Source organism: Sphingobacterium sp. 1.A.4 (genome assembly GCF_002734245.1).
GTDB classification, from domain to species: domain Bacteria; phylum Bacteroidota; class Bacteroidia; order Sphingobacteriales; family Sphingobacteriaceae; genus Sphingobacterium; species Sphingobacterium tenebrionis.
The window spans coordinates 1-57,671 of sequence record NZ_PEAZ01000085.1 but is presented as its reverse complement, the minus strand read 5'-3'; the positions used below and the strand labels follow the sequence as shown (position 1 = coordinate 57,671).

Below are 57,671 nucleotides of genomic sequence, written 5' to 3'. Positions count from 1 at the left end.
ACTTTTCTATTGAGTTCATGCGTTTACATGAGCACTCCTTATCTATGGCTGAAATGTCCATAGTTAATTCGAAATATAGTTTCAATTCTTTTGTTACCAGTTTTATGGAAGCCATGGATAATATAAATGGAAGGCTCATCAATGAACCAAATAATGAAAGATTATTGGGTCAATTGGACAATCTAAAGCAGAACTTTCCTGAATTGTTCAAGGTATATGATTTTGAAAGAAAAGCTGGACTAGACGTTTTACAGTTCTGCAAATCTAAAAAGGAATTGACATTTCTTTCCATTGAATATGGCATCAGGTTATTATCAAGTAATAATCCGTTAATTGAAGAGATAAAACTTGAGTTTCCAAAGGGAGACTTTATCCCTGAAGGGGATTTGGTGGATAGATTCAGTTCAATCCTAAATTCTCACGACACAACCTTGATTGCTTCAAAAGCCAACTTGGAAAGGTTTCTTAAACTGAGTAAGAGGACGACAAGGAACAAGAAAAAAGGTTACATAATTCAAGATTATTTGTTATAGGTATCCTTGCAATTGGACACGATTTTAATACCCTATAGGGTAACATTTTTCTGTCCAAATTTTCATATAACTGAATGTTCAACTTTATTATCCACTCTCATTACAGGGGTAATCTTACATTTAAGATTGCCCCTATAAAGGCTGTGGATTGATCGGACATTTGTAATAGCAACCGGTACATTTGATATTTATTTGATTTTCAATTGGTTATTGTTATTCAATTTAAACATGATTAGTCAAATGGTTTATTTACAGTTATTTATTAAATATAAGCCCCCCCTATAAAGGCTGTGGATGTGTCTCTTTCATATCTATGGATTCATAAAAAAGCCCCCTCCCTCACATTACAGGGGGTATCTTTCCCTTGAAGGGTGTCTATAAACACCCCCCACGACTGTGCTGATATAAAAATCAAATTCATTTTACCAACATCAGCATGAAAAATCTATTAAACGTATCAGAAATCAAAGTGGAATTTAAACCTAAATTCAAGCTTTCTCAATGTCCCACGGTTTCAAAATCAAACGAAGCTTATGACGTTTTGATTCAGGTCTGGGATAAAGGCCTAATGTCATTCCTTGAAGAGTTCAAGATAATACTGCTAAACAACGCAAATAGGGTTCTGGGAGTTGTTGACATAGCAATGGGAGGTAAGGACTTTGTACCAGTTGACATGAAGGTCATCTTCTCCATAGCTCTGAAAGCTTCTGCTTCAAAGATTATTTTGGCGCATAACCATCCTTCGGAAAAGTTAAAAGCAAGCTCACATGATATTGCAATCACAAAAAAAGCGGTTGAATGTGGAAAGCTTTTGGATATAGAGGTCTGCGATCATCTACTGATGTCATCGGATTCCTACATGAGTTTAAGAGATGAAGGATATTTCTAAACGAATATGAATAATTCTTATCTTTGAAAAAGTAAAAATATTAAAGAAATTAAGCGTTAGCTTGAAGTTCTTGTGAAAGAGAAAACCTAGGAAATTTTCAATTTGCACAACAAGGACGGATAAGGTAACGTTCTACGCCATATATGAGCGTGGGACGTGCCTATCTGTTTGTTTGTGCAGGGTTCTCCTAGGTACCTCTCTCAGCAACAGCTCTAGGTTACGTCCCACGCTTTCTATTTATTAACCTTTCGAAATGGGACTCTTCGAACCTTTATTAAAATTTTATGAAAAAGTTATTAATGCTCCTATTTCTCTCAATTATCATTTTCATTTCATCCTGTTCAGTCAAATACAGGATCGGGATGAGCGAATCAGAATTCATTCAACTAAATAAGAACCGAGTAACTTCAATTAAAGAGTCTGCAACCTATTCCGTTTATCGACAGGGTGATGGAACTCCAGGTTCAACATGGTTTTACTACTTTGTTAATGGTGTTCTATCCGAGGTAAACGAAGGACAGAGACGTTCCGATATTATTATTCAAAACAGATATTAACTTAAATATCTTTTCTAATGAGAACATTAAAATACTTGTCCCTAACAGCTTTATTCGCAATTTCACTTTTGGGGAGTTCAGAAGCAAGTACTATTTTACCATACAGTCCTAAGAAATATTTACTAAATGAAGGTTATTTGTCTTCATCCATAGAATACAGATTGGATTACATCAACTTTATGACTTGGGATGATAAGTTAACTGATTTTTATAAGCTTCAGAATCCTATATATTTTACTATTAGAGAAGGTGTAATAACGCTTTCGAACAGTTATAGTAAAACAAGGGTATTCAAGATAATCAATAAGGAAGATACAGATATGGGAGTAAAATATAATACTGAAAGTGGTACAATAATCTCTTTACTGGCAACTGCGGATGGAATTATGTTTTTCCTTGAATCGGATGTTTCTGGAGTGGCTTTCATGGGTATTAGAATCAATTAAGTTCTAGTTCTATAATTACAGGGGAATATGTTAAATAACAGATTGATTAGAATCTCAATCAATCTGTTATTATTTATTTTCAATTAAACTTTCAATATGGATACTATAGATTTTGATTTCAAAACATCTGGTTATGACTTAACAGGTGAGCCAGAAGATGATTTTTTATACAAAGGAAAATCCTACGGTTGTATAGCTGGTCTTCCTTCGATTAATTTACCAGAGGATAAACTCGTCAAATTCAAAAATCAAATGGGTAATTTCAATTCTGCGTACCATGCACCATACACATGTAAATGGAAAATTGAAAATGATAAACTCTATTTAATCGGCCTTTCCGGCACAATTGTAAATTCTTATTCAGTTTTACCAAATGATATTGATGATTATAAATCAATCGATCTAAATTATTTGTATCCAGAACAAAAGGAACTTTTTGCAGAATGGTATTCTGGTAAGATCAGCTTAGTATCGGGCTTCTATGAGATTTTCAGATATAGTAAGGATGGAAAACGAGTTTTTCCAAAGGTTCTTTATTTAACTTTTGAAAATGGAAGAATCATGAAGGAGGAAATTGAACATAATTCTCTTCCATTTCGGGATAAAATGTTTCAATTTATTAAGTTCATAATTGTATTGCAGGTTTTTGCTTTAACGCTAATTTTTACCCCTATTGATTGGCTAAATGAAAAATTAAAATCTCTTAAAAACATTTGAAACTGAGAGATAATAGTTTGAAAGATATTTTTACCCTAGAAGGAATTCAAAAGCCCCACAAAATATAAGGGCTTTAATTTTCATTTGATATTCTTTATTATGAACCTATTTAGTTAATAACAAAATCATAATCTAAGAACTTAGTTTAAATTATTGTTAATAAATTTCACCAGCGAATCTGGTTCTTTCACTTTACTATATAATATTTGAAAAACATTTTCTTCCTTAATCTGAATAGTAACCTTTGGTTTAGGAATTTTAGTTGTTGATTTTCTGTTAATTTTACTAACACCACTAGAAACTATTGGAACCTGTATTTCAACTAAATGTTTAATGAACATGAACATAAATGAAAGATCATATTTACCTCTTATATATTTTTTATCATTCGCTTCGGAGGCTAATTTGGTATATATAAATTTAATTTCACTGAAATTATAATAATCTCCGTCAATTTTATCCCTAATATATTCAAAATGGTTACTGTAATTACTTAGCTTTTTCTTTATTAAATTTCCATTGCTATCAATTTTAAAAAGATCGGACGGATTAATATTGTTAAAAACAACATTATATTTATTAATCCTGCAAAAAATCATCCATGAAGAAATCTTTCGAAGATATTCTTTATACTTAGTATATGTTAGCCTAAATTTTTCAACTAAAGAAGTTATGATATTATCATTATCAATTTGACAATGGTGAACGATAAATTTTTTAAGAACATTTTCATCTGTTAGATAATTTTCAATAGAGTAATGATCTGTGATGTAAATATTGCTATCTATTGTTCTTTTAGCCAAAATATATTCATCAAAATCTTTGTCAATGAAAAACAATACTCTTTTTTTATCATAAAAAGACCAATTCAATGCATTATAATTATCTAAAACATTTTTTTTACCATTACAATTTATAAATTTCAAATTTTCTTCATTAAAATATTTTTCTAAAAATTGTGAGTAAAACAAAATATCCTCATGCCCCTCAACAAAGCAAAATCTAATTTGATTGTTCCTAGAATACTGTGTGAGAAATTTAATATAAGATGATTCTGGTCTATTTATAGATTCATCTAAAATTTGCAATAAATCCATATTAACTAATAAATTCTTCTAAAGAGTGTGTGTACTTCCTTAAGCCATTTTGAAAAATAAAAGGCGAATGAGTTACAGAAAGAATGCCTTTGCAGTTTCTTAAATTTAGAATGTCAGGTAACAAGGTTTCTTGCCATGGAACTGACAGTGATAATTCAGGTTCATCAATTATCAAAAAATAGTCTTTTTTATTTAAAATTAAATGTGTAAATAGAGATACAATTTGCTTTTCACCGGAAGATAAATCCTTAAAATCTATTGATTTATTCTCAACATCTTTTTGTAAAAACCACTCTTCTATATTAGCTAATGTTGTGTTAAAATCTTGTAGACTATCCTTATTTTTCAATTTAATTTTAACATTGAATTCATCTTTATTATATTCTATAGACTTTTGATCTCCAAAATATTTATTGCAAATTTGAACAAGCAAATTAATATCAGCTTCCTCTTTCTGTTGAAAATCATAAATCTGAAATAATTTCCAAACGAAGTGAGCATTAATTTTATCCTCAATACTGTATCTTGATTTATATCTTAGGTCTTCGACAAATTCAACAAGATGTTTTTTTCCTTCAGCGCTAATTACATTATCTTCGAGTCTTTTGATTATATAAGATAAAGCATCTGAATCGATTTGTTCAATCTTTGATGCATCAAAAGTTTCATAGCTTTTCTTTAAAATATCATCAAGATATGATCCTATTAAATCTGTATTAAGTTTGTCGTAAAAAAAATTCTTTAGTTCCGCACATCTATTGTTAATTTTCTTATTAACATCTGACATCCCAAACTCAACTAATTCTAAAAAATAGTTATTCTTTAATTTTTCAGACCTACTGTTTGTATAATCGAATTCCTTAATGTTATTTTCTAAATGAGGAAAAATGTTTTTCAAATCCTTTTCAATTCTTCGGTAAGTTGGCAGGTAAATAATTTGAGTGTTTTCAAATATTTCACTTAACTTTTTCTCAAGATTTTTTATTTCATCATGCTTGCCAAATTCAAATTGTAATTGCTGAATATCGAATAAATACTCTCTTAAATATCTTGGGTTAATACCAACTTCATGAGAGAGAAGATCTAATTGGTAATTATCTAAATTTATTAAATTTGATAAACCGAAATTTTTAATAGCATCTTCCAATATTGTGATTGAATCTTTACTTAATCTTTTACTTATTCTTCGGTCTAATTTAGAATTTTTAATAAATGTCTCTTTATTAAAAATCAGCTTTTCAATACCGACCCAGAGTATTATTCTATCAAAATCATAGTCAAGTAATTTATTCCATTGCCTAGATAAGAAATAATAAAATAAATTAACTAAAGTTGTTTTTCCAGAACCATTTCCAGAAACAAGGATAAGCTTATTATCTTCAAACAGAATTTCATATGAATTATGTTGATGAAGATTTTCAACTCGGAATTTTGTTATTTTCATTCTATCTTTTATAGGTTATAAGGCATTCCACTCACCATTATAGGGGAATAAGATACGCCAAACCAAGATATAAATAAATTGTGTACTTACACAATCTATTTATATTGCTTCGCAGTTTGTCATACTTATTACTTCTATAATGATTCGTTTCATAAAAGTTTCTTTGTTTTTTAACTAGGTATTGCATACCTGGTTAAAATCCAACCACTTTTAGAGTTTGGCTCGCCTGCTGATCACTCAGGCTTCGATGTTGTCACTATTTTTGATATTCCCATCGCACAATCCTTTTCAAAAATACCGCCAACAGTCTTCGTATACTTCGTATATATCGTTGAATCATGCTTGCGCATTTCTCTTCAACGACCTTCGTTCAACTCGCAGTCGGCGAGCAGCAATAATATATTTACACTATTTCAATAGATCTTGATATCGATGATATTGTTCACAAAAGTGTTTAGCTTTCCTTACATCACTTATATAGTATAATTCATTAATCCCTGAGATGGTTTGTATTTGTATTGAACCATAAGACACAATTGGAATTTGAAAATTATCCACAAATCTTCTGTCAGGCGAACCATCTTTATTAACCCTATACCATGTTTCTCCCAATACAATTGTATCAGTGGGAATATTTTGCCTTTCTTCTAAAAACCTTATTTCTGAATATTTGATGATCAGATCATTATAATCAACAATAGCGATATCCTCATGATTCTTGAAATAAATTATAAATGATGGATAAAAATAAAAATCACCCCCATTAAAGTTTTCAAAACAAAATGATTTTTCATTTGTCAAAATTGATTTTATCGAATCAAATTTAAATCTTACTTCTGATCTTTCCATTGTGGTTCCAGCAGCCGCTTTGGTCTCAAAATTTCGTTCAGAATAAATCATATCCCATATTTTATGTGAATATTTTAAGTCTGTAAATGCGCTTATTAAATCTGAATAAGCTTCCTTTACCATTATCTGATCGAACTTAAAATTTATTTTCAAATAGGATTCCTTCTCAACTTGTTTAATTGATAAAAGTTCATCTCCCTTGATTGCGATTTGTTCATTTAATAATCGAATTTTATTCTTGAATAGGAAACGGAAAAAAGACTTCTCAAGTCTGTTAAGTTTATTTTTAAGTAATGTTATTTCTAATAAATATTTATCACCTTCATCGGAGATTACCCTTCGCTGATGGTGCAAACTTATCATACTTTCTCTTATTTCATTAAAATTATCTGAATTCAGTCTTTCAGTATTAAAATGACTTTCAATTTTTCCGTATTGAACTTTGTTAAATAAACTTTCTAGTATTTCTGTTGCAAATTTTCTTCCTTCTTCTTTGGCAGCTTCTAACTTTAAGCTTTCAGATTCGGATAAATTAGTGTTAAAATTATTCCTTTTAACAACCAATAAAATTTCAGGATGAATAAATACATTCTTCATAGGTAATTTTTGGTTAAAATTGTTTTGGTTAATATGATTATCTATTTAAAGATACTAATAATATAATCCATTGATAGCATTTTATAAATTCTTAAAATTTCATAAGAATAAACTCTATCCTCTAACTTATTAAATCATTAATTAGAGATGACGAAAAGTGTGACGAATAAAAATTTAAGGAATGTAAAATACCTATTGTTATTTACGTAAATTTGTGCTTAAGACATCGAGAAACAAAAATAGAGCAATCAACGTATGTTAATTACTCTATTTGGCGGAGAGTGAGGGATTCGAACCCCCGAACCTGTGACAGTTAACGGTTTTCAAGACCGCCGCATTCGACCACTCTGCCAACTCTCCGCGACAAAAGTAGAAATTTTCATCCGTTCTCCAAAACTAAATTAATATCCCGCTGAAAATGAGCCCAATTATTTTTTTTGGTAATTTTAAGCTATTTTACATTTCAAATTACCTTGTGAACTGAGGACTGGAACGAACGAAATGGAGAATTACATTAAAATCATCGAAGAATATCGAAAAACCCAAAACAACAACCTTTTAACTGTTTTTGCCTGTAAAAGCAATAATGAAAAACAGCCAGAAGAACTAAGGGACCAGAACTATTGGCCGAGGGTTCGATTGATAAAGACTTTATGGGAAAACTATACCGCAGCCGACAAACCACTCCTAAAATGGTTGATAAAAGAAGAGGTTAAAGCGCAGCAGGAATGCATGATGCCGGTATACGCCTTAGATATTGCTGCCTATATGCTCTACAAATACATGGATCTATCCGATGTGTTCGACCTGTTCTTTGCCAAGTTCGCTTCTAGTAATGAATTCTACCTGGACATCGAGCTGGTATTCGGCTATAACAGAGTGGAAACCAAACAGTATCTGCAAACCGAAGGTGCCGACCAACCATATGCCAAGGACATCCTAAAAACCATTGAAGGTTATGAGGATGCCCTAAGTCAAGGTGCCATTTACAAAGATCGTGATGCGTACATGAAATACTTTGAAGAACGTAAAATAAAAATCCTATTCAATGAATTGGAAAATGCGAAAGCATTCTATAAAGAATAAGATCAAGCAGTTTTTTCATCAAAAAACACGATAAATTGGGTCGGATTAAGTCCGGTTTTATCCTTGATGCTCTTCGCAAATTTACCATAGGAAGAAAATCCAGATAAAGCCGCCAAATAAGTCAATTTGAAATTGCGAGCTTCCTCTACCGTCCGCAAATAATGCTCCAGATAAGAAATCCGTAGGTTATTGATGTAATTCGGAAAATCAGCGCCTTTGTTTTTATTCACCACAAAGGATAAGTATTTTGTATTACAACCTATTTCCTTCGCTGTTGACCCTATGGAACAGGCAGGATTTAAAAAAGCTTGATGTTGTTCCCAAGATTCCAAAGCTCTTAAAATCCTTGTCTCCGTTTCCAGGTTCATGTATTCCTTTTTCTGACCGTTAATTAATGCTTCCATAAGCAGAAAATTTGTGTTTATATTTTGTTAATTATTTAGTTTGTTCTTCATCAAATCGCATATAATAGCCCTTGTTATTGGCAGTACCATCTACCAGGTCTTCTATATTGCCGTTCTTTTCCTTTTCCATCAGGAATAGTTCTTCATAATCCTTCGTATACATCGCATCAGGCACCACGTTGACATCGAATACCAATTCCATTTTTTCCAGCTTTTCGAAATTGCCATAGAGCTCTATCCAATGCTTCACAAAACCTACATTCTTTGTACTGTTATAGGTCATGCTGATGAACCCCTCTTGCCCTGCCGGAATCGTCTTGGTCGTATTCTTATTCAAGACGATGCAACCACAGGAAGTTATAATGTCCGTGATGATCAATGGTGATTTTCCGATGTTCTTCACCTTGAATACCACATCCAGATCCTGGCCCGTTTGGATAGGGTAATAATGTCTGCCATTATCCATTATTTCCAAACTGGTCTTTTCATTTTTAGGGTTAAAACAGGCATTTAGCGACATCAACCCTATAAATCCTATAAGCAGCATGTTATTTTTCATATCCAATCTTTTAATCCAATATTTGTAGTTCATCAATGGCCAATCTTTTGTTCTCTTCCGACGCCTTCTGTATGCGAACCAATAACGGTTTGCTCAAGTCCACGCCTTGAAACGGAATAACAATCTCCTTTACCGGAGAATCCTCTTCCTTGATTAAGCCGAATTTTAATTTGTTGATAAGCTTTCCTGATTGATGGATTTCAATTGTCGTTGGAACATTAAAACGATGCTTTTCATTAACCAAAAAACGGATAAACATCCCTTTTGTCCCTTGCAAATCATTAAAATTCACCTCAAAAGCTATATCCTCATTCGAGGTAAACCATCCTTGCTGATAATCCTGCGGAAAACCAAGAATACCATTCAAACAGGTATGTAATGCTTCCTTATTATTATCTCCAGGTTGAATCCATTTAACTTGCGATGCTGTCAACCGATTTCTTTGCTGTCCCCATCCAGAATAGGATTTCCAAGCAACTAAATAATTGGAGATATCTCCATCAGCCTCCTTATACATCTTAATACCATTAGCGGAAAAACCAGCTCGTAGATCCTCCACTATCTTAAGGATGTCCGCCTTAACGCGAACCTGATCATTTTTTATTTCAAATGCTCCGCCGGACTCCAATCCCTTTTGATAGGCCAATTGCAGCTTACTAAAACCCATTCCTAATAGGAGTTTTTGAAGTTTTTTCCTTTCCAATCCTGTAACTTGTGGTAAGAGCTTCCCCAGTTCCTTGTAGCAGTTTGCGAACCTGTCCTCCAATAGATAAGTCTTTTGTATGTCGGCAAATCCGGCATACATACCATATCCCTTGCCTTGAAAGGATTGCTTTTCCTGATCGATCAGATACAAAGCCAGGATCGAAGCAGATTTAGGATAAAAGCGATGAAGATAGGCGCGCAATAATTGCTCAACAGGTAGGTCTACATCATTCATCAATGCGGCAGCTACATAGGTTTTAACATCATCTAAACTGCTGTAATCATAGCCACTGGCATTCAGAAAAATTCCCTTTATCCTCATTGCCTTAAAATCCTTCCATTGCGCTTGCATGCTGAGCAGGCTTGGCTGTACCGTCAGGTAATCATCGAAATTCATCGAATAATCCCAGAGGTACACCTTGGAGGATTTTAATGTCCAGGTATTAACTTTCTTCTTAAAAGCATTAAATTCTTTGGCATCTTTGAAAGAGCCCCCCTTGGGTAAGTCAATGGTGCTTAATAACACACCTACGTTGCTGGGTAATTTCCCTTTTGGCGGCGATTTAACTGTTCCATAGACGGTAGTAAAGAATTGATGGTTGGGAAATAGGGCACTGATTTTCCCCAAAAAAGCAAATACAGCTGCCGACGCATCTCCCACCTTATTCCCGGCAGCTGTACATGCCTCGCATGTACATGCGATGGCATTATCTTCAGGGGCAAGCATGAAATGATTTCCATGTCCAAGCCCCCCATCACCATAATTATCAACGATATACGCTTTTGTTTGTTCCAATAGATCAGGGCTGGAAAAGCATAATTGCTCAGGCATAGGTTTTCCATCCAGCTTTGCATGGTTAGCCTCCCTTTTTTCAACAACCTTGCTGAGGTTGTGTCCCCAGATCCCCCAATCTGCATCCAACTGATTCGTCCCTAATATTCCTGCATAATCACTATCGGTATTGGGTTGATAGTGAGGCTCGCGGTATGAAAAATCAAAATTTCGAGCCTGATCTTTAAAATCTATATAGGCAGGTGGAAGATCTTCATTCTGGATATAATCATTGGCTTCCCCTATCCTATCAATCAATTGATAGATCAACCAAAGCATGGTCCTATTATCTTTGGCAGATAGGTTTAAGGCCGCCTTACCATTTTTTATCTCATAGTCAAAAGGTAATTCCGGATTTACCTGGATATGCAAATGGAAATAGCCCTGGGGAGGATTTTCTTTCTGGCGCATCCGGAGGATTACCTTTTTATCATCAGAGCGTTTCTGTAAATGGGTAAATAAATAAGAAGCCCATCTTTCCCCTTCGGTTGTACCGTCATCGCTGATCAGAAAACCTTTCGCACGAAGCTGACTGTAGGAAGGTTGACAACCTAACATGCCTAAAAACAAACTGATCAATATGATATTAAAACGAAACATTGACTTGGAAATAGAGATTATACAGATTTCGATAAGGGATTTCATAGTTATGGGTTTCATAGTTGTACCAGGTACCCAATACACCTGCAGAAATATGTTTACTGACCATCCTGCCTACACCGGCTCCAACCATCGCATTCATCACCGAAAAGGAATTGATGAATTGATAATTGAGAAGCATCACGTCGGGACTATTCCCAATATTAGCCATGGCCATCAAGTAGTTTTTAGGATTATTCATATAATACCTACCCTGCAAGCCCACATTGTACAATAGATGGCCATCCAAAAAGAATTGCATGTATTTGGCATTCAATCGGAAGGAATTGATTTCCTTGGTCAAACCCAGAACACCGTTGTATAAATGCTCTTCCGTATACAGTTGTCGGTAGCCAGCTCCAAGTTCAAGTTCCCAATCATTTTTAAATTGTCTATAAACAGATGCATTGAAAGCTGTTTTTGGAAAGTATTTATTGGAAATCGCCGCATCTATTTTTGTAGCCCATTTTGCATCCCAAGCTCTTCCCCATTCCAGCTGTCCCTGTATTCCTTTGCCTTCCGATCTGCCAGAATAATTGATCCGACCGATAAAAGTATTGACTCCTTCAAATCGGCTATATTCAAAGGTAGAGATGGATTGAATGGTATAATTATCGCCAAATCTAGACCTCAGGTGGTAAAGTCCCACTTCGTTCTTAAAGTCTTTTTGATTCAGAAATTGTAGATGAGCCTTAAAATCTTCCAATTCCAGCAGGGAAGGTTCGTAAAAACTTTGGTAATAATAGGCCGAATCGTACTGCTTCAGTTTTTCGTAGGCCAATCCTTTGAGGTATTTCAGTTCCTTATCCTGTGGTTTATAGTAAAGAGCTTGATCGGCCACTGCTATCACCTCCTTATCGGCCTTATTTTTCAATAGGTTATTCGCATAGTCGGTTGAGAATTGTACAAAGGTATTTCTCACCTCTTCATGATAAGGATATAGCGCAATTTCCTTTTTCACCAAATCGTATGCCTCTTGAATATTCGCCCCATTCAACAATTGCGCATTGGCAAGTTTTAGTTTGAAAGGTATATCCTGTGGATAAAGGTTGCTGGCCATTTGTGCATGAGCTAACATCTCCTCTTTCAATCCCAATTGGTTGGAAAGATTCACCCCATACATCAGGGCATATTTATCCTGCGGACAATGTTGCAACCATCGCTTGGTCCATTGGTAAGCTAGGGGATAATTCCCTTGTTCGTTGGCCAGTTTGACCATCTTTAACATCAGGTCGTTGTAGCCTGACACATAGTTTTCCCGCTCAACCGGAGAAACCTCCGCAAGAACTGATTCGTAAATCTCTGCTGCGCGCTCATATTGCTCCTGTACTTCATATATTCCCGAAAGCTTTATTTTTAGATCCACATTTCTGGGATCAAGATTTATTTTTTCCTGCAACAGCACGATAGCATCTGAAAAACGACCGGTTTGGTAATAGGCATTGTAAATACTGTTCAACGCATAATCCCGTTCTTCAGCCTCCCCATAATTCAATATTTCGTTCAATTTGGGAATAGCTGCTCTATATTCATTTGCCGCCATATCGGCACGGGTTTCTTCAATTAAACTGGCAACATAAGCTGCTTTAATATCTGTATCATTTGGATGCTGAAGGAATAGCGATCTTGTCAGTGATCTTACTTTATTCTTATCAGCCTTTAACCGATAGATATCCAATTCCCGAAGGGATAAGGCCTTATCCATGCCCCGCACATTGGCATAGGACCTTAATAGATGTAAAGCTTCATCATATTGTTGATTGGCAATGGTCTTATTCAGCACATGCGGAAATGCTTCCACATTTCCAGGATCAGCTTCCAGAATCTTTCCGTACAAGGTGGCCGGATCTTTTGCATTGGCATGCCGTGCCGCCTCCAATAAGAAATAATTATATTTCGTACGGTTGATGCCCGATCCACCCTTCGATTGGGCCTGAAGTAGACTTAGGATCTCATCGTATCTTTTATCATGTTCTAAAATGCTGATCTTCTTATCCACCAAACTTCCATTTCCTGGAAAATAGGTCAAGCCCCTATCCACGGTCGACAAGGCTGCATAATAATCCCCAACCTTTATGTAGTTATTAGCCAATTCATGGTATAAGGCCAATTGATTGGGTTTCTCCTGGATCAGAAGCTTGTTCACAGCAATTGCATCTTCGATCTTACCTGATTTCCGAAGATCGTTTGCCTTCAGCTCTGCTTGATAATTCCTTTCGGCTTCCAATTCCTTATCATCAGGGAAGATCTGGGAAATGCGTTTTAATAAACGATCCGCTTCTACATGGTTGCCTTGAAGGCGGTAAAGATCAATCTTCTTTCGCCAAAGCCCTCTCCAATAGGGATTCACTTCTAATAGTTCATTTACGTAACATATTGCACTGGAATACCTTCCGGTTTCCATTTCTACTGCTACCAATAAATGCTTCGCATCCACATTGCCTGGATTAAAGGCCACGGATTTATTCAATTCGAAACGGGCTTTATTATAATCCTTTCTCAACCAATAATATTTTCCCAGGAACATTCGTAAGTCGGAATCCTTCGGTGATTTGGCAATTTGGAGGTCCAAAACCTGCTTGGCCTTATTGAGATCACCCTTATTCAAAAGTCCGGCAATTTGCTTGACAACATCTTCCTTATCGCTGATATGAACTTTTTGCTGTGCTTGTACGGAGCTAATTCCGCCAAGCATCAAGAAGATCAAAGTCTGCAATAGAGACATGGAAATGGTATTTGAATATTTCTTTAACGTATTCATTTAGTATATGATGGTATTGATGAATGAATTATGCAGCTTTTGAAGAAGATTTATCCTGACTGTTCTGTCCATTGAACCCTTGCCTGGTCATGGTTCCCCATTTAAAGTTTTTCTGGGTGAGGTATTGCCAATATCCTCTCAGCGTAAAAATCACGACAAAGGGATGGTATAGCAGGGCCTCAAAGGCAGAAAAAAGCACCAGACGAAGGTATTCATTCAGATTACGGTATAGTTTTCTGAGGGAAATATCAAACACAATGGTGATGGTGGATATACTGATCCCGATGAGGTATACATAGGCCAACATCAGCCAAAACGTATTGAAATTGATCTGTTCGGTATAGAGCAAAAAGAGCAGGAAGAAGAAGCCCGAGAACTCGATGATGGGAGCCATCAATTCGAAGAAAAAGGCATATGGCATGATAATAAGTCCCATTCTTCCATATTTCCTGTTGAACAGAAATTTTCGATGAACAAAGAATATCTGCAACAAGCCCCTTCCCCACCTTGTCCTTTGTCGCATTAATACCTTTAGGTTTGGAGGCCCTTCCGTCCAACAGAGCGAATGGGGCACTTGCACAATCTTATAAGGTAATTTATGCTCTCTTTTATAGGCGATAAGACGTAGGGTCATATCCATATCCTCGGCATGGGATTTCGTATCAAAACCTCCACAGCTGATGACCGAGCTTTTTTCAAAAAGCCCGAATCCTCCCGACACATTCGGAATGGCATTAATGGCTGACCATCCCATCTTGGCCACCAAATAAGACCGCAAGTATTCTGTTTCCTGAAAGGTCGGAATAAAATCTGCGGGAGGTCTGATACGCGTAATTTTCCCATCCCTAAAATCACATCCATTGGCCATTCGCATCGTAGCTCCTACTGCCAGGACTGGAATATCTGAATCGAGTACTGGAAGGATAACCTTGCTCAAGGTATCGGGTGAAAGGATACAATCCACATCCGTATTGATGAAGTAATCATATTTCGCAACATTCACCCCGGCATTCATCGCATCGGCCTTCGTACCTCCATTTACTTTATCCACTACAATTAGTTTATCGTACAGGGGGTTGACGGATTTAAAGGTCCTTTTAAAGGGTTTACATGCCACTTTTTCCATGTAAGCGTAAGGAACTTCGATCAGTTCAAACCTGGAGATCATTAATTCTAACGTGTTATCCGTACTACCATCATTGACAATAATGATTTCATAAGTTGGATAATTCAAGGAAAGCAATGACGTAATACTGTCCAAAATGATAACTTCCTCATTAAAAGCAGGTGCAACTATGGATATACCAGGAGCTGTTTCGGGATAGGTCGTCAGGATATTCTCTTCCCTTTCGGTATACCTTACCCGATTCCTTAGGATGTTGTAATATCCCATAAAGGCAAGGACAAAATAAATCAGGGTGATGGCCGTCGCATAGAAGAAAATAGCATAGCCATAAAAATTGAATAAAAACTCAAACATGACCGATGTATTAACCTAATTGATAATTAACCTGATCGAATATCTTTCGCTCAAATTCATTAGAGTTCGTGGAAAGATTAGTAAGCCGAAGTTTTCCTTCTTCCCCAAACTGCTTGATGGCATAAGCCAAATGAACCTTTTGTTCATTATCTGTAGTTCTGAAAAACTGATTGGTCAGAAAATCGAGCCCTATTTTGGTTTTGAATTTTGCAACCGCATTAATGATTGCCGTTTGGATCTCTACAGGAGAGATGCTATACATATCGAAAATCTCATGTTCCACCTCCTGGCGACCCAAATTTCCTAGGCTTTCAATAATTGCTGCTCTAACCAATTTGGATTCCTCATTTTTTAATAATCCCTTTAGGAATTCGGCACATTCCATTTGGTTGAAAAAACCGATCTCTTTTATCATAAATGCTTTGAAGGCATGGTTTTTAGCATGTTGAACCCACCTTGATAATAACGGCAATGGTCCCTCAGACTGGCGCCCCACTAAGAAATGGTGAATCATGATCTCATCCAGGGCATTAAAATCCGTATCAAAACTTTCTTCCAAAAATTTGAACGGATCTATGTTATCATACTTCATGACGGCCGCCCTAGCCTGTTTTCTTAATCCCTTATTCTTATGGTTTGTAGAGCGCATCAACACCGATGTTGTCAACCCATTACCCAAATTATCTAACTTTCTTAAGGCGATATGTCGTCTCTTGGAATTATTTGACATCAATTCAGTTTCCCAAAAACTAGGTATGTCCAGAACATGGATGATGGAACGGTAGTTATCCTCATTTACAATTTTCCCTGCTTCCTTCAATTCATTGGCGGTATTTAAGATCAAATCCGTGATCTGGATCTTGGTTTTATTATTCATTCGTAGAATAACGTCCTCAAATTCTTGAAAAACCCGATCCTCCCCATATTTCTCGTCGGATCCCAGCATAGCAACAAAACGATCCTTTACTTGTCTAGATAATTTTGCAAAATCCCTTTCCTTTTTCCGTAAATTCAAATTGATCCATACAAATCGAATTAAACTGAGGATATAAATGAATATCAAGCCCATTACAATTAATACAGTTAATCGGATCACGAATGGATAACCCATAAACTTATTTTGTAAGTAGAATAGGTAATACTGTAGGTAAAAACTTAATTCCATAATCTTGTTTGTTTTAAAAGGTGATTAAATAGTTGGTCATTTTAGATAAGCGTTTTCTTGCGCGTTTTAAATAAGATAGCGTATCAAAACCGACAGTTCAAAATTACCATGTATGGGAAGGAAAATATGTCTCAATAATTGGATAATCTGCAAGATGAATTTTTTGAGACATCATTAATCAATAGGTAACTATCTGTATTTCAATTGTTTTTAATAAATCACAGTTCATCAACCGGATATTTACCTATTTTCCATAATTAATAAAATTTGCATTGTTTTAGGACAATTTATGGCAATTAGATAGTCTCTATAAACGGATATTATTCATAAAGACGCAGTAATTTTTACGTATAAGCGGGAAAAATGAGGAATATGGGAAAAATTGGCAGGAAGTTTCAAACTTTCAATTAGGATAAAAATGTCCAATTATGGGCAAAAAGTTTCTAGGAAACGGGAATTTCGGCTTGGGTGGACAGTATAGGTTTTCCGATTTTTTAAAAAGGGCTGCTTAAAAATGAGATTTTAGAATGGTTTCTACCTTTTCCTAATCTCAATAAATCTCATTTCTTTTATTTTCAATATATTGGGAAGGTGGTATACCAACAACGGCTTTAAAGGCCATGGTAAATTTACTATGCGAAGAAAAACCAGAAAACTCTGCTAGGTAGGATAGTTTATAATCCAACATGACCTGGTTTTCACTTAATTCTCTGATCAGGAATTGAATCCGAAGATGAAGAATATAGTCGTTGAAATTTTGGTTTTTATATTTTCGTATAACGTATGAAACATATTTTTGATTAGAGTGAAGTTTATGCGCCAATTTGTTCAACGTAATATTTTTATCCAAATAAAACTGCTCATTTTCCATCTGGTTCAAATCCTTCACCAGCCTGTTTTCTGTATCCAATGAAATATTGAGGTCGGTTTCCATATTGATTTCCTTCATCAGGATCTTTGGAACCAAAATAGGTTCATCTTCGATATTCATGTCGAAATCCATCACCTGATCCGATTCCCGGGTAGGATTATTATCCAATCTCCTTTTCAAGATGATATAAATGACGCTGAACACAGCTAGACTTATCAATAGCGACCAAACAAGGATAAGATTCCGTTTGCGACTGATCAAATTCTGATTGTTTAAATCTTTGATCAATTCATCAGAAACCGCTATGGAATATTCTGTTTTCTCTTTTAATATATTAGCATAATCATTAAAATAGGCATTAGATTGTTTATGGTCATTGATTTTTTGATAATATCTGCCTGAAACAAGATAATAAGGTTCTTTAAAATCCATTCGATTGAACTTCGTTAAATACGGCTTAGCCTTTCCCAAATAGGATAAAGTAGAATCCAATTTTTCTGATTTAAGATAAGCTTCAGCTTTGCCTAGATACATATATGCCCGAAAATTACTCTCCATACTTCCCAAAAGACGGGTGGCGTTGTCAAACTGATTGATTGCTTGTTCGAATTTTAATAATTGAAGATAACATTGCCCCATGAGGTAACTGAAGGAAGAATTAAATAGGATCGTCTGTGGCGTTTGGACCTTTATCTGGGATAAAGCGGATTTCCCTTGCTCCAATTTTTTAATACCCGCAATAAAATCTCTTTTGTTCATCAGCTGCAAAGCTTCCTCTTGGATGATGTGTATTCTTTCCTCCTCAAATAAGGTTGTGTCTTCAATGGAGTTCTGGTTCTGATGGGCTATCTCAATATAACGTTGGGCTTCCACATTCAGACCCACTTCCCGAAAATTTTCGGCAAGGAAAATTGAATTCTGAGTCGCCAACTCGTAATATCCAGATAATTCGGCCTTGCGTTCGGCCAATAACCCCTTTCTGATCGCCCGAACATAATCTTTCGATTCTTTATATAAACTGGCAAGTAAGATTAGGGCACTAATCTCTTCTTCAGCACTTTCCGCTTCGGTGACCAAGGAATCTGTAAGCCGGATGGCTGCTCGGAGGTCTCTATCTTTTAAATCTTTTTGAATGTAACGGAGTCGTTCTTCAAAATTCCCCTCCTGAGGGAATCCTTTCATGGGTACCATGAGTCCAATAAATATAAGAATGAACAATTGCCTCATATTACAAAAGCTTGGATTTTATCTGTTCCCTGTACTCTACTGGTGTGCAATCCTTTTCAAGACTAAAATTTCTATAAAAAGATGCCCTCGAACTAAAACCACATCGAAGAGCCAGTTCTTCTATATTCATATCAAAATCTGGTTGTTCCAATTCTTTGCATACCGCCTCAATCCGTAAAGAATTAATGATTTTCAATACATTCTGTTTAAAATACTCCTTGAAAAATTGGGAGATCATCGATCTGGACATCTTCAAATCTTTTACCATGGTATCCAAACTAAAGCCAGGATCAAGGTAGGGCTGCTGGTTTAAGTAATTCAACACCCGGTCTTGATAATTCGTGAGTTTATGGTTAGGCAACTGCAATTCCAAAATCGGGTTTTCAGCTTCGACCATAGGAAAAGGATGATTCAGAAAATCAAACTCACTATGCACTGTTTTCCTATCCACCAATTCTTTCAATAGGTAATTATAAATAATGATCGCCCCAAACAACATGATCATATAAATGGTGATGGTAGATAACTGCGAGGTATTTCTGATCTGTGTAAGAAACTGAGCAGATATCAGCGGCAAAATGAAGGCCGCAAGAACCAAAAGTAAGATGATCGAAAAATAAAAAATCCGTTTGATGTTCGACATGGCAATATCCAAGCCCCTGCCTTTGAACATGATAAATATGGGGTATATCATCCAAGATAGACCAAAAGTACTATATAGGACAAAATAATAGGTTTTACTAAAGTTGACACGAAATACTTCAGAGGTAAGGAAATAAAAATATATCCCCAAAAAGATCAAGAATGGCGTGAAATGTAGAAATACCGTTTTAACTTTTGGTTTTTTATCTTCATAAGCCATGAAAGCAAAATATAAAATGGGACCATACAACAAGCCTAGGGGAGCACCTCGATCGACATATTGATATCCTTTAACAATATCGATAAAGATGGCCGCAAAACTTACATGGAAGAGCATGACGAGCAATAACCGAAAAACAATCTTATCAAATGAGCTTTTGTTAGGCAAGAGGTAATACACCTGGCAACTCATTAAACAGATCATGACGATCGATGCATATATAAAAAAAATGACCATGCTACTTTTGATTGCTTATTTTAAAATCTGTTACCGACTGACGCATATATAAGTGGAAATATTTATTGAATTTAGAAACAGAATTGAAGCCACATAAATTCGAAAGAACAGCGGTCTTTAAATGCGGATAATTACCTTTCAATAGACTCACGGCATACAAAATCCTATATTTTGCCAACCAATCAAAGAAAGAACACTTAGCCTGTAGATCAAGGAATTGAAGCATCACCTCTTTACTTAATCCGGTATGCTGTAGGAATTTTTCCATGCTGAGATTGGAATCCAGAAACAACTTGTCCTTTTCCATTGCATGTTGCAATACTTGATGATAGGCTCCCCACTCCTGCTCCGTGATTTTTATCGGCTGTGATTTTTCGGCAGTCAATACATTATAGTATGTCCGACGGTTGTCCATAGAAAATCGAGAAATCAAAAATCCTAATATGATAAAGATCCCAATACAATTGATGACCATAAATACATAAACCGGACGGACATCATAATTAAATGGCTTAAACATATAAAACAACATCGTCAACAAAAAAAAGGCTACAATAAAACCAAAAAGACAGAGGATCTCCAAAAGAATAGCTTTATACCTGTTCTTAGCTCCCCTTACTTTTTGGGTATTCCTCAATACATAAGTCGGATAGACTGTTAGAGAACTTATATAAGCGATATAAACAATCATTAAATGCCACTTTTGCAAATCCCTAGCCCAATTGATATAGAGTATGGAGAATAGAAAAAAAGGTAAAAAGTGCATGCAAACTGTTAGAAACTTTATTCTTTGTAGCCTCAAATTCCATAAGCAAGCCAATAACAATGGACCATATAACAGGGCAATCGGAATATCATACATTTATGCCATAAATGGAATATGCAGAATCAACAATAAACAGAATATCAAGATCAACAAGTTGAAATTATTCAGTCTGTCTTTCATAGTTTGGTAGTTTCCGGGATTTTCCTAAAAAATGGTATTTCCTTTTATTAAAATTCCAGTAAAAAATGGCCTAACCCCATTTAGGTATAAAACCATCCTTCATTATCCTTCAAATTCAACTCCTTAATAAGGAGATATTTTAATTGTGTTTGGTTAATTTTCTGTTATCGGATTATGAAAGTTTAAAAAATATCTAATTTGGTTACAAAAATTATAAAATCAGTAAATTAAATTTATATTTAATATTTTTTCTAATTAATTGGAATATTTCCTAAAATATTTTTAAAATTTAAATCTTTTTTAAGCTTTAACCTAACTGTTAAACATTTTTATCTAAAGCAAATATAAAAAAATTAAAATAATTAAGTTTATTTTATAACTTTTTATGATGAACATCAATTTAAATTATAATATACGTTTCTCTTTCCGAATAATAGTTGCAGCTTTAGAGAGGAAAATGTAAGATTTCGAAATGTTAAAATTTATGTTTTAACATTTATAGACATAGGATTTGTAAAAGAGTACTATCAATTTATAAAAGAGTACTATCAATTTAAAAACTATGAGAACGTTATTATCATTTGCCTTAGCTGCTGCAGCGCTATCATTTGCGAGCTGTAGCAACGATGACGGGATGGATCTAAACAGAACCACGCCAGTCACCATTAAAATGACCGATGCCCCAGGGTATTACGATCAAATCTTTTTAAACATTGATCACATTGAGATCTTATCCGCAGGCGGAAACAAAACGGTGGATATCGATGATGATCCTTTTGATATCTTATTGTATCGCTTAGGTCGTGATACGGTGTTAGCTAATGCTGATGTCCCTTCAGGCCAACTTCAAGAAATCCGTTTGGTATTGGAGGATGAAGGTAATGAGGTGGTTATCGATGGTGTTAGGCATCAGCTGACTACGCCTAGTGGTCAATCATCAGGGGTAAAAATCAAGGTTCAGGATAATTTGGAACCAGGGGTTGCCTATACCCTATTATTGGATTTTGATGCATCGAAATCTATTCACATGACTGGAAACGGAAAATACATGCTGAAGCCTGTTATCCGTGCAATTCCAGTTGCTGTTTCTGGTGCTGTTAAAGGTATTGTTTCTCCAAAAGAATCGCTAGCCAACTTATTGTTGATCAATGGAGCAGATACTTTGGGTACATTAGCTGATACATTGGGTAATTTCTACTTCCCAGGAGTTAAATCAGGCACTTATAAGTTATTGGTTCAACCTACTGTTACGCCTTATTTAGAGAAAACCATCATGCCTATTGAGGTTGCAAATGGTGAAGTTAAAGATTTAGGCACTATCGGGGTTAATTAATAATTTCCTCAGGGATTTTATTGGACATCCAAAGCGCCTTTATTGTCATCTTGATTGACTTTATTGTCATCCTGAGCGTAGTCGAAGGACCTGTACGGTTACCAACGAACAGATGCTTCGACTTCGCTCAGCATGACAAAACTATTTCGCTCAGCATGACAATGCTATTTCATTCAGCATAACAATGCTATTTCATTCAGCATAACAATGCTATTTCATTCAGCATGACAATGCTATTTCGCTCAGCATGTCCAAACTATTTCACCTTGTCCCTATAATCAGTTCGCTGTATCCTCACCGCATTCAAAATAGCCAACAAAGCCACCCCTACATCGGCAAATACCGCTTCCCACATGGTCGCTAATCCTCCAGCACCCAACAACAGAACAATCCCCTTAACCACAAATGCTAAAATGATATTTTGCCATACAATGGCCTTGGTTTTTTTACCAATTGCAATAGCCATCGGAATCTTACTTGGTCGATCATCCTGAATCACCACATCAGCAGTTTCTACTGTAGCATCTGATCCCAAGCCCCCCATGGCTATCCCCACATCACTTAAGGCCACAACCGGCGCATCATTGACCCCATCTCCCACAAAAGCCACTATGGAAGACCTCGATTTTGATTCCTTCAGTTTTTCCACCTTATCCTCCGGCAAGAGATCACCAAAAGCGCTATCGATCCCAAGCTCCTTGGCCACATATTGCACCACCGCATTTTTATCGCCACTTAGCATCGTAGCCCGCACTTTCAAGGCATGCAGTTTTTCTATTGTAGCTTTTGCATCTTCCTTTATCTTATCTGCTATCGTTAAATACCCCACATATTCCCCATTCTCCGCAATAGCAATGGTTGTATATACCAAATCATTCAATTCCTTCGGATATTCCACCTGAAATTTGTCCAACAACTTTACATTACCCACCAGATAAGTTTTGCCATTCACTCGTCCTTTTAATCCATGTCCAGCTATCTCTTCTGCATCTGTTAAGGACAAACCGTGATTGGGCTCACCAACATATTGGTGGATAGCGGTAGCTGCAGGATGGGTACTTTTGCTTTCCAATAAATTTATAGCCTCCAATATCCCCTGCCTATCCAATCCATCTTTAAAAACAACTTCCTGAACCTCAAAAACACCTTCGGTCATGGTACCTGTTTTATCCATGACCACTTCTTCTACAGCGGCCAGGCTATCCAAGAAGTTTCCACCCTTCACCAATATTCCGTTTCGGCTGGCCGCCCCGATCCCCCCAAAATAGCCTAATGGAATGGATATGACCAGAGCACAGGGGCAAGAGACCACCAAAAAGATCAATGCTCTATATAACCAATCTTTAAAAACATAATCGGAAACAAATATAGCCGGCAAAAAAGCAATACCAATCGCCAAGAAAACCACAATTGGCGTATAGATCTTAGCAAATTTGGAAATAAACAGTTCTGTTGGAGCCTTCTGCGAACTCGCATGTTGCACCATTTCCCATATCTTGCTCAATTTACTGTCTTCATAAGCTGCAGAAACCTTAACCTCTGCAACGCTTTTCAGATTGATCATACCGGCAAGCACAGCATCGTTTTTAACTTTTGAATCGGGCTTACTTTCTCCAGTCAGCGCTGCGGTATTGAAAGAGGCTTGATCACTTAACAAGATCGCATCCAAGGCTAATTTCTCACCAGGTTTCAGTTGGATGACATCGCCTACCTTTACCTCTTTTGCCCTGATCAGTATGGGATCACCATCCCTTATTACTGTCGCTTCATCTGGCCGTTGATCCAATAGACTTTTTATATTCGCTTTGGCGCGGGTTACGGCCATGGTTTGAAAAGCTTCACCAACAGCATAAAATAACATTACTGCGACCCCTTCTGGATATTCGCCAATAGCGAAAGCACCAAAAGTTGCGATTCCCATCAAGAAAAATTCAGAAAAGAAATTCCCCTTTCTAATGCTTTTCAAGGCATCCTTAAGAACAGGGAAGCCTACAGGAATATATGCCAATACATACCAGCCTAACCTGATCCATCCCTTAAACCAATCATTAGCAATAAGGTGGTCCAAGGACAAAGCCGAGAGCAACAAGAATAAACTTAAAATGGCCGGAAGGAATAGTTGGAAGGTAGAACCTTCCATATCATGGCTATGGTCATGGCCATCATCATGATCGTGATCGTGGCTATCATCATGATTATGTTGTTTCTTTTTGGAGGATAGCGCTAAAGAGGCATCCGCCCTTTTATATATCTTATCCGTCTGATTGCAGATTTCGCAAACACCAGCAGCATTAAATTGATGTTTATGTTCCATTTTTAAATTTACTAACCTTTAAAGGTTAAAACAACGGATGCTGTAAATGTTTTGTAGATAGTCTTTTTTATGGAAATAATAAGTATATAAGTACCTTAGGAAAAAATATGAAAGACATGATGGCAAAGCATTTATTTGGATTAATATTGATGTTCCTGGGGAGCATTTTTGCATCCCACGCCCAATTGGCGGTAATTAGTAGTCAAGATGGTTATGCAAATGTTCGGGCCGAAGGAAATAACAAGGCCAAGGTGATCGATAAGCTTAATAAATTCACCATCATACTTTTTGATGAAGAATTTATGCATGAGAAAAAAAATGCGGATTGGATCCCTGTTCAATATATAGATCAAAAAAATAGAAACAACCTGGGAAACGGAAATATAGACTTAAAGGCTGGATATTTCCATAAATCGCAATTTAAAATAATGGAAGCCCTTCCATCGGCCAATCCTCAAGAATTCAAGTTTCTTGTGGAAACACAAGCTTTCAACAAATCGAACAAGAAAATCGAATATTATCCGCAGAGCCAAAGCCCTGTTAAAATAAATGGACAGTTTTACTTTGGTGGAGATTGCGGATTGCCAAAGACCGAGGTAAAGAGTATGCGCGCTATGTTCAACAAAAAAAACATTCAGGTACCTATGAATTATATATGGGGGATTCTGCATGCAAACAAAAACTACGAGGCCAAAAAATTTGATGGGCATTATTTTGTAAAGCAGGAAATTGGGGATGGCGGTTGTTTCAGCTTTTTGGTTTGGGAGTTTAGTGATACCGGACTTCAACAACGCTTTGTAGGTTGGAATTATTAGGTAGCCTATAAATATTAATATTTAATAATCAATGAGTTAACTTCCAATTCCTATTTTCCATCATGGAATATTTAAGGAAAAGGAAGATGTGGGCGATTTTAATTGTCCCTTTCCTATTGCTGTTTTGCCACTGTCGGAAAATCATGGATCCGGAAGAACCTATTTTTGATATTAGGAATCTTCCCAACGAAATGAAGTATGATGAGCAAATAAAATTGAACGCCGATCATCATAAAGACCAGATCTTATGGGCATCCTCAGATCCTTTTGTGGCCATTATAGATGAAAATGGATTTTTGAAAGGTCAGCATATAGGCACAACCACCATCAGCGTAAGTTGGAAAGATAAAATCATAGAAAAGGAATTAACCATCACGCCGTATGTGCAAGGGATTCAGGAACCTTTTGTCCATTTTGGAAAATCTATCGCTCGAATCAAATCCTTGATGAAGGTTAAACCAGTTGAGGAAGATTTTAGTGCATTATATTATGCCAATCCTTCTGAACATAGCAAATACCTCTATTATTGGTTCAATAGTAGAAACCAACTATTTTTAAGTGGAATAATCTTTGGCGACCATGATGTTAAGTTATCGAAGATTGCTCACACCTTTTTTGCTGAACGATATCATGTGATGAAGGAAAAAAACAAACGAACCTATTATTTAGATTCTAAAAGAAATTACTTCATAGTACTGGACATCAATTCCGAAAAACAGCTAGTCGGTTTCTATAATCCTATAAAAGAAGAATGACATTAAACATTGTTAAGCCAAATAAATAAAAAGCCGTATCAAAAATTTGATACGGCCTCTAATCTTTTATTTAAAAAACTTAAGCGATTGGCTCTAAATATTGTGCATAACAATATCCTTCTTCGCCATCTTTCGTTCTTACTAACCACCATTGGTCATTAGCGCGGCTGATTAAGGTAATCACCTCATCTTTTGCAGCTTTACCAACAATTGGCTGATCAGTACCTGGTCCTTTACGGATATTCAAGTTACTGCTTTCCGTGATCACTTTTACTTGTTGTCCTGTAACGGAAGTAGTTACATCGACGTTCATTACGACATCTCCTGTAAGGAAATTAGGATCAATCTGGTTGTAAACATCCCATAACTTATTCTTTACATCGGCATTGGGAGCTGTTCCACGAATCTGTAAAACGCCATCTTGTTCTGCCACCTGCAAATCTGAAATCCCAGATGCTTTTGCTGTATCTACTAATACTTGATATTTACTTAATAAGCTCATAATAATCTTTTTTATTTAACTTTTAATGCACTCATGTCAACTCTCTTAGGATTCAAAGCATCTAACCCCATTTTCAAAGCTTGTACACGAGCTTGTTCCAATTCTCCAGTTACCGTGATGATTCCATCAGCTACAGTAGTTTGTACCGTTGGAAAATCTTTGGTAAACGCTTGAACTTTAGCAGTTAAATCATCGGTATTGGTGTTCACTTCAATCTGTGGTGCATTAACCACGATATTGTTCACTACAGATTTAACGCCTTTGGCATCTGCAGTTTTTGCAGCATCAGCCATTCTTGTTTTTTCCTCTTCAGAAGAAGCAGTACCATTCAAGGTAACCACACCGTCTTTAACATCCACCTGAACGTTTGGATTGGATTGAATAGCTGTTTCCACTTTAGCTTTTAAGTCCGCATCAGAAATTTTGGACTTACATGCGACTGTTCCTGATACTAATACGGCAGAAACCATCGCCATTGATAAGATTTTTCGTAGGTTCATAAAAATCATTGTTTATGTAAGTAAATTATACTTAAATCTAAACAAAAAATATCCAAATTGGTTTTAAGAAATTATTATTGTTTTATAATAAATTCGTGATCTTGATTTCTTTGCCATTGAAGGTCAGGCTGTCCCCTACTTTTTTCCCTAGCAATAGCTTTCCAATTGGAGATTCTTTCGAAATCACCATGACGGTTTCCTGATCGATTTTCATTGGCCCGATGGAAATGGACAATAGATAATGGAACTGATTTGTAACAACCAGGCTTCCCAAACCCACCAATCTTAGGGGTTCTAAAGGTAAATTATGTAAAGTATCTAAATCCTGTTGGGCCTGTTTCCATTGTTGTTGAAGCCGACTAAGTTCTTGCTGGGCCATTTCTCTGGAGGTTTCATATTTGTCGCCCATGCTGCTCTTCGTATCGTTGACCAAACTATCATTTGCCGTTTCCATAGCAGCGCTAATGTCGCTTATTCTGCTTTCTGTTTTTTGGATGGCTTCCCGGATCCAGACCTCTTTTTCTATCATGAATTCAATATGCTAATAAATAAAAAAAACGCCAAATCAGATTTGGCGTTTCAATTAAAAACTTAATAACCAATTTATATATTAAATTAGTTTTCTAATGCTTCTTTAACGTTTTTAGCTTTTCTTTCTGCTTCGTTAGAAAGTTCTTTTGCTTTATCTGCCGTTCTATCTGTTGCATTTTCGATCGCATCACCGGTTCTTTGTCCAGCTTCTTTAGTTGCATCGATTGCATTATCTACGCCTCTTTCTACTGCTTCGGCAGCATCTCTAGCTGCTTGTTTGGTTTTTTCCCAAGCAGTCTCCGCATCTGCTACTGCTTTTCTAGCAGCTTCTTCTGCTTGTTTATCACCACTTTTCACAGCTGCATCTAAATCAGCTTGTGCTTTTTTAAGATTAGCTTCCGCATCAGCAGCTGCTTTATCTGCATCTGCTTTCATGTGCGCAGCGTGATCTTCAGCTGATTCAATGGAATGATCCAATCTTTCTCCAGCAGTAGTATCACCGTCATGGTTTTTATCCATGGTTGATGTGTTGTTATTACATGCCGAAAAAGAGATAGCACATGCAACAGCCGCTAATAATCCAAGTTTTTTCATGTTTGTAAAATTAAATGTTCGTGTGTTTTTGTTTAACATTTTTCTCGGAGCATGTTGCAAAATTTATACCAAATTATGCTTTTGGATAAACCGTGCCTTTAGCCGCTTCTAATGTGTTTTTCAATAAGCCGATAATGGTCATTAAACCTACTCCTCCTGGAACTGGTGTAATCCAAGATGCTTTCTTGGAAACTTCCTCGAAATCAACATCTCCGTACAATTTGAATCCTGATTTTGTTTCTGAAGAGTTTTCTCTGTTTATTCCCACGTCTATGACTATAGCACCTTCTTTCACCATTTCTGCCGTCACAAAATTCTTGCGACCAATGGCTGCAACAACGATATCCCCTTGAAGAACTTCTTCTTTCAGGTTCTGTGTTCTACTGTGGGTCAATGTTACTGTACAATTCCCAGGATTGCTGTTCCTTGCCAATAGAATACTCATCGGAGAGCCTACAATATTGCTACGGCCAACCACCACGGCTTTCATGCCTGAGGTATTGATCTGATAATGTTCCAACATCAACATGATCCCGTAAGGAGTAGCAGGGATAAAACAAGGCAGATTACGCTGCATTCTTCCCAGGTTGATCGGATGGAATCCATCCACATCTTTTTTATAATCTATAGCTTCAGTAACTTTCTCTGGATCAATATGCTTAGGTAATGGCAATTGAACGATCAATCCATCAATGGAATCATCTTGGTTGATCTCGGCAATCTTTGCCAATAACGCTTCCTCGGTAATGCTGTCCTCATAATGTAAGTTGGTAGAATCAAAACCAACCTGCTCGCAATTACGCATTTTACTAGCCACATAAGTTTCACTACCCCCATCGTTTCCGACTAGAATAGCAACCAAATGCGGTTTACGACCTAAGGTTTGAGTCAGTTCAGCAGTTTCTCTTTTGATATCTTCTTTAAGTTTTGCAGAAACTTCTTTTCCGTCCAGTAACTTCATGTTATCTATAAAAGGTTGTTGTAAATTAATCAAGTTTTAATACCGCCATAAATGCAGATTGTGGAATCTCCACATTACCTACCTGACGCATACGTTTCTTACCCTTTTTCTGTTTTTCCAACAATTTACGCTTACGGGAAATATCACCACCATAACATTTGGCAGTTACATCCTTACGTAGGGCAGAAATGGTTTCGCGGGCAATGATCTTGGCTCCGATGGATGCCTGAATACGGATTTCGAATTGTTGCCTAGGTAATAATTCCTTCAATTTCTCACAGATTTTCTTACCGAAATCGTAGGCATTGCTACGGTGGATCAAGGAGGATAGTGCATCTACAGGCTCATCGTTCAAACGAATATCCAATTTAACCAAATCAGATGTTCTATAACCGGTCTGATGGTAATCGAATGAAGCATAGCCTTTGGAAATGGTTTTCAGTTTATCGTAAAAATCGAATACAATCTCTCCCATAGGCATCTCAAACACCAATTCCACACGATCGGAGGTCAAATATGATTGGTTGATGATGGTACCACGTTTTTGGATACAAAGCGACATTACAGGACCAACAAATTCTGCTTTGGTAATGATATTCGCTTTGATATAAGGTTCTTCAATACTATCCAATTTACTTGGATCTGGAAGATCAGAAGGGTTATGAACCACCACTTCTTCGTTGTCTTTTGTTAGAAATGCTTTGTAGGATACGTTGGGCACCGTAGTGATCACGGTCATATCGAACTCGCGTTCCAAACGCTCTTGGATGATCTCCATATGGAGCATTCCCAAGAATCCACAACGGAATCCAAATCCCAATGCCGCAGATGATTCCGGTTCAAACACCAAGGAAGCATCATTCAGTTGCAAGCGATGCATCGATTCACGTAGCTCCTCGTAATCCTCTGTATCTACGGGATATATACCCGCAAACACCATCGGTTTTACCTCTTCGAAACCTTGGATCGCAGATGCACAAGGACGGTCTTTATGGGTAATGGTATCTCCTACTTTTACCTCGCGGGCTTCTTTGATCCCCGAAATAATGTAGCCTACATCACCTGTTTTGATAACTTCTTTAGGAACCTGATTAAGTTTCAAGGTACCTACTTCATCCGCATAATATTCTTTTCCAGTTGCAACGAACTTTACGCGATCGCCTTTACGGATTTCTCCATTTTCTACCTTAAAGTAGGCCATGATACCACGGAAGGAGTTGAATACCGAGTCAAAGATCAGGGCTTGAAGCGGTCCTTCCGGATCACCAACAGGTGCAGGGATACGCTCAACGATAGCATTTAGGATATCAGGAATACCCAATCCAGTCTTTCCTGATGCAGGGATGATATCTTCTCTTTTACCGCCTATAAGATCCACGATCTGATCTTTCACTTCCTCTGGCATAGCGCCAGGAAGATCCATTTTATTTAAAATAGGAATGATTTCTAGGTCATGTTCCAATGCTAGGTATAGATTGGAAATGGTTTGGGCCTGAATCCCTTGTGAAGCATCAACGATTAATAATGCACCTTCGCAGGCAGCGATGGAACGGGAAACTTCATAGGAAAAATCCACGTGTCCAGGTGTATCGATCAGGTTAAGGATATACTGTTGACCATCTTTTTGGAATTCCATTTGGATAGCATGACTCTTGATCGTAATCCCTCTTTCCCTTTCCAAATCCATATTATCCAACAATTGGGCCTGAGCTTCACGTTGGCTGATGGTGTTTGTAAACTCTAACAATCTATCGGCCAATGTACTTTTACCGTGGTCAATGTGCGCGATGATACAAAAATTGCGTATTTGCTTCATATAGGTGATTATCCCTTCAAATTAATTCGCAAATATAATTTTTTTAAACGAGGTTTTCCCCTATTTAGGGCTTCTAATTTCGGAATTATTTAGTTGTCGTTCGGAAAGGTAAGTTGAATAGCAGTCCCTAAACCTATTTCGCTATCTACTTGGACTTTAACATGCAAACGTTCGGCAATTCTTTTTACGATGGATAGCCCAAGTCCTGTACCCTCAAATTCTGTTGCATTGGAAAGTCGCTTAAAACTATCAAAGACATTGCTTAGTTCTTCCTTTGCCATCCCAATTCCATTGTCAATAATATGGTAGCGAACGAATTCATTTTCCAGTTCGGAATAAATCTTTATTTTAGGTGAAGCTGTTTTCGCACTGTATTTCATTGCATTACCAATCAGGTTCTGGAATAATTGATAGATAATGGTTTTCTCACCATGTAAAGGAAAAAGGTTGCCAAATTCTACTTCTGCATGATCAGCAGCATATCTTAACTTACTGAAATCAACAATCTGCGGGATGAAATCCTGGGTATATACCGATTCCATTTTATAATCATAGCCTTTGACCTTTGAAAATTCATGGATGGTACGCAACATTTCATTGATGATGTTGACTGCTTCTTTGGTATTCTTGAGCATTTTCATTCTCAACACTTCCGACATGTCTGGCTTTTGCATCATCATCTGTACCGAAAGGTTGATAGCTGATAATGGATTCTTCAGATCATGACTTACGGTATTGGCATAATTATCCAATGCCGTATTCAAATTGAGCACTTCGAGGTTCAGCTTTTGGATCTCTTCGGCCAGCATCCGGAAACTCACCAGTACAATCTCGCGCAACCTTTTGAAAAAGAAAAACTCCATATCCGTCCATTTCTCGGAGGCATGATAAGTGGTTTGATGCCAAACATCCAAATAAGGATGTTCTTCATGCACAAATTGCACATTAGGTTTCCCTTCCGCAATAAGTTCTTCCGGTTTTTCCACCCATTTCCTTTTTTGGATTTTTTCCTTCCGGAAGAACAAAAAGGCTAAAGATTCCTTTTCATCCACACAAATAGCCGAAATACCAGCAAAGCGCTCGGTTTCCAAGCCTAGTTTCTTGCCGTATTTAAATACAAATTCTTCATCCGTGAAATAACTTCCTTTTTCTACTTTACGAATCTGATCAACGATGGCATCTACTTTACGCTTCCCAATGGAGATATTGTAGGTATGTAATTCATCCTTGCTCAGGATGGCCATGGCATCCGCCTTCGCAAAATAACATAAACGATCACCTAAATCGTTGAGTACTTTGTATAGATCATTCTGAACTAATAATTTTTCTTTTAGCAGAAGTTCAAAATCCCTTATTTCCTCGTAAAACTTACGGTCTTTGAGATCCTGGTTTTCAACATACTGATTCACAGCCATCTGCACAAAGTACACCAAGGCCTCTCTTTTGAGCAGGTTTACTTTTTTAGCATCCTTACTTTGGCAGAAAACATATCCCCATAATCCACCATCTACAATAATGGACACACTGAGGTTCGAGTTCACCCCATCCTTTAGCATATAGGCAGCATGTATGGGCGAGACCATTCGGACACTGGTTTGGGAAAGATTAGGATGATCTACTCCATTGGAGATAATCTTGATGGTTGGTCCATTGATCTGCGCCGTATAACGACTATAATTGACCACATGAATGTTCCTTGCCAGCCGAAATACATCGGTGTAAGGATAATAACATCCTAGAATACCTTCTAAGTCAGGATGTTTAATATTTTCAGCTATTATAAGTCCATTATTGTCCTTATCATAGGCAAAAACACGAATTCGATCGAAGCCACTTATTTTCGAAATATACGCTGAAGTTACCTCCCAGATCCGGTCCTTGTTTTTTACTAATAGGTTGTTAAACACCTCAATCTTAGGAAAGAAAACATTTTGATCAATAGCCTTCTTTTCAAACTCCAGATAGATATATTTACTTGTGCCATAAACATTTAGGTAGCAACCGAAAGGTCCTACCTCTACTTCCATCCAAACACGCTCATCTGAATCTTCGAAGACCTCATCAATCCCCTTCTTTAAATTCTCTTGGTAATTTGGGAAATATGTAGCAATAAATTTCCAGATATTAGAACCGATGTAATGGTTCACTGGGTTGGTCAACCAATCGGAACAATTTTCGCTCAGGGCAACCAAAGAATAGTCATGGTTTATAATCAATAGAAAACCATGTTCTTGAATACCCTCGCTAAGGTACAATTGATCATCTTCTACAATCTCCTGATTATTCATTAATTAATAGTTAGTTATGGTAGTTATTTTGATTTTACATCCCCCAACATCAAAATAATGGGTTAAAATTAAAAAAAAGGTTTGAACATCTTTAATTTTTTAATGAATTACGGAAAATTTAGATTGACTATCAATAAATAAATTGGACTTTTGGATGGTTTTATAGGCATAAAAAAGGGCTTCCTAATAGATAGAAAGCCTTTCTTATAAGTTTATTCCTAAAAAGAAATATTAGCCGATACTTGGTACTGGAACGACTTCGTTTGTATCTTTTTCATAATCGATCTCATCAAAATTGAAACCGAACAATTGGAAGAAATCATTTCTGTAACCCTGAATATCAGAAATCTCTTCCAGATTTTCAGTAGTAGCTTTTTTCCATAATTCAGCAACTTCCTGTTGCACATCTTCGCGCATTTCCAGGTCATCCACACGAATTCTTCCTTTTTCGTCCAATTGAAGATCCGAATTGTTGTAAAGTCTTTCTGCGAACAAACGTTGCATCTGCTCGATCGTTCCTTCATGGATCCCTTTTTCCTTCATTACTTTGTACAACAAAGAAATGTATAATGGAACCACAGGAATAGCAGAACTTGATTGGGTTACCAAAGCTTTGTTCACTGAAACATAAGAAACCCCATTAATATCTGCTAACAACGCATTGATAGCTGGAACAGTTGCTTCTAAATTATCTTTAGCACGACCGATCGTACCGTTTCTATAGATTGGATAGGTTAATTCTGGGCCGATGTAAGAATAAGCAACGGTTTTTACACCTTCTGCCAATACTCCTGCAGCCTTCAGATCTTCTATCCAGAATTTCCAATCTTCGCCACCCATTACGGCTACGGTATTATTGATATCATCCTCCAGTTCCACCGGATTGATGGTGATATCAGAAACAACACCAGTATGGAAATCTACCGTTTTATCGGTAAATGGTTTTTCAATAGGTTTTAATACAGAGGCATGTTGCACGCCTGTTTTCGGATGCGTACGACGAGGTGAAGCCAATGAATAGACGACTAGATCCACCTGTCCAAGATCTTTCTTGATCAATTCAATGGTCTGTTGCTTGATTTCATCAGAGAAAGCATCGCCATTGATACTTTTGGCGTAAAGGCCTGCCGCTTGGGCTTCTTTTTCAAAAGCAGCGGTATTGTACCAACCTGCAGTACCTAATTTTCCTTCGGTAGCTGGTTTTTCAAAAAACACGCCAATAGTAGCTGCATCAGATCCGAACGCAGCAGAAATACGAGAAGCAATACCAAAACCGGTTGAAGCACCGATTACCAATACCTTTTTAGGGCCGTCAGCAATCTTTCCTTTTGATTTCACGTATTCGATTTGGTTTTTGATGTGTTGTGCTGCTCCATCTGGATGTGCAGTTAAACAAATAAAACCTCTAGTTCTTGGTTGTATAATCATCCTTAATTAAATTTCATTGAATAATCTTGACAAAAATAGTCAATTTTTTATCTTTTAATATAGTTCTTGTATAATAGATTGATAACTTCCTTGGAAAATTTGAGGGTCTGTCCATCATCCACCAAGTTCGGTACACAGCCATTGGTAATGACAATAAACCCAAATTTCTTTTTGGGTTCAAAGAACATATTACTGTAAAGTCCATAGGCAGAGCCGGTATGCCCTATTAAATGTTCTCCAGTAATAAGATCATCGGTTTCCAATAAGGCTAATCCATAATGCTCTTTAGCAGACAAGCCTTTCTGCATTCTTTTTGAACTTTTCGCTTTGAGGATTCTTACTTTTCCCAACTTCCCATAGTTCATGTGCATCATCATATAGGTAGACAGGTCCTTGGCGGAGATCTTAAGCCCCCCGGTTGGAGAAAATACAGGTGTGCTCACACCCATCGTATAATTCCTGATTTCTTCGGATCGCGGATTGTAGGCAGAAGGCTGCTCTTTAAAAACCCCAGTGGATTTTACATATAATTTAGCAAACCTGCTTTGGTCCAAAGAATCCACGCAGTACCCTGCCTGTAATTGCAAGGGAGCTAATACTTGCTGTTCGATGTAGTTATCAAAACGGATATTGCTGATCCTTTCTAGAACCGCCCCTACCATATTGAAATTAAGGTTACAATATTCATAGCCTTTGCCTGGCTCGTAATTATTATAGGATTTAGCCCAATTGGGGTTTTTCGTAGAATCCAGGACATCAAAAGTGAAATATCCATTGCTATCGTTCAGGCTGGAACGATGCGATAGCACCATTTCTAATGTTATTTTGGTATTCGGGAATTTAGGATTTCGCACGTTGAATCCGACCAGCTCACTGAAATCATCATTTAGACTGATTTTTCCCTGCTCCACCAATTGCATAATTGCAGTAGAACTGAAAGATTTGGAGATCGACGCGATCCGAAACAGATCTTGCGTACTCAATGCGGTTTTCTTTTCTAGGTCCTTGTAGCCATAGGCCTTTTCGAATACGGGTTTTCCATTCTTTACCACCACTATAGCTAGACCAACAGCCTCATGCTTCTGCATGATCTGTTGCAGATCTTCCTCAAACGTAGGGCTTTGTGCATAGCTTGATCCAATCATGGTAAAAACCATGAAAATCAATAAGGTATAGGTTTTAAGGATATTCATTTTTATATAGGTTTATGTTTGTTTTTATATTAAAATAAGTGCTTGTTTTAAGCCTAAGGCAATCAAGGTTCCTAACACAAAACTCAACAGTGTGCCAATCAGTACATATTCGGTGAATTTGGTATCTTTTGCATTGCTGAGGTCTCCAAATCGGAATATGGATTTGGCAGCCAAAAGAAAGCCGATGCCCTCCATGAAATCCAACAGAACGAAACATAAGATCATGACCCTTTCCAAAACCCCGATCAATTTTCCAGCCTCAAATAGGGTTTCCTTCCGTTTATTGTTGAACTCTACCTCTTGGTTCCATTTACTGATGTATACCCGAATAATGATCGGCACCACAAACAGCTGCATCATGATGGCTATGAGGTACAAAAGGATGGTATACGGATCTATTTGTCCGATGAGCGCGTTCCATTTCTCAGGATTATTGAAGAAAAACACGACAAGGATACTCCCGATATGCAGTAGCTGATCGATGATAAAGGCCAAGACCCCATGCTTAGGGAATTTTATCTCAAAACCGATCTTAGCACTATCAATGGCCAAATGTGCTGCTGTTAAAAAGAGGATGTTCTGCCAATTCCCGGTCAAATCCCAGGAGAAAAACAAGAATAATAATCCTGCATGAACAGCGATATGATAAAATAGGTATTGAATCTTAGCCGTTCTTTTTTCCACCCAAGACCTAGGTTGCAAAACAAAATCCCCAAGGATATGGGCCAGAAACATCAATAATAAACTAAGCATGTTTTCTTAATTCTTGTGTACAATATCGTATGACCTGTTGAATTTTCGCATAATTCGCCTTCCTGAGCTCTAAGCTTAATTGGCTCTGGTGTTTCCGACCTATTATTTCCAATAATTCCTGTTGGGTAGCCTCGGGGTTTTCCAATGCCGCTTTGACCGACTCCGCCATATTCACCGTCCATTGTTCGGCAATCAGACAGGCTAAGCTGGTTGTCAGGTTCAAGAAGGCATCCAAATCCTCGTTTTCGGATTTAAACAGGATACTTTCTTTCCCCAGATGATCAAATGCTTCGCCCGAATACACGAAGGCCGTGCCGGAAGCTTTTTTGATGTCGGGGTCTATATAGCTGATCTCTCCAATCCCTATCCCTAACCGAACATCCATATTTTCAAAACTTCTTAATGAAGCCTTCAAATGAAAAATAGTGGTAAACAACTGCTCTACGTCTACCTCAGCCTGGAAACTATCTCCCCGGAACACATCAAAACGCTGCGCATGGAGCCGAAGACTATGTTCTAATTCGGGCATCCACAATCCGATATCCTGGGATCTTGAATGCACTACATCTCCTGTTATGATGATTCGTTGGTTCATAATGATTGAATTTACTGTTTTATTTCCTAAATTTCCTTTATAATTTCTTTAGAATTATTTTCATCAAAAATATAACCGGAAACGATTATAAATCATATTATACCCAAATATAGTTATATTAGAATTTATAATCAAAATTAATTATAATTAAGAATATAATCAAATAACGTTATAATCAGATAAAAAAGCAATATGGCGAATTATGCAAAGAAACTAACGGCTGATAAGGATTTTAAGCTTTCCGATCATCCCACCAAATTCCAAGAGGATATCAGTTCGGATGAAGCGAAAGAAAAATTGAAGGAACTGCGCAAAAAAATAGCTGACCTGCAGGACAAGATGTATGCCGATGACCGATATAGTGTCCTGATCTGCCTTCAAGGCATGGATACGGCCGGAAAAGACTCTTTAATCAGGGAAGTCTTCAAGGCAATGAATGTGCGAGGGGTCGTGGTGGAAAGTTTCAAAACCCCTAGCGAGGAGGAACTGCAGCATGATTACCTTTGGCGACATGAAATCAAATTACCGCAGAAAGGAAAGTTCACTGTTTTTAACCGAACGCATTATGAGAATGTTTTGGTTACCAGGGTTCATCCTGAATATCTATTGAACGAACGCATACCGGGAATCACCGACCCCAAGAAATTGCCGAAGAATTTTTGGGATATGCGTTTCGAGCAGATCAACAATTTTGAGAAAAGATTGGCGGAAAACGGGATGATCATCTTCAAGTTCTTCCTGAACCTTGGTAAGGAAGAGCAGAAGAACAGGCTATTGAGCCGTTTGGAGGAAGAGGAAAAGAATTGGAAGTTCTCCCCTGGCGATTTGGAAGAAAGAGCTTTATGGGACAAATACCAAGTATGCTATGAAGACGCGATCAAAAACACCAGTAAAAAACATGCGCCATGGTATGTGATCCCTTCGGACAGCAAACCCGTAAGCCGATATCTCGTTGCGCAGATCATTTACGATGTACTATCACAGTACAAGGATATCCAATACCCGGAAATGCCGGAAGAAATGGAAGAGAACAAAAGGTTATATAAAGAACAATTGGAAGCTGAATAGCTTCCAATTAGAATATATCTTAAAAAAAACCTTTAAAAAACCACTTTAGAAAGTCCACCATCCAAGGGGATGCTGGCACCATTGAGATAAGAGGCATAATCTGAAGCCAAGAAGGTGACTAAAAAGCCATATTCGGCAGGTAATCCCAATCTTTTTGATGGAATGCTTTCCAATCGATGCTGCTTGACATCTTCCAAGGGAATTCCCTGTTGTTTGGCTTGTCCTTCCATCAGACTATGCAGGCGCTCGGTATCGAAATAGCCCGTCATAATGGAATTAACGGTTATTCCATCCTTGGCTACGGCAGCGGAAAGGGATTTGCTCCAGCTGACCAAGGCAATCCGCATACTGTTGGAAAGGACCAGGTTATCCTGTGGCTCTTTAACGGTTAGCGATGAAACATTGATGATCCGGCCGAATCCCTGCTTTCTCATATGGTGTAAGGCCAGTTCGCTGGCAATTACCGCATTCTGGAACAAGAGATCAAAAGCAACCTGATAATCCGTTTCCTTTTTCGATAGGACATTGCCCGGTTGAGGACCATTGGTATTGTTCAATAGGATATCGATAGAATGTTTTCCAAAAAAGTCCTTTAACACGGCTTTATGTTTTTCCAAATCATTAAAATCCGTAAGCACATAGCCATGCTGTTGCCCTTTGGCATCATCCAATTCCGCAACTACGGCCTTAAGCTTCTCTTCATTTCTCGCCATAACGAACACCTCAGCTCCTGCCGAAGCTAATTGCAATGCTATCCCTTTTCCAATACCATCCGAACCGCCTCCTACTAAGGCCTTTTTTCCACTTAGATCTATTAACATGTATACATTTTATTTTTCGTCATTCTTCGGATAGCCTTCTTCATCAAGGTCATCTCTATAATCTTCAGGATTTCGGGATAGGGCCTCATCTTCCTTAGAAACGCGTATAGCGCGATCGTCCGTGATCCGCATATTATTATCCTCCAGCTCTTCTTGCTGCAAATCTTCCCGATCGGCATATTCCTCTCCTACATAAGGGTTCGAATTATCAAAGGTAGAATCATCATCCTGCGCTCCTTCACTGATCGTATCGTAATCCATTGGATGATCCCAATCTGGATCTTCATCATTCACATCCAATTCAAAACTATCTTCTTCTTCATTATAGGCCAGATCCTGCGGATCGGTAGGTCCCTGCTCATCGATTTCTTCTGTGCCCTCATCCAAGATTTCCTGTCCTTGTTCTAGGTTTTCCGCTTCGTTTTCCAGGTTTTCTTCTAGATTCTTTTTGTTGTTTTTCGAATTTTCCATGATCAATAAATTAAATATACACTTTTCTTAATAACCCCCAAAAAGCCTTAAAAGTTTGCCTAAATGCCTGAATTATGCCTGATTATATATAGGATATTAAAGAATTAACGTTATATTTACATATAACAATTATAAACTTTCTACTATGCAAACTAAAACTGAATACCTTATTTGGGACAAGATTGTCTGTAGTGCAAAAAGTCGTTTTGACGCTGAACTCTATGCCAATAAGTTCAAGGATATGGCTCCGGAATTATTCGATAAATTGATATTGCATATCATTGTTGGCTTTGCATCTGGGGAAGATCACGATAGTATAGCTATTAATTTACACAATGAAATTGAGCATTTGGGCATTGAAGTCCGTGAAGGCGTGGTCGATGCGATTGTTTCCGACAAACATGTGCTCTTCTCATCAGAAATCTACGCGGCCTACCTCACTTTCTCCATGTTGGAAGATGGGAACAACGAAGCAGAAGTGCTTGGCTATGTGACCGACCTTTTGGAGCATCCACAGTTATATTAGGGTGATTTATTTCCAATATTTGCATATCTTTGCAACATATGGAAACCGTTGTTAGTGGTATTAGAAGTACCGGAAAATTACACCTAGGAAACTATTATGGAGCATTGCGCAATTTCGTTAAAATGCAGAACGAATACAATTGCTTCTTTTTTATAGCCGACCTTCATTCGTTAACTACACACCCTACCCCACAGGACCTAACCAGTACTGTGCGCCAAGTGGTTGTTGAATATTTAGCTGCCGGATTGGATCCTGAAAAATCCACCATCTATGTACAATCTGATGTGCCTGAGGTAGCTGAATTATATTTATACATGAACATGAACGCTTACCTGGGCGAACTGGAGCGTTCTACCGCTTTCAAGGACAAGGTAAGAGCAAACCCAAATAATGTCAATGCAGGTCTATTGACTTATCCTGTTTTGATGGCTTGTGATATTTTGATCCACCATGCGACCAAAGTACCGGTTGGTAAAGATCAGGAACAGCATCTGGAGATGACACGTACTTTCGGTAACCGTTTCAACCGTTTGTATAATGTAGATTATTTCCAAGAGTCCTTTGCCTTTACCTATTCCGACAAACTGATCAAGATCCCTGGATTGAGTGGTCAGGGAAAAATGGGAAAATCCAATGGTGATGCCGATTGTATCTACCTTTCCGATCCTGCGGAGACAATCCGTAAAAAGATCATGCGTGCAGTGACGGATGCTGGACCTACCGGTTTGAACCAGGAAAAACCAGAAGCGGTTCAGAATCTATTCGATTTAATGAAAGTGGTCTCTACACCGGATACCTTGGCCCATTTTGATGGTCTGTACAACAATTGCGAAATCCGATATGGTGATTTCAAAAAACAATTGGCAGAGGATATGGTATTGGCAACCAATGAGGTGAGAACACGTATCGAGGAAATCGATAAGGATGATGCCTATATTGCGAAAGTACTTAAATTGGGTGCAGATAAGGCACAGGCTAGTGCGCAAAAAACATTGAAAGAGGTAAGAGAAATCATTGGTCTTAAAAAACTATATTAATCAGATATGCATATAGCCATTGTTGGAAATATTGGTGCCGGAAAGACAACTTTAACCGAACGTCTTGCCAAACACCTCAACTTTGAACCCCAATTTGAAGCCGTAGATAACAACCCATATCTGGAAGATTTCTACAGCGATATGAAACGTTGGGCCTTTAACCTACAGATATTTTTTCTGAACAGCCGTTTCCGTCATATTGTTGATCTGCAGAATCGCGGGATCAATATGATCCAAGACCGTACGATCTATGAAGATGCTTACATCTTTGCAGAGAACTTGTACGATATGGGATTGATGAGTGAACGGGATTTTGAGAATTATAGCGATATTTTCCAAAGTATCATCCATTATATCAAACCACCGGATTTATTGATTTATTTGAAGGCATCGGTGCCTACATTGGTGAATAATATTCAGAAACGTGGAAGAGATTATGAATCGGGGATAAGATTGGATTACCTTTCCAAATTGAACGAGAAGTATGAAAAATGGATCGGGAATTATAAGGATGGGAAATTGTTGATCTTGGACAAGGATAATTTGGATTTCGCGAATAACTCGGAGGATTTAGGAATTATTATTCAAAAGATTGAAACGGAGTTATTTGGCTTGTTTTAAGGAGTACGTTATTGCGAAAACAGGTCATAGCGAAAGCACGTCATTGTGAAAACACGTCATTGCGAACAACAGTAATTGTGAAAACACGTCATTGCGAGGAGGTACGACGAAGCAATCTTTGGACTTTGTCATCCTTAGCAGCGTCTTTGTCATCCTGAGCAGCGTCGAAGGATCTGTACGGGTACCAAATGTAGATGCTTCGACTTCGCTCAGCATGACAAGACTAAAGATTGCTTCGTTCCTCGCAATGACGTATAGCTTCTCGCAATGACGATAAGATTGCTTCGTTCCTCGCAATGACGTATAGCTTCTCGCAATGACGATAAGATTGCTTCGTTCCTCGCAATGACGTAAAAACAAAAAAATCATGAAAGTAATAGGTATCATCCCAGCACGTTACGAATCAACCCGCTTCCCTGGCAAGCCTTTAATAGACATTGCCGGAATGACCATGATCCAACGTGTCTATAACCAAGCTAAAAACGCATCCTCCCTACACGAAGTCATCGTCGCGACCGACGACCAACGAATCTTCGACCACGTACAAAGCTTTGCAGGAAATGTCATGATGACCAGCAACACCCATCAATCAGGAACTGATCGATGCGCTGAAATCATTAAAAAAACAGCTGGTTTCGATGTTGCCATTAACATCCAAGGCGATGAACCTTTCATAGATCCCAACCAGATCGACCTTCTTGTATCCTGCTTCCAACAGGATGACACCCAGATTGCCACATTAATAAGAAAAATTGAACAGCTCGAAGACCTCCAAAACTTCAATAAACCAAAGGTGGTTATCAATAAGCACCAGGAAGCTATCTATTTTTCCCGTCAACCCATTCCCTATTTCCGGGGAAAAGAAATGAAAGATTGGTTGAACCAGATGGATTATTACAACCATATCGGTATCTACGGCTATCGCAGCGAAATCCTACAAGATTTAACAGCACTACCCCTTTCTTCCCTAGAATCAGCAGAATCCTTAGAACAACTACGATGGATCGAAAATGGGTACAAAATAAAAACGGCTATTTCTAGCCATTTAAATGAATCTATTGATACCCCTGAAGATCTTCAGGTAATCCTTAAAAAATATTTTAGTTAACAGGTTTTAAATGATCCGATTAGCTGGATTAACTGATTAGAACAAATACCTTCCCCTATCTTCTATGCTCCGCATATTTGATTTCCGGAAGCAAGGCCATAATCTGATCATAATCCGATAGCCTTAGCTTCTCCATTTCCTCCATGGCTTTTCCCAGCTCCTGAGCTTGGGCTTTCGTACGAATTCCCACCACCGAACAAAGAACCGGTTGATGTAATAGTGGATATTTCAAGGCCAGCGCCATAGCTGATACATTCAATTCCTTTGCCGTTTCCTCCACCGCTTTCTGAATCTTCAACACCTGATGCACCGGAATACTGAGGTATTTCTGCGCAGGTTTGTTCAACATCAATCCCTGAGCAACCGTCCCTCTAGCAAAAACAGAAATCCCTTCTTCCTTGAGCTTCGAAAAATATTCCTCTGGCCTCCTATCCAACAGACTGTATTGCATCATGTTGGAAACAATCTGGCTCTTCTCCGCATATTTCAGAAAGACGTTTGGCCGAATGGAGGAAATTCCATATTCCTTTATTTTTCCTTGCTCCTTCAACAGCTCAAAAGCCTCTATAATCTCATCAAATGGATCATCCAAAGTTCCACCATGCAGTTGATAAAGATCGAGGTAATCCGTTTTCAAGCGGCCAAGGCTTTCCTCCACAGCCGAAAGAATATGTCTCTTAGAAGGAACCCAATCCCAACCGGAACCATCCGATCGCCATTTGTTACCAACTTTAGATGCCAACACCCAATCCTGACGTTTTCCTTGCAGCAACCTTCCGATCAGCTCCTCATTCTTTCCCTTATCATAAAGGTCCGAGGTATCCAGGTAATTGATCCCGTAGCTCGAGGCTAGTTCTAAAATCCGATCATTGGTCGATTCATGCCCCTGCATAAAGGACATTGCTCCCAATCCGATTTCAGAAACCTGAAGATTTCCCTTATAAAGCTTGTTTAACTTCATTCAATGGCTCCTTTCTCACTTCCAACAATTCTACTTCAAAAATTAAGGTACTATAGGCAGGAATCGGACCAGAAGCTCTTTCGCCATACCCGAATTGGTAAGGGATAAAAAACTTATACTTCGATCCGGCTTTCATTAATGGAACGCCTCTTTTCCAGCCTTCAATCATATCTTCCAATTGGATAGTGATCGGTTCGCCCCTATCATAGGAACTATCAAAAGAGGTTCCATCAATTAAAGATCCTTTATAATGAATCACAACCGTATCGGTTAATGTCGGCTGTAATCCCTTTCCTTCGGTAATCACTTGGTATTGTATACCATCTGCTGTTTCCTTAACCCCTGCCACTTTCTTATTCTGCAACAAAAAATCAGCACCTGCTTTTTTTAGTTTTGCCTGTTTTTCTTCAGAAACACGTTGCATGCCTTTCTGGATGACCTCTTCTTTTTGTGTATCATCGAATAGCATTTTCTTGCCATCCAACACATCTTTAAAAGCGTTGGTCAAAATCTGCGAATTCACGGGAAGATCCATCCTCTTCAGATATCCCGCCAAATCCTGCCCTAAGGCATAGGCTAAGGAATCGTTGGCCGTTTTTAAGGTCTGCGCTTGGGATAAACTCATCCCCGCCAATAAAAATATACTGATTAAAAATGTTTTCATTAGGTATGATTGTGTAAATTATGATTTACGATTGAATAAATTAAGATTTATGATTGTTTAATATGTTTTCAACGATTGCATCGGTACAGTCCGGATAATCCACCTTTACTTTTGATTTGGCATTCAACCAAGATTCAATTTCCAGTTCCGATTTCTTTTTCAAACTTTTAATTACCGGAACGCCAATCTCTTCCAAAGAGGCTGCATTCAGATGCTGCTCGTATTGGTTTTTCATCGGAATCACCAGTAATTTTTTCTGAAGATACAATGCTTCTGCTGGAGTTTCAAATCCTGCACCACATAAAATCCCCGAAGCAGTCGCCATGGACTTCACAAAAGCATCACTGTTGATGGGGTTGATGGTCACATTCTTTAATTGAAATGGCTTTTTGTTATGCTTGGAATAGACTTCCCATTTCACATCTGGAAAACGGGATAGATGCTTTAATAAATGGGCATCGTCGTACGATGGTAAATAGACCGTATAATGACCATTGTCTACTGCGTCCAATTCGCGTACAGAATTACGAATAACCGGTGTAAATATATGCTGCGCATAACTTTTGAAATGGAACCCATAGGAATGCGTAGATGGAGCATAATTCTTCATGATGAACTTGCCTAGCATATCCGTTTCTTCTGGTTTAGGACTCGCCGGATCAAAAGCTCCAATCTGATGGCTCAAACCAATACAAGGTTTCTCCTTAAAATAACATGCCCATGCGGAGATCGGTTCAAAATCATTGATCACGAGATCATATTGCTCCACTGGCACCGAATTGACCTCCTTTACAAACTTCCGGACAGTAGAACTCATAAACGTACGCCATAGGTCTACCCCCCCGCTTTTACCAAATATGAAACTCAGGCCATGGTACCGGTATTTCACTTCAAATGGCAGAATAATATCGGCTTGAATCCCGCTGACCAGTACATCTACTTCAGCATGTTTTCGAAGGGATGGAATAATATCTATCGCTCGGCATAAGTGCCCATTTCCAGTTCCTTGAACAGCATATAATATCTTCATCGAAATATTTTGGAACCCCAAATTAACAATATTCAATGAATAAGTAAACGTTTAAATATTAACATTCAATGAATTATTTCTTTAATTTAACCTAAACATTTGTTATTCAACATGAAACCCCTTTTCATTAGCCTTTTTATTTTATTCTTATTTTCCGATAAACCAAAGTGGGGATTTTTTGCGCATAGATTAATTAATGAAAATGCAGTCTATACCCTTCCCCATCCGTTAAATTCCTTTTTCAAAAGCCATATTTATCGCATAACATCCTCCGCCATTAATGCGGACAAAAGGGTGTATATCGATAAAGCAGAAGGGAAAAGACATTTTATTGATTTGGATCGATGGCAGCCTAATGATGTTTCATTTGAACTTAATGTGGATTCTTTATACTATAATGAAGATTCATTAGACCAATCCTTGGATACCTTGATGGTTCCCTGGTATAAATTAAAGGCTAGACAGGATCGTTTTAATTTCCTCCAACATGGCATGATCCCTTGGCAGATCGAAATCTCCTATCAGAACCTGGTCTATGCATTTCAGGAAAAAAACACCAAAAACATTATTAAACATGCTGCAGATCTTGGGCATTACATAGCCGATGCACATGTTCCCTTGCATACCAGCAGCAATTATAATGGACAGTTCAGTAATCAATTAGGTATTCATGCCCTTTGGGAATCGCGACTTCCAGAGCATTTTTTTGAACATTATAACATTATGGTAGGTACGGCAAGTTATATAGATCATGTTCCATCTTTTGCATGGCAAACCATTAAGGAAAGCCATGCTCGTTTGGACTCTGTGTTGCTGTTGGAAAAAACTACGGCAGATAGACTACCTGATCTCCATCACAAATCCTTTCAAGCAAGAGGCAACAGTATTCTTCACACTTATTCCAATGCCTATTTAGATTTATACCATGAATTATTGGAAGGCATGGTGGAACGGAGGATGCAGAAATCCATCCATGCAGTAGGTTCGTTATGGTGGAGTGCTTGGATTGATGCTGGCCAACCTGACCTACCTATTCAAACGAAGAAAGACAAAACAGAAAGCTTCAATTAAAAATATTTCGATACCTTTGGCAAATTTATTTTATATGAAATACGCCTCCAAGCTATTACTAATCTTAAGTTCAGTACCAACCCTATTATTAGCGCAGCAATCCCAAACGGACAGCACCCAATTACAGGAAGTTCATATTCAAGGCAATAGACTTCAGATACCGGTCAATCAATCGAGCCGAAACATACAGATCATTAGTCAGAAAGAGATACAATCCTTGCCCAGTACCAGTATTAACGAAGTTCTTCGTTATGCAGCTGGAGTGGATATCAGGCAACGTGGACCCTTCGGCACCCAGGCTGATGTTGGGATCGATGGTGGTAGTTTTGATCAGACCATTTTATTGGTCAACGGAATCAAGTTCTCCGATCCACAAACTGGTCATCATATGTTGAATATTCCGGTTCCATTGGAAGCTATCGAACGTATAGAGATCCTTCGTGGTCCTGCCTCTCGAATATTCGGAATTAACGGACTGACAGGAGCAATTAATATCGTTACGAAAAAGGCGGATAGCCATAGCGTCTTTGCCCATACCTATGCGGGTTCTTCCTTTGAAAACCGTGAAGAGGAAGGAAAGAAAGGGATATATTGGGGAAAAGGTATTCAGCTAGGTGGAACAATTTCTACCGAAAAACAACAACATCAGCTTTACCTGACCAAGGAAAATTCTAATGGACAACGTTATAATACGGCTTCTGATAATGAAAAAATCTTCTATCAGAATCAATTCCAGTTCAATGATCGAAATGCCCTTCAAATGATGGCTGGATATATTAATAATGAATTTGGTGCCAATGGCTATTATGCAGCGCCAGGTGATAAGGAATCGGAGGAACATGTGGAAACCGTTCATTATAGTTTGGCTTCTACGCATCAACTTGGAAATAAGTGGTTTATCAGTCCTAGGTTTAGCCATCGCTATAATGAAGATGATTACCGTTATTACCGAAACGACTTGAGCAAAGGTCGGTCTAAGCATTATACCCATACCCTTTCAGGGGAGTTGAACGCAAGTTATAAAAGTGCTTATGGTGATCTTGGGCTAGGTTTGGAAACCCGCCAGGAGAAAATCAGCAGTTCGAATATCGGGAAGCATGAACGTGTGAATTTTGGGGCATATACGGAATTTAGGACAAGTCATATTAAGAATTTCTTAATCAATTTGGGGGCTTATGTTAATTATAATTCAGATTATGATTGGCAGGTTTTTCCAGGGATTGATGTGAGCTATTTGATCGGTAATTATTGGCAGATTGCCGCAAGTACAGGGTCGAGCCAACGAATACCAACCTTTACGGATCTTTATCTTAACCAAAGGCCAGCGAATATTGGAAATCCTGAACTGGTTTCTGAAAATGCATGGCAGCATGATCTGACGCTGAAATTTAATAAGGATAGGATTGCTGCCAAAGCGGGTTATTTTTATCGGGATATTGATAATTTTATTGATTGGACGAGAGAAAGTACCGCTGTACCTTATCAGGCGATGAATTTAGGGAAAAACCAGGTGCATGGGGTTTTGGTAAATTTTAGTTTCTTGCAGCCTTTTGGAGGTGATCAATCCTTGAGATTTCAGGTGGATTATAATTATTTAGATCCTTCTATTATTAATAAGACTGAGAATAAGATATTAAAATACGGGATTAAAAGTTTGAAACATCAGTTAGTTGGAACGTTGAGTTATGAGGTTAAGGAATGGTCGTTTACTACAGCAAATAGGTATTTGGAACGAATTTCTGGAACGCCTTATTTTGTTTCTGATTTTAGGGTTGGGTATCAAAGAAATAATTTTAGAGTGTATGGGGATGTTCAGAATATTTTTGATGAGGAGTATCTGGAAATTGAAGCTGTGCCGTTATTGGGTAGATGGGTTACTTTGGGGGTACAGTATAATTTGAAGTTTAGATAGTTTTGTCCTACGTCATCGTGCGGAAGTTTCCCCGTCATTGCGCCACCTGCGTCATTGCGAGGAGGCACGACGAAGCAATCTTTCTCCTTGTGTCATCCTGATAAGCCTTTAAGTGTCATCCTGAGCAGCCTTTCAGTGTCATCCTGAGCAGCGTCGAAGGATCTATACGGGTACCATATGTAGATGCTTCGACTTCGCTCAGCATGACATGAGTAAAGATTGCTTCGTTCCTCGCAATGACGCGCCCACCTACCTCCAACGCCGCATACCTACCTCCAACGCCGCATACCTACACCCCACACCCCACACACCTACTTCCAATGCCCTCCATACCTCCTCCCAACAAAAAAAAGCTCAATTCCTACGAATTGAGCTTTTTATAAATCTTATATTCTTTACAAGATTACAATTGTTTATCTAATTTCTCAGCAAGAACAGATTTTGGAACTGCTCCAACTTGTTTGTCTACAATCTCACCGTTTTTAAAATATAATAACGCTGGGATATTACGGATACCGTAACGAACAGAAATATCTGGGTTGTTATCCACGTTAACTTTTCCAACTACTGCTTTACCTTCGTATTCTGTAGCAATTTCGTCAACCAATGGACCTACCATACGACATGGACCACACCATTCTGCCCAAAAATCAATTAAAACTGGTTTATCTGATTTTAATACAACTTCATCAAAGTTGCTGTCTGTAATTTCTAATGCCATACTTTTATGCTTATTTGATTTATCAATAGTATTTATACAAATATAATCATTCCCAACCTTATGCTATAGGTTTCCACTTAATAAAATTTCTATAGCTTATCAATTTAATCTATAATTCACCCCTTCTAACTCCTCTAAACCATCCAAAAACTCATTCGTAATAAAAATCTTACGCTTTTTCACCGGCATCTCAATCGTCAGTTCATCCTGCATATCCATGATTTTGAACTTCAATTGACAATTCGCCTCCTGCCCTTCAATGTGGCAACAATTTATCAAACGTTCCAATTCTGTAATAAATTCCGAATCCAGTTTGTGCAATGGAAATTGAATGGTAAAAGTTTTCGCCATCTTTTCCCGAAGATCCGAAAGCAATTGGATGTTCTTCAATTCAAATCCCCAGTTTCCTACCTGCTTAAATCTTTCCTGCACCAGTCCACGGATCTGCACAAAATATCCTTCCTGTAGATATCCCTTGAATTTCACATAATCTTCACCAAAGACCATGATCTCATACGAATCCGAATAATCCTCAATAACAAAAGATCCGAAAGGTTTTCCAGATTTCGCCACACGATGATTCGCCGATTGGATAATCCCACCAACAACCACTTCCTTGTTCTTGATCCTATTGAACTCCAAAGCTACCTCCGGCTCCACCTCCGAAGCTTTCATTTTATTGATCATCTGCAATTCACTCACCTTATTCGCACAGAAATGCTTGATCTCAAATTTATAGTTATCCAATGGATGGCTGGTCAGGTAGATCCCGATCACATCCTTTTCATATTTCAACTTCTCGATCAAGCCCCAAGCAGTAGCCGGAGAAAAAGTAGGTTCTGGTAATTCCACCGATCCGCCAGACCCAAAAAGACTGGCCTGCGCCGAGTTTTCATTCTCCTTGAATTTATGTGCAAATTTAATCGCCTTCTCAATTCCGGTACTGTTATCCGTATCCGAACTAAAGTATTGCGCCCGGTGGGTATCTTTAAAGGAATCAAATCCACCTGCATAGGCTAAACTCTCAAAGGCTTTTTTATTGATCATCCGCAGATCCACCCTTTTCGCCAGATCAAACAGCGATTTATAAGGTCCAGAACTTCTACTCTCTACGATGGTCTCCACTGCTCCTGCACCAACCCCTTTCACAGCGCCCATCCCGAATCGAATAGCTCCCTCCTCGTTTACCGTAAATTTATAATGCGATTCATTCACATCCGGACCCAATACCACCAAGCCCATCCTTCTACATTCTTCCATGAAGAAAGTGACCTGCTTGATGTCGTTCATGTTGTTGGAAAGCACCGCAGCCATATATTCAGCCGGATAATGTGCTTTTAAATAAGCGGTCTGATAGGCAATCCATGCATAACAGGTCGAGTGCGACTTGTTGAAGGCATAACTCGCAAAAGCTTCCCAGTCGGTCCAGATCTTCTCCAATACCTTTGCATTGTGCCCATTGGCTTCCGCCTGCGACACAAACTTAGGCTTCATTTTATCCAATACCGCCTTTTGTTTCTTACCCATCGCCTTACGCAATACGTCGGCATCACCTTTAGAGAATCCTGCCAACTTCTGCGAAAGAAGCATTACCTGCTCCTGGTAAACCGTAATCCCATACGTTTCGCTCAGGTATTCCTCACATGCATCCAGGTCATAGGCAATTGGTTCAATTCCATGCTTCCTTTTAACGAAGGAAGGAATGTATTCCATCGGTCCCGGACGGTACAGGGCGTTCATGGCAATCAAATCCGCAAATACCGTAGGTTTCAGCTCCTTCATGTATTTCTGCATCCCCGGAGACTCATACTGGAAGATACCGATGGTTTCTCCACGTTGGAAAAGCTCATAGGTCTTTTCGTCGTCAATCGGGAAATGATCCGGATCCAGCTCAATATCGTGGCGTAATTTAACGTTGGTGACCGTATCTTTAATCAAGGTCAGGGTTTTCAACCCCAAAAAGTCCATCTTCAATAAGCCGGCGCTTTCCACCACCGAGTTATCAAATTGGGTAACATACAGATCGGAGTCCTTCGCCAAGGATACCGGAACAAAATTCGTAATATCATCTGGCGTAATAATAACTCCACAGGCATGAATCCCCGTATTACGCATGGATCCTTCCAAAACACGCGCTTGTTTGATGGTTTCCGCCTCAAGACCAGCCCCATCAGCCAAATTCTTCAACTTATTGACCGCTTCCAATTCTTCTGAACGTAAAGCCTCCTTTAAGGCTTTATCCTCCATATTGAAAATCTTGCTCAGTTTGAGGTTGGGGATCAATTTGGCAATCTCATTGGCATCTGCCAAAGGCAGATCCAACACCCTTGCTGTATCCTTAATGGATGATTTGGCCGCCATGGTACCATAAGTAATGATCTGGGCCACTTGTGAAGCGCCGTATTTATCGATTACATACTGCATAACACGACCACGCCCCTCATCATCAAAATCGATATCGATATCCGGCATGGATACCCGGTCAGGATTCAAGAAACGCTCAAATAGTAGATCATATTTGATGGGGTCGATATTCGTAATTCCTAAACAATAAGCAACGGCAGAACCCGCTGCCGATCCACGACCTGGCCCCACAGAAACGCCCATATCTCGAGCCGCAGCAATGAAATCCTGTACGATCAAGAAATAACCTGGATATCCGGTTTTCTCGATGGTCGCCAATTCAAAATCCAAACGCTCGCGGATATCATCCGTAATTTCCTCATATCGCTTTTCTGCCCCTTTATAGGTTAAATGGGCAAGGAATGCATTTTCACCTCTTTTTCCGCCATCCACATCATCTTCTGCATGTTGAAATTCCTCCGGAATCTCAAACTTCGGTAACAGTACATCCCGATTAAGTGAATACGTATCGATCTTATCCAAAATCTCCTGGATATTGATGATGGCATCGGGCAGATCGGTAAAGGACTTTTTCATTTCCTCCGCCGATTTGAAATAATATTCCTGGTTCGGCATGCCGAATCGGAAACCTCTACCCCTACCTTTAGGCGTAGATAGTTTCTCCCCATCCTTTACACATAAAAGGATATCATGGGCATGCGCATCCGTTTTATTGACATAATAGGTATTGTTGGTAGCAACCATTTTTACCTGGTGCCTTTTAGCCAGTTCGATCAATGTAGCATTCACACGGTTCTCATCTTCCTGACCATGGCGCATGATCTCTATATACAGATCCTCGCCAAATAATTCCTTCCACCAGATCAAGGCTTCTTCAGCTTGGCTTTCACCAATATTCAAAACCTTACTAGGTACCTCACCATTCAGGTTACCGGTTAAAACGATCAGATGTTCTTTGTATCGTTCCACAACAGATTTATCAATCCGAGGCACATAATAGAAACCCTCAGTATAGGCAATAGATGCCATCTTGGCCATGTTATGATAGCCTTCTTTATTTTTGGCCAGAAAAACTACCTGGTAACCGTTATCCTTGCGGGATTTATCTTTCCGGTCATCACAGATATAAAACTCACAACCCACGATCGGTTTGATCGCTTGATCCGTAAAGTCCTCGCCTTTTGCCAAGGCTTCTTCCCTTTTTACTTCCAGGTCTTTATTATAACCCAACACTTTACTTACAAAGTGAAAGGCTCCCATCATATTCCCGTGATCGGTCATGGCTACAGCTGGCATTTTTTGCTTTGCTGCCGCCTGCACCAAACCATCAATGGAAATGGTAGACTGAAGGACAGAAAATTGGGTATGGTTATGTAAATGGGCAAAACTTGCCTCTTGAAATCGTTTTAATGTTTCCGGATCGATGGTAACCGAAGCAATACCCGACTTTTCGCGAGCACGGATATCGTCCGATGCTGCTTTTAGATTGATATGCTTTAATCCTACTGATTCAACAACAGCAGGATGTTCTCTTTTGAACTCTACAAAATATCCAGTATCAACCTGTAGATCCGATACTGTATACACCTCGCGACGCACCAATTCGAAAAAACAACGGGTTGTTGCTTCCACGTCGGCGGTTGCATTATGCGCTTCCGCAAATGGAACACCAAATAAATAACTGTGTAGTTCGGTAAGTGTAGGTAATTTGAACTTACCACCACGTCCTCCTGGTAATTTCAATAGATCGGCAGTCACTTCTGTACAGGTATCCAAGATCCGCATCTTTCCCATGGGACTTTCCACTTGGTACCTATAAAACTCAGCGCCCATGATGTTCAGGTCAAATCCGATGTTCTGACCTACTATAAATTTTGCTTTTGAAAGGGCTTCATTGAATTTTAATAAGACTTCCTGCAAAGGAACTCCTTCCTGCGTTGCCAATTCCGTGGAGATACCGTGTATTTTCTCCGAATCATAAGGGATATTAAAGCCATCCGGTTTAATCAGATAATCTTGATGCTCTACCAACCTACCCATTTCATCGTGCAATTGCCAAGCAATCTGAATACAACGCGGCCAATTATCAGTATCTGTAATTGGTGCATCCCAACGCTTCGGCAATCCCGTCGTCTCCGTATCAAAAATTATATACATAGTTTTCCCTCTGAACTAACAAAAATACTTAATAATTCCTTAAGATTGGAGCCAAATCTGTCAGAAGAATTCAAGATAGCCAACCTTTATTGCTTTAATCTATTATTTCAGATTGTGACCAGATTATCCATTAAAGAAAGAGCTCAATTGATAACCAATTGAGCTCTTTTTTCTTAAGTGAAATTTCTTATTTCAAAATCACCACCTCTACCCGTCTGTTTTTCTGACGGCCATCGGGTGTCTTATTATCTGCAATAGGTTTGGTAAGCCCTAAACCTCTAGTAGCTATTCTAGACTCTGCAATTCCGGCATCTACTAAAAATGTCTTAACAGAAGCTGCTCTTTTATCCGATAACCAAAGGTTATAATTTGCTTCTCCGGTGGCATCAGTATGTCCATCCACACGGATCTTAGCTTTTGCCTGATCCGTTTTCAACACCTTCACCAATTTGCTCAATTCTTTTTTAGCCGCCTCCGATAAATAAGATGAATTTGTACTGAACAATAAATCGGAAGATAAAGAGACCATTATCCCTTCATTGGTTTCGGTTGCCGTTTCAAATTCACGTTTTACATTTTTCAATCCATCGTTGGTACCATCTTTGGAAACAACGGCTCCTGGATTTACCACCATGGATTGTTGTTTACAAGAGAACAGCGTAACACTAGCTAAAATGATCAAAAACAAAAAGTTTATTCGCTTCATATTTTTTGTAGATTATTAATTTCGTAAATATAAGTTTTCCTCGTTAAATTTTATTTTTTAAATATTCTTTGCTCCGCAGATTGAATCTCTGGAATCCCTTGGTAAAGCTTCCAGATCAATCCTGTTCTGGCATTTTCCAACATGACCGCCACATGGGCTTGGTTCGACGCCAAATATTCATCGGAAACATCATCGTTCTTCAGATCCATCCATGACCGAAAGCCATATTCCGAGAATAGGGTCTCCCCGTAAAGTGTATACAAAGCATTTAATGAACGTTTTGCTTTAACAGGATCCAAAAATATGCTCGCTATCGATATAGCAGGATTGATCCGGTAATTACCCACCGCATCAAAATGCTGATAGAAACCCCAGATATCTGAATTGGTAGTCCCCACACCTATTTCATTGTCCCTACGTTTAACCAATAGCGCATATTTCCCTACAATATCCTTCAAATCATATGCTCCAACTTTAGCTAGGTTAGGATTTATACTGGTAAATGGTCTGTACATTTCCAGGAGACTCGAATTTATTGGCCCAAACGGGACATCTAGACCATACATGGAAGTATCCTTCAGGCCTGATACTTTGATCAAGGTATCCACCAGCACTGGCTTGTCCACTATTTCCAAATCCATATCCGTTTTAGCCAAACTATCTTTGCTTAAAGAATCCTGAATTCCCTTGGCATTATCCAATGGACTTGCAGGCACAACCCGTTTATAGGAATAGGCCAAGGAATTTGAAAATGCCTGATTAGGAAGACTATGTTTCTTGGAAGCCGTTGCCAGCATATAGGTATTCAAACCAACTCCCAATCCCGTTAAAGGTGCATGTGGAAGATTCCCTTCCACCATATCCAAAGAAGATCTTAATATAAGTGGATCTGTACTCAATGCAGCAGCTCGCCAATCTACCCTATCCCATAATTTTGTGATGGCTGTCCGCAATTCGGCTTCTTCTGCGGCATCGCCCTTGAGGTACTGCCTTACAATCAATAAAGCCTCAATAATGGATGTGGTAGCTACCACATCGTATTTTGCCTGTCCATCCAGGTATTCCGGCAATCCTTTTCTTCCATCGAAAAACGCCGGATAAAATCCTTTATTATTCTGTGCCTTATCCAAGAATTGAACAATTTTCTTGGTTCTGTTGATGAACATGGACTTCGATAGAAATCCCTTCTCTACGCCCACCATTAAACTCAATAAGGCACCACCGGTTTCTTTTACAGAAACAGGAGCTTTATCCTTCAATCGGAATGGTGTATACATCCCGGAATTCACATCATAGTTCTCAATGAAATAATTGATATGAGCCAATTGAACCAAATCCAAAAACTGGTTCTCGTTCAGTGCTTTCGGTTCCACCTCCTTTACATCCGAGAATGGCGATTCGCGGTAATTATAATCTACCCAAGCGATTTTATAATAATATTTTTTATCCAATGTGGGCACATAATCCAGATACCTCAACATATACGTTGGTCGAATAGCTACGGGGGTGAACTCCTTATTATCCAGCGATCGGTAAATCTTCACATACCTGATACTTGGTGTCAATGGCACCTGCCATTGTAATTCTACATGTTTACCGTGAGGATTGACCTTAGATAGCACTGCTGCAGAAGTCAAGGGAGCCGTTGAATAATTGGCCGGTAGGAATTCAATCTGATCAAGGAACAATTGATGGGTAGCAGGACTGCTTTGCTGCTGCCTGAAAATGACCCCTGAAATGATCTTATCAATATTTAGTCCGGCAAAATCCTTAACCGGAATCTTAACATTCAACCAGGCATTATTCGTATAATCTTCAATATAATCGCCTAAGGGTAGACTTATAGATTGATTGGGTCCTTGTTGGATGGAAATAGATGGCAACTGCTTCTGTGAGGTTTCCGAAGAACCGACAAATAATTTCAGATTCAAAACATCTTCCGCTGATACCCGGTAATGGAATTTCTGACGACTGTATCGAATCAGTACATTCCAATCGCCAGCTTCCGAAGAGATATACCGCAAGGACAATGCATTTCCTGGTGTAAAATAGAGGGAATCAGAAACCAGGAGGTTCCGATGTACATTCTCTACCCAGCTTTGTCCGGAATAATCCACATAACTTCTAGCATAGCTTCCTTTCACCAAACTATTATCGAAAACTACTTCTGTATAGGATTCGGCTTTGGATTTGGTAAGAAAACAACATAAAATCAAAAAGAAAAAGAGTCTAAGTTGCATATTAAACTATTATGATACGAAAATAGAGAAAATTCGTGCCAAAAGCCACTTTTTTGGGTTATTTAAGGCTTCGTGATAAAATTATTACGCAGATATAAAGCACATTGCAATTTTTTGGTAAGAATAATTTTTCAAGTATCAACATTCTCTCTATATTTGCAACACTTCAAGCGAAAGTAGCTCAGTTGGTAGAGCACAACCTTGCCAAGGTTGGGGTCGCGAGTTCGAATCTCGTCTTTCGCTCAGTTGCCTAGGTGGTGGAACTGGTAGACACGCAGGACTTAAAATCCTGTTCCTGTTAAAGGAGTGCGGGTTCGATTCCCGCCCTAGGTACGGAAAAAAAGCTCGTCGGTTGACGAGCTTTTTTAGTATAAAGTAGTGAGTATTTAGTATTTAGACCTATGGCGCATCAATCATTGCTGGTATCATGCGTCATTGCGAGGAGGCACGACGAAGCAATCTTCACATAATTACCCAGCGACGATGAAATCAACAAACCTTAATCGCCCATTTTTCCATTCAAACTTCCATAAATAGGTATATTCTGTGATCATATAGTTAGGATAAACTAACTCGCTATATTCTGAACCCCCTTGATTAGCATACTTAATATGGATCATACCGAAAGTTTGGGGGGTAAAGATTTTTAAGCATATAATTTCATCACTCTGTACAGGAAGAATGTTGTGTCCCTTACGCCACGAAAGACACTCCTAAAAGCTTTGAGTTTTGCATTGAAAGATTCTGCCGAGGCATTGGTGCTTCTGTTATCGAAGTAGTGTAGTATATATTGGTGATGTGCTGCAATGGATCTTGCCACGCTCTCAAAGGAAGCAATGCCCGCATTCTCAACCTGATTGTGCCACAGACCTAGCTTTGTAAAAGCTATCTTTTTGTCCCTGCATTTGTTGA

49 protein-coding genes and 3 tRNA genes (1 of these 52 running past the window's edge) are annotated in these 57,671 nt (G+C 38.4%); 17 read left to right on the top strand and 35 right to left on the bottom strand.

Annotation, left to right across the window (positions count from 1 at the left end; genetic code table 11):
- From CRJ00_RS14475 to CRJ00_RS14455, 4 genes are all read left to right on the top strand, one after another.
- On the top strand, positions 1–533 hold the 3' portion of the coding sequence (locus CRJ00_RS14475) for a hypothetical protein (protein ID WP_099367471.1). Its footprint begins 1,288 nt before the window's first position; 533 of the gene's 1,821 nt are visible here — the last part of the coding sequence; its start codon lies beyond the left edge, outside the window; the stop codon is at positions 531–533.
- 436 nt (positions 534–969) lie between these two features.
- Complete coding sequence (locus CRJ00_RS14470) at positions 970–1,422, top strand: JAB domain-containing protein (RefSeq protein WP_099367470.1); 453 nt, start codon at positions 970–972, stop codon at positions 1,420–1,422.
- Positions 1,423–1,996: 574 nt separating this feature from the next.
- Positions 1,997–2,425, top strand: a complete 429-nt coding sequence (locus CRJ00_RS14460) for a hypothetical protein (protein ID WP_099367468.1) — start codon at positions 1,997–1,999, stop codon at positions 2,423–2,425.
- 96 nt (positions 2,426–2,521) lie between these two features.
- Positions 2,522–3,142, top strand: coding sequence for a hypothetical protein (locus CRJ00_RS14455; RefSeq protein WP_099367467.1), 621 nt, complete (start codon positions 2,522–2,524; stop codon positions 3,140–3,142).
- Positions 3,143–3,282: 140 nt separating this feature from the next.
- Here CRJ00_RS14455 and CRJ00_RS14450 read toward each other — a convergent pair whose 3' ends face one another.
- From CRJ00_RS14450 to CRJ00_RS14435, 4 genes are all read right to left on the bottom strand, one after another.
- Positions 3,283–4,239, bottom strand: coding sequence for a DUF4435 domain-containing protein (locus CRJ00_RS14450; protein ID WP_099367466.1), 957 nt, complete (start codon positions 4,237–4,239; stop codon positions 3,283–3,285).
- Between the two features lies 1 nt (position 4,240).
- The gene (locus tag CRJ00_RS14445) at positions 4,241–5,683 is read right to left on the bottom strand and encodes an AAA family ATPase (RefSeq protein WP_099367465.1); all 1,443 of its coding nucleotides are present in this window, start codon (positions 5,681–5,683) and stop codon (positions 4,241–4,243) included.
- A gap of 408 nt (positions 5,684–6,091) precedes the next feature.
- Positions 6,092–7,129: a hypothetical protein gene (locus CRJ00_RS14440; RefSeq protein WP_099367464.1), complete on the bottom strand. Its 1,038-nt coding sequence runs from the start codon at positions 7,127–7,129 to the stop codon at positions 6,092–6,094.
- A gap of 272 nt (positions 7,130–7,401) precedes the next feature.
- Positions 7,402–7,489: transfer RNA gene (locus CRJ00_RS14435), tRNA-Ser, on the bottom strand.
- Positions 7,490–7,630: 141 nt separating this feature from the next.
- On the opposite strand from CRJ00_RS14435, the gene CRJ00_RS14430 reads away from it, so the two are divergent.
- Entirely contained in the window at positions 7,631–8,215 is a 585-nt protein-coding gene (locus tag CRJ00_RS14430; protein WP_099367463.1) for a hypothetical protein, read from the top strand.
- 2 nt (positions 8,216–8,217) lie between these two features.
- On the opposite strand, the gene CRJ00_RS14425 is transcribed toward CRJ00_RS14430, so the two are convergent.
- From CRJ00_RS14425 to CRJ00_RS14385, 9 genes are all read right to left on the bottom strand, one after another.
- Positions 8,218–8,619, bottom strand: a complete 402-nt coding sequence (locus tag CRJ00_RS14425; protein WP_099367462.1) for a helix-turn-helix domain-containing protein — start codon at positions 8,617–8,619, stop codon at positions 8,218–8,220.
- 31 nt (positions 8,620–8,650) lie between these two features.
- Complete coding sequence (locus CRJ00_RS14420) at positions 8,651–9,178, bottom strand: DUF1573 domain-containing protein (RefSeq protein ID WP_099367560.1); 528 nt, start codon at positions 9,176–9,178, stop codon at positions 8,651–8,653.
- Positions 9,179–9,188: 10 nt separating this feature from the next.
- The gene (locus CRJ00_RS14415) at positions 9,189–11,315 is read right to left on the bottom strand and encodes a DUF4838 domain-containing protein (RefSeq protein ID WP_180268499.1); all 2,127 of its coding nucleotides are present in this window, start codon (positions 11,313–11,315) and stop codon (positions 9,189–9,191) included.
- Positions 11,302–14,115: a YaiO family outer membrane beta-barrel protein gene (locus tag CRJ00_RS14410; protein WP_099367460.1), complete on the bottom strand. Its 2,814-nt coding sequence runs from the start codon at positions 14,113–14,115 to the stop codon at positions 11,302–11,304. Before CRJ00_RS14410 ends, CRJ00_RS14415 begins: the two co-directional genes overlap by 14 nt.
- 28 nt (positions 14,116–14,143) lie before the next feature.
- On the bottom strand, positions 14,144–15,595 hold the full coding sequence (locus CRJ00_RS14405) for a glycosyltransferase family 2 protein (protein ID WP_099367459.1): 1,452 nt from the start codon (positions 15,593–15,595) through the stop codon (positions 14,144–14,146).
- A 10-nt stretch (positions 15,596–15,605) separates the two neighbouring features.
- Positions 15,606–16,760 (bottom strand): HEAT repeat domain-containing protein, encoded by a 1,155-nt coding sequence (locus CRJ00_RS14400; RefSeq protein WP_099367458.1) that lies wholly within the window; start codon positions 16,758–16,760, stop codon positions 15,606–15,608.
- A 550-nt stretch (positions 16,761–17,310) separates the two neighbouring features.
- Positions 17,311–18,813, bottom strand: coding sequence for a helix-turn-helix domain-containing protein (locus CRJ00_RS14395; RefSeq protein ID WP_180268498.1), 1,503 nt, complete (start codon positions 18,811–18,813; stop codon positions 17,311–17,313).
- A gap of 46 nt (positions 18,814–18,859) precedes the next feature.
- On the bottom strand, positions 18,860–19,957 hold the full coding sequence (locus CRJ00_RS14390; protein WP_099367456.1) for a helix-turn-helix domain-containing protein: 1,098 nt from the start codon (positions 19,955–19,957) through the stop codon (positions 18,860–18,862).
- Between the two features lies 1 nt (position 19,958).
- Complete coding sequence (locus CRJ00_RS14385; protein WP_099367455.1) at positions 19,959–20,648, bottom strand: helix-turn-helix transcriptional regulator; 690 nt, start codon at positions 20,646–20,648, stop codon at positions 19,959–19,961.
- A gap of 817 nt (positions 20,649–21,465) precedes the next feature.
- On the opposite strand from CRJ00_RS14385, the gene CRJ00_RS14375 reads away from it, so the two are divergent.
- Positions 21,466–22,236 (top strand): DUF4382 domain-containing protein, encoded by a 771-nt coding sequence (locus CRJ00_RS14375; RefSeq protein WP_099367453.1) that lies wholly within the window; start codon positions 21,466–21,468, stop codon positions 22,234–22,236.
- A gap of 256 nt (positions 22,237–22,492) precedes the next feature.
- Here the strand turns inward: CRJ00_RS14375 and CRJ00_RS14370 are convergent, their stop codons facing one another.
- Positions 22,493–24,550 (bottom strand): heavy metal translocating P-type ATPase, encoded by a 2,058-nt coding sequence (locus CRJ00_RS14370; RefSeq protein ID WP_099367452.1) that lies wholly within the window; start codon positions 24,548–24,550, stop codon positions 22,493–22,495.
- Between the two features lie 107 nt (positions 24,551–24,657).
- Here CRJ00_RS14370 and CRJ00_RS14365 point away from each other — a divergent pair, with 107 nt between their 5' ends.
- Complete coding sequence (locus CRJ00_RS14365; RefSeq protein WP_099367451.1) at positions 24,658–25,365, top strand: hypothetical protein; 708 nt, start codon at positions 24,658–24,660, stop codon at positions 25,363–25,365.
- A gap of 143 nt (positions 25,366–25,508) precedes the next feature.
- On the top strand, positions 25,509–26,120 hold the full coding sequence (locus CRJ00_RS14360) for an Ig-like domain-containing protein (RefSeq protein ID WP_099367450.1): 612 nt from the start codon (positions 25,509–25,511) through the stop codon (positions 26,118–26,120).
- Between the two features lie 79 nt (positions 26,121–26,199).
- Here the strand turns inward: CRJ00_RS14360 and CRJ00_RS14355 are convergent, their stop codons facing one another.
- The 11 genes from CRJ00_RS14355 to CRJ00_RS14305 form a co-directional block, all read right to left on the bottom strand.
- Positions 26,200–26,622 carry an SH3 domain-containing protein gene (locus CRJ00_RS14355; protein ID WP_099367449.1) on the bottom strand — a complete coding sequence of 141 codons (423 nt, stop codon included), beginning with the start codon at positions 26,620–26,622 and terminating at the stop codon, positions 26,200–26,202.
- A gap of 11 nt (positions 26,623–26,633) precedes the next feature.
- Complete coding sequence (locus CRJ00_RS14350) at positions 26,634–27,122, bottom strand: BON domain-containing protein (protein WP_099367559.1); 489 nt, start codon at positions 27,120–27,122, stop codon at positions 26,634–26,636.
- Between the two features lie 82 nt (positions 27,123–27,204).
- The gene (locus tag CRJ00_RS14345) at positions 27,205–27,651 is read right to left on the bottom strand and encodes a GreA/GreB family elongation factor (protein ID WP_099367448.1); all 447 of its coding nucleotides are present in this window, start codon (positions 27,649–27,651) and stop codon (positions 27,205–27,207) included.
- A gap of 86 nt (positions 27,652–27,737) precedes the next feature.
- Positions 27,738–28,247 carry a hypothetical protein gene (locus CRJ00_RS14340; RefSeq protein ID WP_144038163.1) on the bottom strand — a complete coding sequence of 170 codons (510 nt, stop codon included), beginning with the start codon at positions 28,245–28,247 and terminating at the stop codon, positions 27,738–27,740.
- 73 nt (positions 28,248–28,320) lie between these two features.
- Positions 28,321–29,208 (bottom strand): bifunctional 5,10-methylenetetrahydrofolate dehydrogenase/5,10-methenyltetrahydrofolate cyclohydrolase, encoded by an 888-nt coding sequence (locus CRJ00_RS14335; protein ID WP_099367446.1) that lies wholly within the window; start codon positions 29,206–29,208, stop codon positions 28,321–28,323.
- A 25-nt stretch (positions 29,209–29,233) separates the two neighbouring features.
- Entirely contained in the window at positions 29,234–31,024 is a 1,791-nt protein-coding gene (gene lepA / locus CRJ00_RS14330) for a translation elongation factor 4 (RefSeq protein WP_099367445.1), read from the bottom strand.
- 89 nt (positions 31,025–31,113) lie between these two features.
- Complete coding sequence (locus tag CRJ00_RS14325; protein ID WP_099367444.1) at positions 31,114–33,312, bottom strand: ATP-binding protein; 2,199 nt, start codon at positions 33,310–33,312, stop codon at positions 31,114–31,116.
- A 231-nt stretch (positions 33,313–33,543) separates the two neighbouring features.
- A complete protein-coding gene (gene fabV / locus CRJ00_RS14320) occupies positions 33,544–34,740 on the bottom strand; it encodes an enoyl-ACP reductase FabV (RefSeq protein ID WP_099367443.1) in 1,197 nt (398 codons plus the stop codon).
- Between the two features lie 47 nt (positions 34,741–34,787).
- Complete coding sequence (locus CRJ00_RS14315; protein ID WP_099367442.1) at positions 34,788–35,933, bottom strand: serine hydrolase domain-containing protein; 1,146 nt, start codon at positions 35,931–35,933, stop codon at positions 34,788–34,790.
- A gap of 24 nt (positions 35,934–35,957) precedes the next feature.
- Positions 35,958–36,686, bottom strand: a complete 729-nt coding sequence (locus CRJ00_RS14310; RefSeq protein ID WP_099367441.1) for a DUF3307 domain-containing protein — start codon at positions 36,684–36,686, stop codon at positions 35,958–35,960.
- Positions 36,679–37,281: a SatD family protein gene (locus CRJ00_RS14305; protein WP_099367440.1), complete on the bottom strand. Its 603-nt coding sequence runs from the start codon at positions 37,279–37,281 to the stop codon at positions 36,679–36,681. The genes CRJ00_RS14310 and CRJ00_RS14305 overlap by 8 nt, the downstream gene beginning before the upstream one ends.
- Positions 37,282–37,473: 192 nt before the next feature.
- On the opposite strand from CRJ00_RS14305, the gene CRJ00_RS14300 reads away from it, so the two are divergent.
- Positions 37,474–38,349: a PPK2 family polyphosphate kinase gene (locus CRJ00_RS14300; protein ID WP_099367439.1), complete on the top strand. Its 876-nt coding sequence runs from the start codon at positions 37,474–37,476 to the stop codon at positions 38,347–38,349.
- Between the two features lie 32 nt (positions 38,350–38,381).
- Here the strand turns inward: CRJ00_RS14300 and CRJ00_RS14295 are convergent, their stop codons facing one another.
- Positions 38,382–39,170 (bottom strand): SDR family NAD(P)-dependent oxidoreductase, encoded by a 789-nt coding sequence (locus CRJ00_RS14295; protein WP_099367438.1) that lies wholly within the window; start codon positions 39,168–39,170, stop codon positions 38,382–38,384.
- A 9-nt stretch (positions 39,171–39,179) separates the two neighbouring features.
- Entirely contained in the window at positions 39,180–39,641 is a 462-nt protein-coding gene (locus CRJ00_RS14290) for a hypothetical protein (RefSeq protein WP_245153284.1), read from the bottom strand.
- A 145-nt stretch (positions 39,642–39,786) separates the two neighbouring features.
- Here CRJ00_RS14290 and CRJ00_RS14285 point away from each other — a divergent pair, with 145 nt between their 5' ends.
- The 4 genes from CRJ00_RS14285 (at position 39,787) to kdsB (ending at position 42,933) form a co-directional block, all read left to right on the top strand.
- Entirely contained in the window at positions 39,787–40,167 is a 381-nt protein-coding gene (locus CRJ00_RS14285) for a hypothetical protein (protein WP_099367437.1), read from the top strand.
- A 38-nt stretch (positions 40,168–40,205) separates the two neighbouring features.
- The gene (trpS, locus tag CRJ00_RS14280) at positions 40,206–41,204 is read left to right on the top strand and encodes a tryptophan--tRNA ligase (protein ID WP_099367436.1); all 999 of its coding nucleotides are present in this window, start codon (positions 40,206–40,208) and stop codon (positions 41,202–41,204) included.
- 6 nt (positions 41,205–41,210) lie between these two features.
- Positions 41,211–41,825, top strand: a complete 615-nt coding sequence (locus CRJ00_RS14275) for a deoxynucleoside kinase (RefSeq protein ID WP_099367435.1) — start codon at positions 41,211–41,213, stop codon at positions 41,823–41,825.
- 367 nt (positions 41,826–42,192) lie between these two features.
- Entirely contained in the window at positions 42,193–42,933 is a 741-nt protein-coding gene (gene kdsB / locus CRJ00_RS14270; RefSeq protein ID WP_099367434.1) for a 3-deoxy-manno-octulosonate cytidylyltransferase, read from the top strand.
- 55 nt (positions 42,934–42,988) lie between these two features.
- Here the strand turns inward: kdsB and CRJ00_RS14265 are convergent, their stop codons facing one another.
- Genes CRJ00_RS14265 through CRJ00_RS14255 form a run of 3 tightly spaced genes read right to left on the bottom strand, consistent with a single transcriptional unit; the run spans position 42,989 to position 45,588 of the window.
- Positions 42,989–43,894 carry an aldo/keto reductase gene (locus CRJ00_RS14265; protein ID WP_099367433.1) on the bottom strand — a complete coding sequence of 302 codons (906 nt, stop codon included), beginning with the start codon at positions 43,892–43,894 and terminating at the stop codon, positions 42,989–42,991.
- Complete coding sequence (locus tag CRJ00_RS14260) at positions 43,872–44,558, bottom strand: FKBP-type peptidyl-prolyl cis-trans isomerase (protein WP_257213799.1); 687 nt, start codon at positions 44,556–44,558, stop codon at positions 43,872–43,874. Before CRJ00_RS14260 ends, CRJ00_RS14265 begins: the two co-directional genes overlap by 23 nt.
- Positions 44,559–44,598: 40 nt before the next feature.
- Positions 44,599–45,588, bottom strand: coding sequence for a glycosyltransferase family protein (locus tag CRJ00_RS14255; RefSeq protein WP_099367432.1), 990 nt, complete (start codon positions 45,586–45,588; stop codon positions 44,599–44,601).
- 111 nt (positions 45,589–45,699) lie between these two features.
- Between CRJ00_RS14255 and CRJ00_RS14250 the strand changes: the two genes are divergently transcribed.
- Both CRJ00_RS14250 and CRJ00_RS14245 read left to right on the top strand, forming a co-directional pair.
- Positions 45,700–46,659, top strand: coding sequence for a zinc dependent phospholipase C family protein (locus CRJ00_RS14250; RefSeq protein ID WP_099367431.1), 960 nt, complete (start codon positions 45,700–45,702; stop codon positions 46,657–46,659).
- A gap of 16 nt (positions 46,660–46,675) precedes the next feature.
- Positions 46,676–48,571 (top strand): TonB-dependent receptor plug domain-containing protein, encoded by a 1,896-nt coding sequence (locus tag CRJ00_RS14245; RefSeq protein ID WP_257213798.1) that lies wholly within the window; start codon positions 46,676–46,678, stop codon positions 48,569–48,571.
- A 403-nt stretch (positions 48,572–48,974) separates the two neighbouring features.
- On the opposite strand, the gene trxA is transcribed toward CRJ00_RS14245, so the two are convergent.
- From trxA to CRJ00_RS14225, 4 genes are all read right to left on the bottom strand, one after another.
- The gene (gene trxA, locus CRJ00_RS14240; RefSeq protein ID WP_099367430.1) at positions 48,975–49,292 is read right to left on the bottom strand and encodes a thioredoxin; all 318 of its coding nucleotides are present in this window, start codon (positions 49,290–49,292) and stop codon (positions 48,975–48,977) included.
- Positions 49,293–49,391: 99 nt separating this feature from the next.
- Positions 49,392–53,813 carry a DNA polymerase III subunit alpha gene (gene dnaE / locus CRJ00_RS14235; RefSeq protein WP_099367429.1) on the bottom strand — a complete coding sequence of 1,474 codons (4,422 nt, stop codon included), beginning with the start codon at positions 53,811–53,813 and terminating at the stop codon, positions 49,392–49,394.
- 187 nt (positions 53,814–54,000) lie between these two features.
- Positions 54,001–54,519 carry an OmpA family protein gene (locus CRJ00_RS14230; protein WP_099367428.1) on the bottom strand — a complete coding sequence of 173 codons (519 nt, stop codon included), beginning with the start codon at positions 54,517–54,519 and terminating at the stop codon, positions 54,001–54,003.
- A gap of 50 nt (positions 54,520–54,569) precedes the next feature.
- On the bottom strand, positions 54,570–56,759 hold the full coding sequence (locus tag CRJ00_RS14225) for a glucoamylase family protein (protein ID WP_099367427.1): 2,190 nt from the start codon (positions 56,757–56,759) through the stop codon (positions 54,570–54,572).
- Between the two features lie 170 nt (positions 56,760–56,929).
- Here CRJ00_RS14225 and CRJ00_RS14220 point away from each other — a divergent pair.
- Both CRJ00_RS14220 and CRJ00_RS14215 read left to right on the top strand, forming a co-directional pair.
- Positions 56,930–57,002 (top strand) — tRNA-Gly (locus CRJ00_RS14220).
- A 5-nt stretch (positions 57,003–57,007) separates the two neighbouring features.
- Positions 57,008–57,092: transfer RNA gene (locus CRJ00_RS14215), tRNA-Leu, on the top strand.
- A gap of 313 nt (positions 57,093–57,405) precedes the next feature.
- Here the strand turns inward: CRJ00_RS14215 and CRJ00_RS14210 are convergent.
- A partial coding sequence (locus CRJ00_RS14210) for a transposase (RefSeq protein WP_144038068.1) occupies positions 57,406–57,671 on the bottom strand: 266 nt, incomplete at its 5' end.

Bases quoted from the DNA above. Each gene is read 5' to 3' on its own strand.
- CRJ00_RS14470 (WP_099367470.1), top strand. From the start codon at position 970: ATGAAAAATCTATTAAACGTATCAGAAATCAAAGTGGAATTTAAACCT.
- CRJ00_RS14460 (WP_099367468.1), top strand. From the start codon at position 1,997: ATGAGAACATTAAAATACTTGTCCCTAACAGCTTTATTCGCAATTTCA.
- CRJ00_RS14455 (WP_099367467.1), top strand. From the start codon at position 2,522: ATGGATACTATAGATTTTGATTTCAAAACATCTGGTTATGACTTAACA.
- CRJ00_RS14450 (WP_099367466.1), bottom strand. From the start codon at position 4,239: ATGGATTTATTGCAAATTTTAGATGAATCTATAAATAGACCAGAATCA.
- CRJ00_RS14445 (WP_099367465.1), bottom strand. From the start codon at position 5,683: ATGAAAATAACAAAATTCCGAGTTGAAAATCTTCATCAACATAATTCA.
- CRJ00_RS14440 (WP_099367464.1), bottom strand. From the start codon at position 7,129: ATGAAGAATGTATTTATTCATCCTGAAATTTTATTGGTTGTTAAAAGG.
- CRJ00_RS14430 (WP_099367463.1), top strand. From the start codon at position 7,631: ATGGAGAATTACATTAAAATCATCGAAGAATATCGAAAAACCCAAAAC.
- CRJ00_RS14425 (WP_099367462.1), bottom strand. From the start codon at position 8,619: ATGGAAGCATTAATTAACGGTCAGAAAAAGGAATACATGAACCTGGAA.
- CRJ00_RS14420 (WP_099367560.1), bottom strand. From the start codon at position 9,178: ATGAAAAATAACATGCTGCTTATAGGATTTATAGGGTTGATGTCGCTA.
- CRJ00_RS14415 (WP_180268499.1), bottom strand. From the start codon at position 11,315: ATGTTTCGTTTTAATATCATATTGATCAGTTTGTTTTTAGGCATGTTA.
- CRJ00_RS14410 (WP_099367460.1), bottom strand. From the start codon at position 14,115: ATGAATACGTTAAAGAAATATTCAAATACCATTTCCATGTCTCTATTG.
- CRJ00_RS14405 (WP_099367459.1), bottom strand. From the start codon at position 15,595: ATGTTTGAGTTTTTATTCAATTTTTATGGCTATGCTATTTTCTTCTAT.
- CRJ00_RS14400 (WP_099367458.1), bottom strand. From the start codon at position 16,760: ATGGAATTAAGTTTTTACCTACAGTATTACCTATTCTACTTACAAAAT.
- CRJ00_RS14395 (WP_180268498.1), bottom strand. From the start codon at position 18,813: ATGAAAGGATTCCCTCAGGAGGGGAATTTTGAAGAACGACTCCGTTAC.
- CRJ00_RS14390 (WP_099367456.1), bottom strand. From the start codon at position 19,957: ATGGTCATTTTTTTTATATATGCATCGATCGTCATGATCTGTTTAATG.
- CRJ00_RS14385 (WP_099367455.1), bottom strand. From the start codon at position 20,648: ATGATTGTTTATATCGCTTATATAAGTTCTCTAACAGTCTATCCGACT.
- CRJ00_RS14375 (WP_099367453.1), top strand. From the start codon at position 21,466: ATGAGAACGTTATTATCATTTGCCTTAGCTGCTGCAGCGCTATCATTT.
- CRJ00_RS14370 (WP_099367452.1), bottom strand. From the start codon at position 24,550: ATGGAACATAAACATCAATTTAATGCTGCTGGTGTTTGCGAAATCTGC.
- CRJ00_RS14365 (WP_099367451.1), top strand. From the start codon at position 24,658: ATGAAAGACATGATGGCAAAGCATTTATTTGGATTAATATTGATGTTC.
- CRJ00_RS14360 (WP_099367450.1), top strand. From the start codon at position 25,509: ATGGATCCGGAAGAACCTATTTTTGATATTAGGAATCTTCCCAACGAA.
- CRJ00_RS14355 (WP_099367449.1), bottom strand. From the start codon at position 26,622: ATGAGCTTATTAAGTAAATATCAAGTATTAGTAGATACAGCAAAAGCA.
- CRJ00_RS14350 (WP_099367559.1), bottom strand. From the start codon at position 27,122: ATGAACCTACGAAAAATCTTATCAATGGCGATGGTTTCTGCCGTATTA.
- CRJ00_RS14345 (WP_099367448.1), bottom strand. From the start codon at position 27,651: ATGATAGAAAAAGAGGTCTGGATCCGGGAAGCCATCCAAAAAACAGAA.
- CRJ00_RS14340 (WP_144038163.1), bottom strand. From the start codon at position 28,247: ATGAAAAAACTTGGATTATTAGCGGCTGTTGCATGTGCTATCTCTTTT.
- CRJ00_RS14335 (WP_099367446.1), bottom strand. From the start codon at position 29,208: ATGAAGTTACTGGACGGAAAAGAAGTTTCTGCAAAACTTAAAGAAGAT.
- lepA (WP_099367445.1), bottom strand. From the start codon at position 31,024: ATGAAGCAAATACGCAATTTTTGTATCATCGCGCACATTGACCACGGT.
- CRJ00_RS14325 (WP_099367444.1), bottom strand. From the start codon at position 33,312: ATGAATAATCAGGAGATTGTAGAAGATGATCAATTGTACCTTAGCGAG.
- fabV (WP_099367443.1), bottom strand. From the start codon at position 34,740: ATGATTATACAACCAAGAACTAGAGGTTTTATTTGTTTAACTGCACAT.
- CRJ00_RS14315 (WP_099367442.1), bottom strand. From the start codon at position 35,933: ATGAATATCCTTAAAACCTATACCTTATTGATTTTCATGGTTTTTACC.
- CRJ00_RS14310 (WP_099367441.1), bottom strand. From the start codon at position 36,686: ATGCTTAGTTTATTATTGATGTTTCTGGCCCATATCCTTGGGGATTTT.
- CRJ00_RS14305 (WP_099367440.1), bottom strand. From the start codon at position 37,281: ATGAACCAACGAATCATCATAACAGGAGATGTAGTGCATTCAAGATCC.
- CRJ00_RS14300 (WP_099367439.1), top strand. From the start codon at position 37,474: ATGGCGAATTATGCAAAGAAACTAACGGCTGATAAGGATTTTAAGCTT.
- CRJ00_RS14295 (WP_099367438.1), bottom strand. From the start codon at position 39,170: ATGTTAATAGATCTAAGTGGAAAAAAGGCCTTAGTAGGAGGCGGTTCG.
- CRJ00_RS14290 (WP_245153284.1), bottom strand. From the start codon at position 39,641: ATGGAAAATTCGAAAAACAACAAAAAGAATCTAGAAGAAAACCTGGAA.
- CRJ00_RS14285 (WP_099367437.1), top strand. From the start codon at position 39,787: ATGCAAACTAAAACTGAATACCTTATTTGGGACAAGATTGTCTGTAGT.
- trpS (WP_099367436.1), top strand. From the start codon at position 40,206: ATGGAAACCGTTGTTAGTGGTATTAGAAGTACCGGAAAATTACACCTA.
- CRJ00_RS14275 (WP_099367435.1), top strand. From the start codon at position 41,211: ATGCATATAGCCATTGTTGGAAATATTGGTGCCGGAAAGACAACTTTA.
- kdsB (WP_099367434.1), top strand. From the start codon at position 42,193: ATGAAAGTAATAGGTATCATCCCAGCACGTTACGAATCAACCCGCTTC.
- CRJ00_RS14265 (WP_099367433.1), bottom strand. From the start codon at position 43,894: ATGAAGTTAAACAAGCTTTATAAGGGAAATCTTCAGGTTTCTGAAATC.
- CRJ00_RS14260 (WP_257213799.1), bottom strand. From the start codon at position 44,558: ATGAAAACATTTTTAATCAGTATATTTTTATTGGCGGGGATGAGTTTA.
- CRJ00_RS14255 (WP_099367432.1), bottom strand. From the start codon at position 45,588: ATGAAGATATTATATGCTGTTCAAGGAACTGGAAATGGGCACTTATGC.
- CRJ00_RS14250 (WP_099367431.1), top strand. From the start codon at position 45,700: ATGAAACCCCTTTTCATTAGCCTTTTTATTTTATTCTTATTTTCCGAT.
- trxA (WP_099367430.1), bottom strand. From the start codon at position 49,292: ATGGCATTAGAAATTACAGACAGCAACTTTGATGAAGTTGTATTAAAA.
- dnaE (WP_099367429.1), bottom strand. From the start codon at position 53,813: ATGTATATAATTTTTGATACGGAGACGACGGGATTGCCGAAGCGTTGG.
- CRJ00_RS14230 (WP_099367428.1), bottom strand. From the start codon at position 54,519: ATGAAGCGAATAAACTTTTTGTTTTTGATCATTTTAGCTAGTGTTACG.
- CRJ00_RS14225 (WP_099367427.1), bottom strand. From the start codon at position 56,759: ATGCAACTTAGACTCTTTTTCTTTTTGATTTTATGTTGTTTTCTTACC.